Genomic DNA, 57,671 nt, shown 5'->3' on the forward strand with positions numbered 1-57,671 from the left:
TTCAGCTAGAAGCATGGTCTCCGCTTAAAAGAGGGGATCTTTTAGATGAACCGGTGATTGTAGATATAGCTAAGAAATATGGAAAAACATCAGCACAAGTCATTTTGCGCTGGGATATTCAAAATAAGGTAATTACTATTCCAAAATCTGTGAGGGAGGAGCGGATTGCAGAAAATGCTGATGTCTTTGATTTCTCCCTAACAGATGAGGAAATGAAGAAAATAAGTGCATTAAATATCAATGACCGCAAAGGCCCAAATCCAGAAGACTATTAAAATTATTGTGATTCACACGGATTTTTTGAAGTTTTAGTTAGCTGGATAGTATTATTATTAGGATTGAACCCTTTCCACTATTGTGGAAAGGGTGTTTTAAATGGTACTTACAGGGATAAAGATATAAGTACCTCACAATATAAATAATGCAAGGGTAAAGTAATTTTTTAAAGTTTTCCTTAAGTGACAGGTTGTCTTTCTTTATGAGATAATTAACAATGGTTGATTTGAAAAACAGCCATGATCTAAACTAGAATCTGACAAAGATTGGAGATAGTAACATGAAGGTAAAGATTAATCGTAATGCAGCTAAACAGTTCAAAAAAATGTTAGAAACGGAAGAAGCACAAGGGAAGATGATTCGTATATACATATCACATATGCACGGGGATCATGCTCACTATGGTATTGCTTATGATACCCCACAGGAACATGATGAAGTGGTGAAAACGGATAAGGACATTGATATTCTCCTCGATACACGTGAGGAATTTCTAGATGGAATTTGGATTCAATACTTCCATGTAGATGATGAAGGATTTGTTATCACGAACCCTTCTAAAGGTGGACACCACCATCACTAAAAGTCGGTATGGAGAATAAAGAATTAATTTGTAAACAATTTTGTTTGCTTTAAATCCGACTTAGTTTGTAAACAACCATTTTAAAAAAATGATGGCCCATTAATAGGTGCCATCATTCTTAATATGAAGGAATGTTATTTAAAGTATAGTGTGGTTCCTGTATTCTAACCTATTATTCTTCATCCTCTAGGACATTATAAGCCATTTCATATAACTTCATTTGACTCTCTAAAGCTGGTTCCCCTCGTTGTTTTTCAACATAGTGATAAGATCCGTCACTAGCTTGTTCCCTTGCTTTAAGATTATCGTTTAGTATAATCGTTAGGATTTCCTTTATTCTATTTTTAATGGATGCTTCATAAATAGGAAAAAGCAATTCTACTCGCTTTGCCATATTCCGAGTCATTAAATCAGCAGACGAGAGGAAGATTCGCTCATCTCCATTGCTATGAAAATAATAGATACGGGTATGCTCTAAAAAGCGGCCGACTATGCTACGAACCCGAATGTTTTCGCTGACATCTTTTTGACCTGGCTTTAGGCAACAAATCCCACGAACAATTAAGTCAATCTTCACCCCAGCCTGGGACGCCTCATAAAACTTCTTAATAATCTCTTTATCTGTTAAGGAATTCATTTTGGCGACAATATGTCCGGTTCCTCGTTCCTTATGAAAACGAATTTCTTCGTTAATATAGCGTATGAAATCTTTGCGAATGTCAAATGGTGCCATTGAAATGTGATGGAAATCTGGCTTTTCTGTAAAACCACTTAAATAATTAAAAAAATTTGTTGCATCGATTCCAAATTTTCGTTTTGTTGTAATTAACCCCATGTCCGTATAGGATTCAGCTGTCTTGTCATTATAATTTCCTGTACCTAAATGGACAAACCGTTCTATTTTTTCTTTGCGTTTTCTGACTACTAGTGTAATTTTACAATGGGTTTTTAAAGAATTCATTCCATAAATAACGTGGCATCCGGCTTTTTCCAGTTCTTTTGCCCACTGGACATTTTGTTCCTCATCAAAACGGGCTTTTAATTCTACTAATACTGTAACTTGCTTTCCGTTTTCTGCTGCTTGTTTCAAGCCTTTAATAATTGGGGAGTTCCCACTGACCCTATATAATGTTTGCTTTATGGCTAATACTTCAGGATCCTCCGCCGCCTCTGTTACCATTTCTACAACTGGTTCAAAGGATTCATACGGGTGATGTAGAAGAATATCCCTTTTTATCGCGGCTTCAAACACATTTTCATCACTTTTAATATCCTTTGGATGTTGCGGAATTAATGTTTGATATACCAACTGTTCTCTATCTGCATATACTTCTTTATAGAAATTAAATAAAAAGGTTAAATCCAACGGACCGTCCACCACATATAAATCTTTTTCATGGATTTCCAGAACCTTTAATAGAAAGCGAACAACCTCTTTATCATTTTTACCTTTTCGTACCTCTAAACGAACTGCAGCACCCCATTTGCGTTTTTTAAGTTCTTTTTCAATTTCTTTTAATAAGTCACGTGCACCTTCCTCATGAATGGTCAAATCCGCATTTCTAGTAATTCGAAACTCAGTGATGGATTTCACACGGTATCCCTTAAATAATTTATATAGAAAATAGGATATAATTTCTTCCAATAAAATATACTTGTTTTTACGCCCAACCTTAATATATCTGTCAAGTAATGCTGGAACCTGTACAATGGCATTCTTTGTTTTATTTTCTTCAGCCACTATATCCTCCAGCACAATAGCCAAGTTAATGGATTTGTTCATTAAGAGTGGAAATGGATGATAGGCATCAATGGCGAGTGGTGTTAAAACAGGTAATATTTGCTCATCAAAATAGTCTTCTAGCCTGATTTTCTCATCTAAGGATAACTGATTAATCGATATAATCGAAATATCTTCCTGTTGATCTAACAAGGATACTAAATTCTGGTATCCGTTGTATTGTTTTTTTACAAGGATATGATTTTGCTCTGCAATAGACTCTAATTGTTGTTTTGGTGTTAATCCCGCTTTATTCTCCGGTTTATTAAAACCCGCTTTCACTTGATCCTTTAATCCAGCAACCCGAACCATAAAAAACTCATCTAGATTGGAAGAACAAATTGCAATAAATTTGAACCGTTCTAATAGAGGGTTTTTTGTATCGAAGGCTTCGTCAAGAACTCGGTTGTTAAACGCTAGCCAACTTAGCTCCCGGTTGTTGTAATACAATGGATTGTCTAAATTCACCCTGTTAGCAACGTTTTCCATTAGTTTTCCCCCTTCATACTAGTGTTTATTATACAAAAAATGAAACCGGTTGAATGTAAAAAAATAGTAAAGTTTCGTTAATTAGAAATTAATAAACTAGTGTGTGTAGAGGAATCGTTTACATAAAATGAATTTGTTATGTTGTACCCAATCCCTCCAATCTCCTAAGTTAGGGGATTGGAGTGGGAGTAATCCGTGTTATCTGTAGGCTTTATGGAGCTGTATTACTAAATTTAAGTACAATTGTATGCTTAAGTGCTTTTTCTAAATGCTTTTTTTGTTTATTCATTTGGAATTCTTCTGGTTTATAATCCCTATTACAATAGAAATGCAAATGAATTGATTTTTCTTTGATGTCGATATCAAATTCTTGTACAACCTGTCTTTTCGTTGCATCTAAGCAATACATGAATTTGATAATGGCACCAAGTAAGGATAACTTTTTTCGTTCTTCCTTTAAAAACCAACTTTTAAAAGGATGAATGAATTGTTTGAAAAGCGTTTTGTTTTTAAAGGATGCAATCAATGCTAGCTTTAAGCGATCGATGTGCATTAAGCCGTCAAGGGTACGGTTAGCAAGTAAGTAAAACGTATGCTGTGCACTGGATTCTGAATCGACATACTGTCCTAGGTTATAAACGAAACAAGCGCGTTCCAATAGTTGCCAATCATTTTGAGTTAAAGAACCTATTCCTCTTTCTTTCAATCCAATGAAAAACTTCCGAGTAAGTAACTGAATATGTTGAATTCGTTCTACATTTAAATTATATTCATGGACTAATTCTTCAATGCTGTCTTCTAACACATTTGGATATAAATTATGTTTTGAATCGCCTGATAGTAGCTCGTAAAAGACACCATCTCTTAGCCCTTTTCTACTTAATACAAAACCAGTCGCATCTGTTATTCCATAAAGACTATGAAATACCGTAATAGCTGGAATAATCGTATCTATCCGATCATTAGAAAGCCCCTCCACTTTTTCTAATTCTTGTCTTGTCATAGGCATTAAGTGATTCAGTACTCTTGCAATATCACTGTCGTTCATTTTATATTGGTGGAGCCCTGCTAGAGGATAGTTTTTCATACTCTGATCAATTTGTGCTAAATTACGCGCACTTCCACCAATGGTAATTAATGGAATTTGCTTTTTCCGAAGCCAGTCAAGATGTTGGAATTCATGATAGAGGAATTGTTTTAATTCGTTTAATGCTTTTTCCTTTGATTTTGTATCAGTGAAAAATTGCTGTAAGGTTAAGGCACCGAAAGGAAAACTATGGGATTCCATCAAAATACGATCCTTAAAGTAAGTAACTTCTGTACTACCACCACCAATATCAACGCTAATACCTTCTATTATCGAGGTAGAATTGACGACAGAAAGGTACCCATAATAAGCTTCTTCTTTTTCAGATAGGATGCGCATTTCCCAGTCTAGTTGTTTTTTTACCCTATTTTGAATTTCTTGCTTATTCTTGGCTTGCCTGATGGATGCTGTTGCAACACAAATAAACGCTTTTAATTGATAGAAAGAAACTACTTCTTTAAAGCTTTTTAAGGTATCCAACATTTTTTGGATCCCTTCTTCCGTTAAATAGTCATTTGCATCTATGTAATTTCTTAACCGCGCAACTGATTTAACATTTTCAACCTCATGGAGACGGCCAGAGCTAATTCGAGAATAAATAACCAACCTCATTGTATTAGAACCAATATCAATCACAGCATAATAATGTTTTTGCAATGCTATCACCTCGTTTGGGTAATACTATACCACTTGCATAATCGCCTGTCATTTAATGAATTGTAAAGAAATAATGAAAGACAAACGTTCGGATATTCTACTAAAAATTCCCCAGGAAATGACTATTACTTATAGGATATTGCCGAAATAATACGTTTCCTGTCTGTAGGAAAGAAAAATGTAAAAATATAACTTGTAATGAATGATATAAGATGTACTTGCATATAGTTTAGAAACCGCAGTAATAATGGAGGGGTTATATAGATGGATATCCTAGGTAAGGTGAGGAACTACCGAGAGAATGAGGAAAGCCTAAAATGGGAAGGTACGTTTGCGGAGTACTTGGATATTATAAAAGAAAGACCAGAAGTTGCGCAGCCAGCTCATTCCCGTGTTTATAATATGATTAAAGATGCAGGAATCGAGGAAGTGGATGGAAGAAAAAGATATAAGTTTTTTGATAAAGAAATTTATGGATTAGAAGATGCCTTGGAAAAATTAGTGGAAGAATATTTCCATCCAGCAGCAAAACGACTGGATGTTCGAAAACGAATTTTACTATTAATGGGGCCAGTAAGTGGTGGGAAGTCCACGATTGTTAGTATGTTAAAGCGCGGTTTAGAGGAATATTCTCGTACAGATGCTGGTGCCGTGTACGCGATTAAAGGTTGCCCGATGCATGAGGATCCGCTACACTTAATTCCTCATCATTTACGCGATGAATTTTTTGATGAATATGGTATCCGTATCGAGGGAAGTTTATCACCTCTTAATACGATGCGTCTTGAAAAGGAATATAATGGGAAAATCGAGGATGTAATGGTAGAGCGAATATTTTTCTCAGAGGATAAGCGAGTTGGGATAGGTACGTTTAGTCCATCTGATCCGAAATCACAGGATATTGCGGATTTAACAGGTAGTATTGACTTTTCAACTATTGCAGAATATGGTTCGGAGTCTGACCCGAGGGCTTATCGCTTTGATGGGGAACTGAATAAGGCCAACCGTGGAATGATGGAATTTCAGGAAATCTTAAAATCTGATGAAAAATTCTTATGGCATTTGCTATCCCTTACACAGGAAGGGAACTTTAAGGCTGGTAGATTTGCTTTGATTTCAGCTGACGAGCTAATCGTCGCGCATACGAACGAAGCGGAATATCGCTCCTTTATTTCAAACAAGAAGAACGAGGCCTTGCATTCCCGTATAATCGTTATGCCAATCCCTTACAATCTTCGTGTTGATGAAGAAGAAAAAATTTATGAAAAGATGATCAAAACCAGTGATATGGCGCATGTCCATGTAGCGCCACACGCCTTGAGGGTTGCCGCTATCTTCTCTGTGTTAACGAGATTGAAAGATTCTAAGAAACAGGGTGTCGACTTACTCAAGAAACTGAGATTATATAATGGAGAAAGTGTAGAAGGCTTTAATGATGTAGATGTCGATGAACTAATGAAGGAATACCCAGATGAGGGAATGGATGGAATTGATCCACGTTATGTTATTAACCGTATTTCTTCAACCATTATTCGAAAAGAAACACCATCGATTAATGCACTGGATGTATTGCGTTCCTTAAAAGAAGGTCTTGATGCGCATCCATCTATCTCTAAAGAAGATAAAGAACAATATATGAATTATATTGCCATTGCTAGAAAAGAGTATGATGACATTGCCAAGAAGGAAGTTCAAAAGGCATTTGTTTATTCGTATGAAGAATCAGCGAAAACATTAATGGATAACTACTTGGATAATGTTGAAGCATACTGCAACCATAATAAACTAAGAGATCCATTAACTGGTGAGGAAATGAATCCAGACGAGAAACTGATGAGATCGATTGAAGAACAAATTGGTATTTCAGAAAATGCAAAAAAAGCATTCCGTGAAGAAATTCTTATTCGTCTTTCTGCATTTGCTCGTAAAGGGAAGCGCTTTGATTATAATTCCCATGAACGCCTACGTGAAGCAATTCAGAAGAAATTATTTGCTGATCTGAAGGATGTCGTGAAGATTACAACTTCATCGAAAACACCGGATGAATCTCAATTGAAGAAAGTAAACGAAGTCATTGCGAGACTGATCGATGAATATGGCTATAATTCAACATCGGCAAACGAACTATTACGTTATGTTGGTAGCCTATTAAATCGATAGTAAATTAAAGCTTGGTGCTTCCTATAGAGATAGATAAAGTGAAACTTCACTCAGTGGGGTTCTTTTCGTCCCCACTGAGTGAAGGTATGACCTAAAGGTCTTGAACGTATCAGGTGTTTACTGGTTAAAAGAAAGAATGGTTTTAAAAACAGGACTAAAAAGGGAATTAGTCTTGTTTTTTTATCTATCTTAATTTTTTGTGTTCTATGCTGTGACATATGCCGTCGAGATGAGAAAATTAGGAGATTTGGAATGGAAGGGATGGTAGGGAATGTCCTAGCAACTGGTAGACTTTCTACCATGATACCCTGGTTATTTACTACTTTTCTAATCTAGTTTTAGAAAAAAGTAGCAATAACTGTTTTGGTTTTGCATATGATAAATAAAGTAATCTAGTTACTTTTTCAGATTAGGAAATGATAAAATTTAGAAAAGTAGAAATTGGACGAAGTAAAATTGTTAAGGTCCCACGTATAAGAAAAACAAACACATTCGCTTAAGGGCATGCGAATACGAGTTTTTCTAAACAAATATCTATGCAATGATAAAATACAGAGAATTCAATTAAAAGGGAGAGGGTCGTATTGTCGGAAAAGCACAAGACGAGTTTTGTTGTCTCTCAGGAAGACTGGTCTCTCCATCGTAAAGGCTATCAGGATCAGCAGCGCCATATTGAAAAGGTAAAGGATGCCATCAAAAATAATTTGCCGGATCTCGTTACTGAGGAAAATATTATCATGTCAAACGGTCGGGAAGTCGTTAAAATTCCAATTCGCTCACTTGATGAATATAAGATTCGCTATAATTACAACAAAAACAAACATGTTGGTCAAGGCGATGGTGACAGTCAAGTTGGGGACGTTATTGCTAGGGAGCCAGGGAGAGGAGATCAGGCCGGTAAAGGGCAAGGAAAAAAAGCCGGTGATCAGCCTGGTGAAGATTATTATGAGGCAGATGTTTCTATTGAAGAAGTAGAGGAAGCTCTTTTTAAAGATTTAGAATTACCGAATTTACAGCAAAAGGAACAAGATGATATCGTTGTCGAGGATATTGAATTTAATGATGTGCGTAAAAAAGGGTTGATGGGAAATATTGATAAAAAGCGTACTATTTTAACAGCTCTTAAGAGGAATGCTAGAGAAGGGAAGAAGGCTTCGATAGCCCCTATTTATAATGATGACCTCCGCTTTAAAACATGGAATGAAATCGTCAAACCAGAATCCAAAGCGGTTGTCCTTGCGATGATGGATACAAGTGCATCTATGGGTACGTTTGAAAAGTATATGGCTAGAAGCTTTTTTTTCTGGATGACCAGGTTTTTACGTACAAAATATGAAACAGTGGATATTGAATTTATTGCCCATCACACAGAGGCAAAGGTTGTATCTGAAGATGACTTTTTCAATAAAGGAGAAAGCGGCGGAACCATTTGTTCTTCCGCATATATGAAGGCTTTAGAACTGATAGAAGGTAAATATAACCCGTCTCGTTATAATATTTATCCATTCCATTTTTCAGATGGAGAAAACATCACTTCAGATAATGCAAAATGTATTAAATTGGTGAATCAAATTATGGATGTTTCTGCAATTTTTGGATATGGGGAAGTGAATGGCTATAATCGCTATTCTACATTGATGAATGCTTATCGAACCATTGAAGATCCGAAGTTTAGGCATTATATTTTAAAGGAAAAACGTGATGTATATCATGCGATGAAAACATTTTTCCAAAAAGAAGAGGAAGTAGTTTAAGTGGGAAATTCCCCGGAGCATAACCGGGGATTTCCGTTTGGTTTAAGCATTAGCGGAACGTGGGGCCCTAGAGAGCAAAAGCGAGAATGTAAAGACAACAAGAATAATATCTAAAAGGAACCATATCCCTATTTTTCAACAATCACTCCGCAAGTTCAATGGTGTAAACCCCTCTAGAAGTACTCACAATAAATCGATTTCCTTCAAATTCATACAAGGCAGAGTTTTCTAGTGGAATTTCATAAAGCTCGGATGGTAGAGACTCAAAGTTGTTGGTAGTTGTTTCGATGACACCACTACCATTTAAATTTAACGAATACATGGATTCATAATCATCTATTGTATTTGGATTTTTCGAATAGGAGATGGCACTTAAATCCATTAATGTTTCATCAAAATCATCTAATTCATGTTTTACTATTTTAATTTTTCGGCCGTTCCATTGTTTAATTAATTCATTAAATTCTTCGATAGACAAAAAGAGCTGATCCATGGTTATCCCTCCTGTATTAAATTTTCCCTCCGTTTCGGAAAATCATACAGGATAAACGCATTTCGTGGTTCATTATTTATAACTTGTTTCATAAACTGTATAAAGCCAGTTTGGAGGGGATTACATTTGTCGATGACAAAAGAACTTACTTACGCGATTGATGAGATTACGGAAATTGCGTCAGATTTTGGTCTCGATTTCTACCCAATGCGTTATGAAATTTGTCCAGCAGATATTATTTATACTTTTGGTGCATACGGAATGCCGACTCGATTTTCGCACTGGAGTTTTGGAAAGCAGTTCCATCGAATGAAACTGCAATATGATCTTGGGTTAAGTCAAATTTATGAATTAGTTATTAATTCAAATCCATGCTACGCCTTTTTACTTAATACGAATACATTGATACAAAATAAGCTAATCATTGCACATGTTTTGGCACATTGTGATTTCTTTAAAAACAATGTACGCTTCTCCAATACAAGAAGAGATATGGTAGAAAGTATGACAGCAACAGCGGAGCGAATTGCAGAATATGAAATGATTTATGGAAAAGATGAAGTAGAGCAATTCCTTGATGCGGTTCTTTCTATTCAGGAACATATTGACCCTTCGATTATTAAGTCCAAGCTTTCTTATGAGGAGATAGAAGAGGAGATAGAAGAAGAGGAATCATATGTTACCAAGACACCTTATGATGATCTCTGGGATCTAGATAAGAAATTAGAAGAGACAAAGCCAAAGAAAAGGAAAAGAGTGAAAAAGTTCCCGCCACAACCTGAAAAGGACCTATTATTATTTATTGAAGAGTATAGCCGCGAGTTAGAGGATTGGCAGCGTGACATCTTAACGATGATGCGGGAAGAAATGTTATATTTCTGGCCACAGTTAGAAACAAAAATCATGAACGAAGGTTGGGCATCCTATTGGCATCAACGAATTTTACGTGAAATGGATTTAACGACAGAGGAAACGATTGAATTTTCAAAGTTAAATGCAGGTGTTGTACAGCCATCCAAAACACAGATTAATCCTTATTATTTAGGATTGAAAATTTTTGAGGATATTGAGGAGCGTTACAATAATCCTACTGATGAGATGAGAGAATTAGGATATAAGCCTGGTAGTGGTAGGGAAAAAATCTTTGAAGTGCGGGAAATTGAATCAGATATTTCATTTATCCGTAATTACCTAACTAAAGATTTAGCACAGCAGGAAGATATGTATTTGTTCGAGAAAAAGGGAAGGGATTACCGGATTTCCACAAAGGATTATGAAGCGGTTCGAGATCAGCTTGTTTCCATGCGAGTGAATGGTGGATTTCCATATATCACGGTGAATAATGGTGATTATGACCGAAACGGTGAACTTTATCTCATGCATAACTATGAGGGCATAGAGTTGGACTTACATTATTTAGAGCATGTTCTACCTTATATTTATCAATTATGGGGAAGAAAAGTTCATATGGAAACGGTTATAGAGAAAAAGGAAGTACTTTACACGTATGATGGGAAAAGGGTGTCGAAGAAGAGCCTATAGATGATTCAATAAGGACGGTTCTCGTGATGAAAATCTTGAGAACCGTTGTTTTTGTATTATTTAGTTACAGCATCCTCAACTCTCTTTGTTGATTTACTCATTTATTACCCTTACTAGGACATGGCTTCACATTTTTCTTTAGTAAAATATCTAGTGCCTTTTTTATATTTGATACATGTAGATAAATATATCCATCTTCCCCTAAATAAAAGGATATTACCTCTACTCTGCACCACAATTGGTTATAAAGATTGCTAAAGCCACCTGGAATACCATCTGGAATCCTATTATTCGAAATGGTAATGATTTTTTCCATTTTAAAACGTGTTCTTAGAGCTTGAAGTGTGTTACTTACTACTCGAAGGTCTCTCTTGCTTTCGGATTCACTTGTCCCGGGTACAAGCCTTACAAAATTTTTATTATTTTTGGTTCGAGTTGTAGAATAGCCAGAAATATTTACAGATTCGTCTGCAATGGTATCTAAAATAACAGCTAAGGTTTTGTCGTCCGTAATAAAAGAAAACTCAGTTCTTATACTAATTCCAGCTTTTTTTAACTTTTTATTGGAGGTCGTCACATTTTCACCCCCTTTAAACCCTTTTAATAATTAGCTGGAAGTTGGGCTATTTTATGGATCTTGTAAAATAATTCTATATTTAAACAATCATTACTTCAAACGATATAACCTCATAGCCAAAAAGAGTCAAATGATTCCTGTAATCAGACTTTTAATTATGATTAATATATCTTATTCATAAACCAATCGTGTTACAAGTTAATTTGTCCATCATTTTGAGTCTATTTTTAGAGAAAGTTTATCGAGCAAGCCCATAAAAGACCTGGGCACAATGGTGGGTATTAGTCTGTTCCTCGCGGTTAAGTCGAATTTAAATAATAACTTTGCGATGACAGGATAAACTGAAAGAAATCTCTTGATTATCCAAAAATTTTGGACTATAATAAATTTAATAATTAAATAAATGTATTTTTTAAAGACAATGAAAAGGAAAAGTAGGATTTTGCTATTTTTCACAGAGAGCTTCGGTAGCTGAAAAGAAGTAAAAATACGAATCTGAACAATGGCCTTTGAGTTTCGTGCTGAACGTATCATCTGATATGAGTAGGTTCCGACGAGTTTTGGTGCTCGTTATCAACACCACAGTATAAAGAGCTTATAGACTCACGTACTTGATAAGGCTGCATGTGTGAGCATGTAGTAAAGTAAGGTGGTACCACGTATATCAAACCACGTCCTTACCGATAATCGGTAAAGACGTGGTTTTTTAATTGACATAGAAGTTGGAGGAATCGTGTTGAGTAAACATTTAGTATTACAAACTGATTTTGGACTTAGTGATGGTGCAGTTAGTGCAATGTATGGGGTGGCCCTATCAGTCGACCCGAGTATTCGTATTTTTAACTTAACTCACGAAATAACCCAACATAATATTTGGGAAGGATCGTATCGGCTATTTCAGACGATCAATTATTGGCCAGAAGAGACTGTTTTTGTATCTGTGGTAGATCCAGGAGTAGGAACGGATCGTCTAAGTGTTGTAGTAAAAACAGCGAAAAACCAATATATAGTCACACCAAACAATGGAACATTAACCCATATTAAAGATAGTGTTGGGATTGTGGAAGCAAGGATTATTGATGAGAAAGTTAATCGTTTGCCAAATTCTGGTGAGTCATATACATTTCATGGACGAGATGTATATGCCTATACGGGAGCAAGGCTTGCTTCAGGAGTTATTTCTTATGAGGAAGTGGGTCCAACACTAGATGTAGAAAAACTGGTTGAACTTCCATTGACGAAAGCTAGTTATGATAAGGAAGGAATCGAAGGAAATATTGATATTCTTGATATTCGCTTTGGAAACTTATGGACCAATATTGGGCGTGAAATATTTATAGAAGCAGGAATTCAATATGGCGATTCGTTGGAAGTGACAATAGAAAATAATCGACGTCATATTTACAAAAATATTATTAAATTTGGTCGTTCTTTCGCTGATAGCCATTTAGGGGAACCCATTTTATTTGTCAATTCATTAGATAAAATTGGGGTGGCAATCAATCAGGGATCATTTGCTAAAGCTTATCATATTGAGACAGGTGCAAACTGGAAAATTAGCATTCGAAGTATGGAGAGAAAGTTCTCGTAATGCCTATTTTTGACAAACAAACCTATTCTAAAAAGAGAATAGGTTTGTTTAAACAGCACTATGATTGTTTGTGTATTAAATAGCTTTTTGTTCTACAATAGGGCTTATTCTGCTCGCTTTCGTTTAAAAATTAACTCAAAGAAAGAAGGTGTCCCATAATGTTTTATACCAGGTGCAAAGATTTGCACTAACTCCCAACCTTCCTTTTCATGATCATACACAATTTGATGGTAATCTTCCTCGGGATTAAGCTTAAAAGATGATAAATTAACCTTCACAAATTTATGTTCATACATACATTGACCCCCTTCAAGAAACTTTTGTCATTTATTTATAATATACGTGTTGTAGAATAAAAGGATTCATTGGTGAATAACCCACTAATTGTAGATTCACTTTATTCATCTGCATTATTTCTGAAAGTCATTATTTATAACTATATTTTTCCGGCGGTTAGTTATTTCTCCTTTGTTTCCATTGTTTGTCTCTGACGCTTGATTAAATGCTACATTTTCTTCCAATTAAATTAGAATTGCCAGGTTATAACAAAGAAGTATGCTATCCGGATTCCTATTTAGCATTTAACGATATGATGATATTGACATGATATCAGTCATAAAATAGAATGGGATTATTCAGAAAATTATAAGAGGTGGTTTGTGTGGAAAAGGTAAATTTTGATAGATCTCTTGACTATGCTCACCAGCTTGATAAAGAAGATGAGTTACGATGTTATCAGCATGAATTTTATCGTCAACCGGATACCATTTATATGGATGGTAATTCCTTGGGACTTTTGTCAAAGAGGGCTGAGAACTCCTTATTAACTATGTTAGACACATGGAAAGTTCACGGGATTGATGGATGGCTCAACGGAAAACATCCATGGTTTTATTTATCCGAGAAGTTAGGGGAAATGAGCGCTAGTCTAATTGGTGCCAAAAAAGAGGAAGTGATCATAACCGGATCAACCACAGTTAATCTCCATCAACTTCTTGCCACATTTTATAAACCAGAAGGAAAGCGAACAAAGATATTAGCGGATGAGTTGAACTTCCCTTCTGATATTTACGCCATAAAAAGTCATCTTCAATTACGTGGTTTCAATCCAGATGAACATCTTATTCTTGTAAAGTCAAAAGATGGACATATAATAGCAGAGAAGGATATTTTGGATGTGATGACAGATGAAATCGCGTTGGCAGTCTTTCCAAGTGTGCTTTATCGCAGTGGACAATTACTTGACATAGCACGTATAACAGAAAAAGCACACGAACAAGGAATTTTAATAGGTTTTGATTTATGTCATTCGATTGGGTCACTTCCTCATTTATTAGATAATTGGAAGGTTGATTTCGCATTTTGGTGTACGTATAAATATGTAAATGGTGGTCCGGGTTCAGCTGCAGGAATTTATGTTCATAAGAAACATTTACCGAAGAAGCCCGGTCTTAGTGGTTGGTTTGGTTCGGATAAAAAAATGCAGTTTGATATGGATTTAACGATGAATCCCGCTACGACCGCTGGGGCCCTTCAAATTGGAACACCAAATGTTTTAAGCGCCGCACCATTACTAGGTTCCTTAGAGATGTTTCAAGAAGTAGGGATCAATAAAATACGTACTAAGTCTCTTAAACTAACTAAATATATGATGACATTAATCGAAAACGAGTTACAAGAATATGATTTTACCATAGCAAATCCAAAAGAAGATAATAGAAGAGGTGGCCACATTTATCTGGAACATCCTGAGGCCGCACGAATTTGTAAGGCGTTGAAACAAGAAAATATTATCCCTGACTTTCGTCCCCCTTCAGGAATACGTATAGCCCCTGTTGCACTGTATAATTCGTTTGAAGATGTGTGGAGAGTTGTTCAGATTTTGAAAAGGCTGATGAAGGAAGGACGTTACCAGCAATTTGAAAACAAGCGTGATATTGTATCTTGAGTAAGTATAATAGGTTTTGTATGCGTTTACATTAGTGGGGAGGAGTAGATAATATTGGCTAACCATACGAATGAAGAAAAAGGAATTCAAACGGATTTCCAAAATAAAATGACGTATGCCGATTATTTGCAGTTAGACGACATATTATCTAGCCAAAAAAACATTACAAATCACCATGATGAAATGTTATTTATTATTATTCACCAGGTACAGGAACTATGGATAAAACTAATTTTACATGAATTGAGAGCGGCTACAGAGGCTATTGAGAATGGAGTGATGCAACCTGCATTTAAAATGCTTGCACGTGTCACCCGAATACAGTATCAGTTGATTCAGGCATGGGAAGTACTGTCAACGCTAACACCAGCGGAATATTTGGAGTTTCGCGATAAACTTGGAAATGCATCGGGATTTCAGTCATACCAATATCGATTAATGGAGTTTGCTCTTGGTTATAAAAAAGACTCGATATTAAAAATTTATAAGAAGGACCAGGAAAAGCATGATATATTAAAAAAAGCTTATCATCAGCCAAGTATTTATGATGCCGCCATTAAAGCCTTGGCTAGATCGGGATTTGATATTCATTCAGACATATTAAACCGCGATTTTTCCAAAACATATGAAGCAGATGTTAGTGTAAAGAAGGCATGGAAACATGTATATGAAAATACTTCAGACAATTGGAATTTATATCAATTAGCTGAAAAGATGGTTGATGTGGAAGATGCGTTATCACAGTGGCGTTTTCGCCATATGAAGACAGTGGAAAGAATTATTGGACATAAAGTTGGGACAGGTGGATCATCAGGTGTAGGCTATTTGAAAAAGGTTCTAGATCATCGTTTTTTTCCAGAGTTGTGGGATGTTCGAACGGAGTTTTAATAGCGGAGTTTGAATAAAAATACAAAAAGAGCCTTCAATAAAGAATTGTTATACAATAAAAGTAGGTGATAGAATGAAGGAAAAACAATGGATAGATATTTCAATGGTACTAACAAATGAGATAGGTACATGGCCTGGCGATACTCCATTCACCTATCAGCTAAGTTTTACAAAAGAACAGACGAAATCAGCAAATATTGGAGAAATTTCTACTAGTGTCCATACAGGTACGCATATTGATGCTCCGTTTCATTATGATAACACTGGGGAAAAGGTACATGAACTGGATGTCTCGTTATTTGTTGGCCTTGCTAAAGTTGTTGATGTCAGAGGAAATACAATGATTGGAAGAAAAGAACTGGAAAAATTTAATCTGGATGGGGTCAGTCGTCTTTTATTAAGGTCATTGGATAGAAAAGATCAGCAGTTTCCGGACAATTTCCCTGTCTTACGGGAAGACATTGGCCCATTTCTAAAGGAAAAAGGAATACATCTGATTGGTACGGATTGTCCTTCTGTTGATCCAGTTAACAGCAAGAGCTTAAGAGCCCACCATTCATTAAATGAGAATGGGGTATATATCTTGGAAAATTTGGTATTAAAAGATGTGAATCCAGGAGAATATGAGTTAATCGCATTACCTTTATCCATTTATGGTGGTGATGCAAGTCCAGTACGAGCAGTTTTAAGAAGACAGTTCTCATGATGCAAATTTCATGAGAACTGTAACCAGCAAGGTGGTTTGTGATGTGACACACTTGCTTGTGATAGGTAAACTCTGCTTTTGCATTATAATTTGATGGTAATCTTCCATATATAGGCTGCTTTTTTTGGAAGGAGCCAGTTTAATTCATCTTTATTGCAATTTTTATCGTAAACTTGGATTTTTTGTTATATGATAGTATATATAGCGTGAAGTGGGGGATTTACTTGTATTGGATCAACGTAGATAAGTCAACAAAGACGGTTACTATACATAAACCAGGATGTATTCACATTCCAAGAAAAGAGCCAAAGTCTAAGGGTTTGGAACGGGAACGGAAGGCAGGCGGATGGTTTTCTATCCAACCGATAGAGGAGGATTGGCAGCTTTTTTATCAATCTTATCCTGATTATGAGAGAAAGAAATGTACTTCGTGTAATCCTTAATCCTTTATAGGTTGTTCAAAAGTCCGGTAAAGATGAACATCGATGTTTCTAGTTGGTGAACAGGGAAGGTGCTTCTACTAAAAGCATCACGTTCTTTTTATCCTCCTTTTTGAACACATACTTTGACCGAGTGAGTATAGTATGTATAGTATGTTACTCATGTTGAGGGTAAGGCTTGAATGAGGGGAGAACAGAATTAGTCAATGAATTTGATGGACACTAATGGGGGGGATAGGATGTATAAAAAAATTCTTTTAGCAACAGATGGTTCAGAACATGCAAAACGAGCAGCGGAACATGCGATTGAATTAGCTAAATTACATGAAGACGCTGTAATCGAAGTGATTTATGTGATTGATCATGACAAAGTGAAAGCAGATGTTTTAGCAAATTGGAATTCTGCTGATATGAGTAATAAGCGGAAATTACAAATTAAACATATTGAACAAATGGTAAAGGACAAAGGTGTATCCCATGACATTATCTTCTTACACGGAGAACCGGGACCACAAATTGTTAAACATGCAAATGATAATGATTTTGATGTGGTTGTTATTGGGAGTAGAGGGTTAAATGTTTTACAAGAGTTTGTCTTAGGAAGTGTTAGTCATAAAGTAGCAAAACATGCCAATTGTCCGGTTATGATTGTAAAATGAATAGATTTAGTAAGGCTATCAATATGTTTTGATGGCTTATTTTTTTACGTAAAAAGTTTATAGTGGAGTGGAGGCTATCCGTATACACACATAACTCATGTGGTTCCATCATCATTTTAAATTTTCATTACTAATTTTTGAAATTTCTGTAACAAACTTCCGTAAATAACGTCTAATATGAAAATAGATTATTACGGGGGCAATGAAATGGTAAAAAGGTGTTTAATCATTCTATTTGTTGCTTTACTCAGTTTGCTTTTTGCATGTAGTAAAAACGGCAATGAACAAGAACAAAGTAATATGGAATCCATGGATATGGCAGCAACCGAATCAGAAATAGGTGTCGAAGAGCGTTCCTATACAGGAGAAAATACAAGTGAAAATAAAGTGCAGGATAGTCAAGAGGATACAGCTACAACTGCAGAAGAGAAAAAAATAATTGAATCTGATCGTAAAATAATGTATTCGGCCCATCTTAATATAGAAGTACCCCTTCTTGAAAAGGCAATTACAGACATTCAGGCAAAGGCAGAAAATTTTGGTGGATATATTGTAGACTCGACAATGCAGGGAGAATATGATGAGCGTTCAGCAAGTGGACATATTACGGCACGAATTCCTCAGGAAAAATTTCACGAGTTCATTGAAATCGTGGAAGAGGGAAGTAGGGTTCGTGAAAGATCGATTTCTGGTCAGGATGTAACAGAGGAATATGTTGATTTAGAATCACGATTGAGTTCGAAGCGTGCGGTTGAAGAGCGATTATTAGATTTTTTGGAGCAAGCAGAAAAAACAGAGGATTTACTGAAAATATCTGGAGATTTGGCAAAGGTTCAAGAAGAGATTGAACGAATTACGGGGCGTATGAAGTATTTACAGAACAAAGTGGATTTGGCAACGGTAACCATTTATATTCAGGAAAATGATACAAGTCTAAGTGAAATAGGAGAAGGAGATTTAGATACTTGGGGAAAAACAAAACAACAGTTTTTGAAAAGTATTAACTTCCTTATTACAGCAGCATCCAGTTTATTTGTATTTTTTATTGGGAATTTGCCAATTTTATTCTTAATCGGAATCATTGCCTCAGTTGTGATTTTTATCGTCCGGAAGCAAAAGAAAAAAGATAATTAAAAAAGCTGCTTTAATGATTTTATTTCTTTGTCGCTGTAGAAGGATGATGCGCAATAACTTATTAAGATAGGGAGCCTTCCTTGTCCTGTGGGAAAAGAACGTGTCTGAAGTCTCCGAAGCGGTGGTTTTCCGCTACGGAGGCTGAGGCCGTGCCCTAAGGTCCGCGACTATCCGTAGTGGAAATCAACGTTGCACTAATATGGAATAGAGTTAATACACATCATATATATTTTGTTCATAAGGCACAATCATTTAGAAAACTTCTCTAAAAAAAGCTGTGGATCTAAGACAATCCACAGCTTTTCTGTCACTCAGTACTAGCTACTTCTGTTTCAATAAAGCTAGTATTTACTAATCCTTCTAGGTTTGGCTTTTCATCTAGGAATTCTAATTCATAGGAAGAATTAGCGAAATCTTGTAATACTTCTCCATCTACTTCATATGTGAAGTTAATACGGTTCCACGCTCTGTCAATTACTGAAGCAGAAAGCTCTTGGCCAGTGATATCGGCAATTTTTTCTCTAGCGATAGTTTTTGCTTCTTCTGGGTTTTCATTGATAAAATCGGTAGCCTTTTTGTGACCATTCACAATACTTTGAACGAGATCAGGATTATTATTAACTAAATCTTGAGATGTTACGAAGACTGCTGCTGGTAGGGTTTCTCCATATGCAACATCTGGCGTGTCGATAAGGACCTTACCACTTCCTTGTTCCTCAATTGCAGATGCCCATGGTTCTGGAACAGTTGCTACATCCACTTTTCCAGATACAAACATACTATGATAGGTTGCAGGCTCTCCAGTGACATGCTTCATTTCGCCACCAACACGATCTGAAGTCAAGTTGTAAACCTCACTCATTAATGTTTCAAATTGTACGTCATGTGTACAGCCTACACGTGGAGAGATAAATGTTTTTCCTGCTACATCTTCAGGAGTCTCAATATTAGCATCATTTCTTGCCATAATGACTGTACCTCCAGTAGAACCAGCCGCAATAACATTGACTTCAGATCCACTTGTAAAATGGTTCATGGCTGGTCCTGGTCCAACAAGCCCACCTTCTATTTCACCAGCAGCAAGTGCTGTCATAAATGAAGATCCGTCTGGAAAATATTGATAGTTTACCTTAGTGCCATCTGGAAAAGTTTCAGAATATAAATCTTTCTCTTCCGCCACCATTCCAGCTACGTGGTTAATATTTGGAAAATATCCAATGGTAATTTCATCGGGAATTCCTTCACTGGCTCCAGAGGAACTCTCTGCATCTCCGCTTCCGCAAGCAGCTAGCACCAAACTAAGAACCATAAGACCTAAAAAACCTAACAACTTCTTCATCAAACTCATCCTTTCTATATTGAAAAATGTAATTCATAAACATTGATTAAAACTCCTAAAAGTTTTGGTTCCAGCACTTATAAAACCTTCTACATTCCCCAACGCTTCATAACTGTTTTCTCTAGCTTGGAGAATACAAAGTTATCAACTAATGCTCCGATGACTCCGATAATGATAATAATACCGATGACTTGATCCATTCGTGCGTAGTCCTGTGCATAGCTTAAGGTGTAGCCTAACCCAGGTCCATTACTTAATAATTCCCCTGCCATTAATGCCCGCCAGCTGAATGCCCATGCAAGACGTAAGCCTGACATAAAGTAAGGAATACTTGCCGGAATTTCTACTCGGTAAAAGAGGGAGAAGCTCTTTGTCCCCATTGTTCTTGCTGCTCTTACTAGCTGTGGTGGGACGTTATGGATGGCAGAGCGGACATTGAGTGCCATAACAAATGTTCCACCTAGCACGATGACAAATATAACGGCAAACTCAGAAAATCCAAATATCATTATTGCTAGTGGAACCCAGACAATACTTGGAATACTTTGTAAGGCAATTAAATACATGCCAGCTGTTTCATCCGCTTGTTTTGATTTCCCAAAGATAACTCCAATCACAGTTCCAATTACAATAGCTAAGGATAAACCACTAAATAAGTGCTTAAAGCTTGCACCGAGAGCAATAACGAAATCGCCACTAGAAAAACCTTCATATAAAGCAGTAAAAACTTTCAAAGGGGATGGAAAAATAATTTCTTCAAAAATACCTAAAGCAAAGATTAATTGCCATATTGCAATGACAACGGCTAGGAATACAATTCTTTTGATAATAATATTAAATTTCTTCATCTTGATAACTCTTCCTTTAGTACTTTATTGATTTCCCCTTCAAGTAAATCCATAATTTCTTTTTCTAGTTCAATTGATTCAAGATTTCCACGTTCTCTTGGTCTAGCTATGTCAACCTTAATATCGGCAATGATTCGACCTGGTCTTGTGCCCATCACAACAATCCGATCTGATAGTTTAATAGCTTCTGTGATGCTATGGGTGACAAATAGAATAGTTTTTTGGGTCTCCTGCCAAATCTTCATTAATTCATCATGCATAATGTGTCGCGTTTGTTCGTCCAGTGCACCAAAAGGTTCATCCATGAGTAGTACCTTTGGATCCATCGCTAGAGCACGAGCAATGGCCACACGCTGCTGCATCCCACCTGAAAGCTCAAAAATATAATTATCCCTAAAGCGACTTAATTGCACCATCTTTAAGAAATGCGTCGCTCGTTTATCAGCTTCCTTCTTACTCATTTTTCCCTTTAATGGAAAGGTAATGTTGTCATGAACATTTAACCAAGGAAAAAGAGATGGCTGTTGAAAGACCATGCCCCTGTCAGGGCCCGGACTAGTAATCTTGTTTCCTTGAAGGATAATGGATCCTTCTGAAGTATCCTCAAGCCCAGCAACCATAGATAGTAACGTAGATTTACCACATCCGGAGGGGCCAAGAATGGAAACAAACTGATTTTCTGGTATATCTAAGTTGATGTCAGAAAAAACCTGAAATTGCTTTTCTTCTGTCGTAAATGTTTTTCCGACTTGATTGATTTCAAGAAACAATGATTCCATCTCCTTAACATTATAAATCCTATGAAAATAGTTGGCTTTGTATTTGTTTATATTATACGTAGATTATGCCTAATGTGTCAATTACTTTTAGAAAATACCCACTAATTTAATGGGAATTTATGTAAGGCTTATCGCAGGTTAAGGAGAAGTAATACCCTCACCTCAAAAATGGAGGAAAAGCAAACCCTTTCAGGTGGGGAAGGGCCTTGTGTTCATAGTGGTATAAACTGGCTCTAAAAGCCCGATTCGTTCGGACCTACAGGAAGTAGGTAACAAGGGCGTTGCAACGGACTTGTTTCAGTGGGGGATGAAAGAAAAACCCCACTGATTGGAGTTCTCTTTATTTAGTCATTTGAATCATTAATCGCTGATATGCATTGGCTTCCTCTTGATTTCCCATTTCAGAATAAATTTTAGATAGATAAATAACAGGTCGCGGGTCTTCAGGGTGTAATTCCATTTCCCACTTAAAGCAATCAATGGATTTTTCTAGTTGATGAAAATCTAGATACAATTCACCTAAAGCAAATTGCTGATCAGGGTCATTTTCTAGCTTCATCATTTTGTTTAGTCTTTGTTCTATTGGAAGGTGAATATTGACTTTATGGAAGGGTTCGAACCACTTTATAATGGCATGTAAATCATATTCATTGATGTAGGCATGGATTAATGGGGTGATTAACCTTTCTAATATCTCACGGTTCCCATTAGATAAAGACAATAATCGTTGATTGGATTGTGGAAAATTTGAAATAAGAACAGATGAATGGGCCTCTTGAAAGAGTTCGGCAACAAGGGGAAGTCTCTTCTCATCGATTTGGATATCTTTAGAAAGGATAAATTGGACAATTTCATTGGCATTTTCATTAGCTAATAGAAGAGATACTAATGTATCTTTCACGTTATTAACAGGATGAACATCACAAATATCTTTCATTATTTGAATTTGCTCATCAACATGAAAGGTTTCGATAATCGATTTTATTTCACAAAAGTTTTCATTGGAATAATCCCGGTTAAGTAGGTTTATACGAACGGCTAGCTCATCCATTTCTCTGTTTTGTTTTTTGTGTAATTTAAATAAGATGGATGCGGAATGTTGGTGATGGCGTTCATCAAAACAGATTAACTCCGTATAATCTGGATCCTTTTCAACCATTGTATGTGCATCTGCATAGTGCTTTTCGTACCGCTTGAATTCGAGGTTATGCAGCATGTCATAGACAAATTTATCTTTAGAATAATAGTTGGAATAATATTTTAATAATTGGTAGGCAATGAAATCTTGACCGTTTCTGTGGTATTCATAAAACGTATGTTTAAAAAGCTTTTTGCTTGTTCCCTGTTTTGTGAAGGAATTGAAAAATAGAAAGATAAAAGCAATTTCTTTTTGATTGTAGGTTCTAGGAAGCGATTTTATAAGTTGATTAAATTTAACAAATTGGAAGGATGATTTGTTACCGATGAGTTGTGCAATAAATGGGTGATTTCCATTGAAATGGATTCCTTTTTTTAATGCTTGATGGATATAGGAATGTAATCGAATGGACTTAGCCTTCACTCCATTAATAAATTTGTTTTTAAAAAATAAGACATAATAAAAATTAGAATTTTTGTCAGTTGCTTCTATTATTTTGGTTTGCTTATATATGGTAAGCTGTTCTGCGGTTAAGGTTAACGGTCTTTTGTTAACGTTCACCTGAAATCGAATGTTGTTCATCTTCATACCTCCCTTTTCTTCCCCTTATGATAACATACTTTCTGTATATTCACCTTCTAAGCTTTTTCTTTCTTAATTTGGTTATATCTGATATAATAACTAGAAATTAGTATCTAGTACTAAATTGTTAGGAGATGAAATAATGAAGCGTGAGCAGTTAATAGCTCCCAAGGATTATAATATCGTCATGGAATTTGAGAAATATGCGAACGATCCGGATAGGAGGGCAGTTATTTGGGAGGATGAACTAGGTAATGTGAAGGAAATCACGTATCAACAACTACTGAATAATGCAAATAAAATTGGAAATGCACTGTTAGAACTTGGTCTTAAAAAAGGGGACAAGTTGCTAGTGATGATGCCTCGGAAAATTGAAACGTATGAGGTCTATATTGCAGCATTGAAGACTGGGATTATCATCATTCCGTGTTCTGAGATGTTTCGGACGAAGGATCTGCAATATCGCATCACACATGGTGAGGTTCGAGGAGTTGTTAGTTATAAGGATTTTACTTCTCAATTTACAGATGTTGACGAATATGATTCTTTAGTGAAGTTTTCCGTTGGTGGGGCTGTTGAAGGTTGGAATGACTTGGACCACTTAAAAGCAGTGTCTTCTGGTTCCTTAAAAATTGTTCCTACAAGAAGTGATGATTTAGCATTTTTACCATACACTTCTGGAACGACAGGAAATCCTAAGGCAGTTATGCACACGCATGCATGGGGCTATGCCCATATGCAAACAGCACCATCCAATTGGTTATCGATTCGTGATGGAGATGTTGTTTGGGCAACGGCTGCACCTGGTTGGCAAAAATGGGTATGGAGTCCATTTTTATCTGTGTTAGGGTCTGGTGCTACTGGCTTTGTGTATCAAGGAAGATTTGAACCGAAAAAATACATGAACTTATTAGAGAAACACTCTGTTAATGTATTTTGCTGTACACCAACAGAATATCGTCTCATGGCAAAATTAGATAATCTATCAGACTATCAGCTTTCATCTTTACACAGTGCTGTGTCAGCTGGGGAACCTTTGAATCGAGAAGTAATTGATCAATTTGAAAAATATTTTGGTGTCACTGTCAGAGATGGATACGGTCAAACGGAAAATACATTGCTTCTTGGATTTCTAAAAGGAATGAAAGTGAAGCCTGGATCTATGGGTAAACCAACACCAGGAAATCATGTGCAATTAATTGATGAGGACGGGAAACCTGTGGCTGTTGGACAAGTTGGAGACATAGCAATTCCACTTGACACACCGGCATTATTTAAAGGTTATTATAAGGATGAGGAACGGACGAACAAATCACACCGAGGAAATTTTTATATTACAGGTGACCAGGCAAAAATGGATGAAGAAGGTTATTTTTGGTTTGAAGGTCGTAATGATGACATCATTGTTAGCTCTGGGTATACAATAGGACCATTTGAAGTAGAGGATGCACTTGTTAAACATCCAGCTGTAAAAGAGTGTGCTGTAGTAGCAAGTCCTGATGAAGTGAGGGGGAATGTAGTAAAAGCATTTATTGTACTGCAGAATCATATGAAAGAAGCAAATCAAGAATTAGTGAAAGAATTACAACATCATGCTAAACAATTAACAGCTCCATATAAATATCCACGAAAAATTGAATTTGTAGAAGAATTACCAAAAACGTCATCAGGAAAAATTCGTCGTGTTGAATTGAGACAAAGAGAAAAGGAATTAGCTAAATAAACAGTAGCCCGACATTCAAACGTCATTATTTGTTTGAATGTAGGGCTTAATAAGTTCTACGTTAGGAAAATATAAAATTTCATTATTTTAGCTTACGCATCATGTCCATAGCTTTAACAGGGTAATCCACCTTTATTTTAACAATCATCATAGCATGAGGAGCGCGGTCAATGGCATTATCATCTTTATCCCATAACTCTTCAATAATCTGTTCCACATGGGTATAATCTGGCCCATAAAATTCAATCTTGTCACCGACACCAAAGTTATTACGCTGCTGGACGGTAGCGATTCGTGTTTGTTCATCATAGTCAAGAACTTGACCGATAAATGTATAAGCAGGAATTTTTCGTTTTGGTCCAAATAGCTGTTCTTTTTCTGTTGGCATACCGTAGTAAAATCCGCTTGCCAGCTCCCGTTGTGCGACTTTCCATAATTCATCTTCCCATTCTTGCTTAAATTCGTAGTTTTCCGGATCAGCACAATAGGTGTCAATAGCTTGACGATATACACTGGAAACGGTTGAGACATAATGAATGGATTTCATACGTCCTTCGATTTTTAAGCTATCAATCCCGTTTTCCACGAGCTCTGGGATATGGTGTATCATGGACATATCTACAGCACTCATGGAAAATGCCTCTTCTGGATTCCCGCCTAATAGGGAATTGCGTTCTTCCGGGCCTTCCATATCAAATATCCCGTATTTCCACCGGCAAGATTGAGAACACCCACCACGATTTGCGTCCCGATTAGACATATGGTTGGAAAGTACACATCTACCTGAATAAGAAATACACATGGCACCATGAATAAATGCTTCGATTTCAATGTCGGTTTTCATGCGCATTTCTTTTATTTCATCCATGCTCACTTCTCTAGCAAGAACAACTCGTTCAAGTCCTTCCTCCTTCCAAAAATTTAATGTTTCATAGTTCGTTGCGGATGCTTGTGTGGACAAATGGATTGGCAATCCAGGAGCATCGATTGCGCAAATTTCAACTAATGCTGGGTCGGACACTATGACTGCATGAATACCGATGTCTCGTAAAGTTCGGAAAAAGTCTCCTGCGCCTTCCGTATCACCTTCATGGGTGACCATATTGGCAGCTACATACACTTTTGCGCCATGTTTATTGGCAAATTCCACCCCTTCATACATCTCACCATATGTAAAATTACCAGCACGATTTCTTAATCCATAGGCATTTCCACCAATATAAACGGCATCTGCCCCATAATGAATCGCTACTTTTAGCTTTTCCAATGTACCAGCTGGTGCTAAAACTTCTGGCTTTTTCGTTATTATTTTCATCATACTATTCACCTTCTTATTGAATTTCACTTGGATCTTTAGCATAAAAGCCTTTATCTAAAGTCCGTTCTTTTGGATGTAGTTGGGTTAACTGTTCATTTAATTCTCTTTTTAAAGAATCACTCCATGCATCGGATAATATGGCATTTTTGGCACGTACAAATAACTTTGCGATGGAAACGAAGGAATCTCCCTTGGTAAAAATGCCATCTAATTTCCATTGCTTGATTCCAATGTTGTATAATTTTTTTATTTCCTCCATGAGATTGACATCATTTGTTGCAAAAATATGTGTACCATTACGATCCTCATAAATGGAATAGTGGGTTTCTTTCCTTTTTGGTTCGGAAATAAATAATCCTCTATCCTTATCGGTAGATTCATATTCATCCACAAAGTTAAAATAGTTTTCAACAAGGGTTCGCTTGGATTGATGAATGCATGTGGCACCATATACTAAAATCTCTGCTGGTACCTTTAGTTGTGTACTTAATTCCACGAGTTCAGGATAGGTTATTTCACGTGCGAGTATGGCTCCAGTCGCACCACGTTTAGCCCAAAAGTTAATTTGCTTGGCACTTGTCACAAGGGTCTGAGCATCATATAAGTATGGTAAAGAGATGTTATTCTTTTTCATGAGATGAATAACACCAGGATCCCCAACTGTAATTGAATCGACGTTGATGCTCTGTAAAAATTTTAAATATGGAATGATTGTTGCAATGCGATCATTATGCATGATTGCATTAACAGCGACACGCACTTGCTTGTTATTCTCATGAGCAAGGGCTGTAATTTCGGTAATTTCTTTTTTTGAAAGTGAAGATGGCAGCCTCAGGGCGAATTCATCCTCACCGATATATAAAACATCAATTCCTTCTTTGATTAATGCATTTGCCTGATCTATAGATTCTACTGTTGATATTAACTCAATCATTCACAAGACTCCTTTTCTTTTCTAGAAAAATATTAACACAAAAGGAAAGAGATGTATTTGAAACATTTGTGACAATTTTATATTTTCTGATATTAATAATGTTAATAACGTGATAATAGTGGAATCATAGGGTGTTTTTTACTTGGTAAATATGATTAGGAGTTTATTGAAGGAGGGATATAAAAGAGAATTACTTTACTGAATTTTCATCCTTTTATTAAATAAGTATAGATACCTTTTATGTAAGCCATATTATTTAAAGAAGAAATATCGTTTTCAAGTGTGGTGATTGAATGAAGAAATTTATTTTTGGGTTAAGTGCTCTTTTTATTTTGCTTTCAGTGGATACGACTCTGGTAGAAGCAGATGTACAGGTGAAGGAAGAGTTGGATCATAACTGGGTGGAGTATAGTACGGATTTCAATGAGGTCGATGGAGGAACGCACGAGTATACATACTGGAAGAATTTCATTAAGAGGACGCGAACATGTCAAAAAACCCATATGATTAAGACAGTGATTTATTATTGTGATAAGCATGACCATGTCAAATCCGAGACATTTTTGGATGAAACGACTCACAGTCATAGACATGGTTAATAAAAAAGGTCCATTCTATTCAAATAGAGTGGACCTTTTTTGATGAAAGTAGAAACGCGTTTTTTGATTATAGCTTTTGACCGTAATATTTATCAAGTGTGAAACCTCGCCCCATAATCTCAGATGCATCAATAAATATAACAAAGGTAGTCGGCAATTCCTTTTGTAGCTGTTTTTTTAATTGAACAGCTTCTTGCTGCTGGGTAACACAGAGTATCATGGTCTTGTCTTCATTCGTATAGCCGCCAATGGACCGGACTTTAGTTAAACCACGATCAATTTGTTTATGAATGAGTGCTTGAACCTGCTCATCTTGGTCGGTGATAATCATGATTAATTTTGTTGTAGATGTCCGTAATTGTACAAAGTCGATGGCTTTCCCGGAAATATAAATAGCTAATAAAGCAAATAATGTCAATTCTAGGTTAAAAACAATGATAGAGGCAATAACTACTAACCCATCAACTATAAATTGTGAATATCCGCTAGAAATGCCAGTGAACTTTTTAACAATTTGTGCGATTGCTGCTGTACCACCGGTTGATCCATTCCCTTTATAAACAATCCCTAATCCTACGCCTAAAATAATTCCTCCATAAAGGGCGCCAAGTAATGGGTTGGTTACTGTGATTGGAATATCCTGAGTGAGAAAGATGATAAATGGAACCCAGAAAGTACCAACGAGGGTTTTCCAACTGAAATCTTTTCCGAGAGCAATCCAGCCAATGATAAAAATAGGGATGTTAACAACAAATTGAACCAAAGATGGGCTGATCTGATAAACCTCGAATAGAATCGTACTAATTCCGGAAATCCCACCTGCAGCCAATTTAGCTGGTAGGAAAAAAATATTATACGCTAATCCTACTAGTGTCGCTCCAATCAGAATATACGCGTATTCTGTCATAGCATTATTTGGATTCAATGAGTTCATGTTGATTTTTTCCTTTCGATGATAAACATACTATTCATTACTTTACCACCTAGGGAGAAGAGAGTAAATAGTGGAAAATAGGTTGGGGTTCTCTGTGTAGGGAGAGACATTGTTTCATTTATAGTGCATGGAATTACAAAGAGGAATACCTTGTACTAAGGTCAGCGATTTTCATTATAAATATAATTTAAAGATTATTGTTAGATGCCTGGTGAAGATTGAGAAGAAAAATCCTCGTTTTGACCTTCGACTCAGGTCAAAACGAGGAGGAATAGTTTGACTAAGTTTTCTTTCTTCTCATGAATAAATACGGAAAATAACCTACATCGTTGCTCTTTCTCTTAGGGCTTCTCTCTCTACAATTTTATTGGCAACTTTCTCTGTAAAATCTTTTCCAACTTTCGGTACAATGGTTTTTAAAACAGGATTAATCATTGTCCCAACCATACCTTTTACACTGATATCTAAGCAACCGGTCATTTTAGTTTTAGTAGCCGAAATAGCTTTTGCCTCGAAATATCCATCCCCCTTACAGGAACCATTTAATCCTGTTACATGGAAAATAACCGTTTCTGGTTCAATCCACTCTATAATGTGAATGTTTAATGAGACGGTTCTTTGCATTACCCCTATATCCCCATGTATTTTCCAAATTGAATGTCTATCATCGATTATTTTATGTTCCACGTAACCTGGAACTAAAGGTGCCCAATTATTCATGTCACTTACAAAATCCCAAATGCTCCATATTGGTAAGTTTATTTCCACTTGGTGAGTTCCTTTAGCCAATTAGTATACCCCCTTATGTAAAAACAATATCCATTCAAACATTGTAAGTATATGGGTGAAAACGTTTGTTTAGAACAAAAGGACAGGTATGATTTCAGAATGAAGAATAATAATAGCTCTTTTGAAAAAACTAACTATGAGCAGATGTTTATCTGTTCAATCCCCCCCGAGGAGTGATTCTTGATGGCAAATAATAACAATAGTAATAAATTGTTAGTGCCTGGTGCGGATAATGCATTGAATAGCATGAAGGAAGAAATCGCAAATGAATTCAATGTAAAGCTTGGAGCGGATACAACTGCACGTGAGAACGGTTCGGTGGGTGGCGAGATGGTCAAACGAATGATTCAAATCGCCGAACAAAGCATGGCCAATAACAATAATAAATAGTTATTGGTTATACTGATAATTAATATACAAACAATTGGCTGTAGTCCCTATAGGGTCTACAGCCTTTTTATCCAGAAGTGAGGGTTATTCCAATTAGTATTTTACTTCAGTTTTTTTTTCAACCTTTACAATCCAATTTAACGGATCTTCTTTTTTACCGTATTGAATTCCTGTGATATAATCATAAACTTTCTTAGATAATTCACCAGTTTTTCCGTCATTGATGTTTAAGTGATGTCCTTCCCAATAAAGTTCACCAATTGGGGAAATAACAGCTGCTGTACCGGAACCAAAAGCTTCTTCCAATGTACCGTTTTGATGTGCTTCAAAAATTTCTTGCATCGAAACTTGGCGTTCTGATACAGGAACATCCCAATGTTTTAAAAGTTGGATAACAGAATCTCTTGTGATGCCTGGAAGGATACTACCGTTCAATGCAGGTGTTACTACTTCCCCATTGATTTTGAAGAAAACATTCATGCTTCCTACTTCTTCAATGTATTTGCGGTGTACACCGTCTAACCATAGCACTTGAGAGTAGCCCTCTTTTTCAACGATTTCTTGTGCTTTCAAGCTGGAAGCGTAGTTACCACCTGTTTTCGCTTCTCCTGTTCCTCCTTTAACGGCACGAACATACTTATCTTCTACTGCGATTTTAACCGGGTTTATGCCTTCTTTGTAATAGGAACCTACTGGTGACATAATAACGATGAATTTATAATGATGGGATGGTGCCACGCCTAAGTAAGGTTCAGTAGAAATAATAAATGGACGGATATAGAGAGAAGTTCCTTCTGCTGCTGGAACCCAGTCTTTATCCAGTTCCACAAGTTGTTTAATTGCTTCTAATCCGAACTCCTCATCAATTGGTGGAATTACGAGACGTTCATTAGAGTTGTTTAAACGTTGCAAGTTTTTCTCGGGCCTAAATAATTGAATGTCTCCATCTTTTGTACGGAATGCTTTTAAACCTTCAAATACGGATTGACCATAATGAAAAACCATGCAAGCAGGGTCAATTGTAAGACTCTGATATGGAATAATGCTAGGGTTATGCCATCCTAAACCTTCTGCATAATCCATTACAAACATATGATCCGTAAAGTTTCTACCAAAAACTAAATCATTAGGATTTGGTTTTGATTTTCTTGATTGACTTTTTTCCACACGAATTGATTGATCTACCATTTATATTATCTCCTTGCATAAAGAATTTCTATTAATCATAAATTATATTTTTCATTTAGGCAAGACTAAATTTTAAAATTCTTTAATAAAACAGAAAATTTTTAGGGGTCCTTTCATAGGGAAATTCCCAACAAAAGTCGACAAAAATCGTTGTTTTTCAATGTCCAATATAGTGTGATTTATGGTAAATTAGATTTTAGTTGATTATTTAAAAAAGATTGAATTCATGGAGGAGAATAGATGCAAAAACTTAAGGCTGTTTTTTTTGATTTAGATGACACGCTACTATGGGATGAGGAAAGTGTAAGACAAGCATTTGAAAGAACGTGCAATATTGCAACAAAAAAGTATGATGTAGATCCTGTTGAATTAGAAGATGCTGTAAGAAAACATGCTAGAGAACTATATGAAAGCTACGATGTTTATCCATTTACTAGAATGATTGGAATCAATCCTTTTGAGGGATTATGGGGTACGTTCACTGATTCTGGTGAAGGATTCCAACAGCTGAGTAAAATTGCACCAGAATATCAGAGACAAGCATGGACCAATGGTTTAAAAGAACTCGGGATAGATGAACCTAAATTTGGGCAAGTGCTTGCTGAAGCATTTCCAGAGGAAAGAAAACTGGTACCATGTTTATATGAGGAAAGTCTATACATATTGGAAAAGTTAAAAGAGGACTATCGCTTATTGCTATTAACCAATGGATCTCCGCAGTTGCAGAATATCAAACTAAAAATGACTCCAGAGCTTTGTCCATATTTTGATAAAATAATAATTTCGGGTGATTTTGGAAAAGGGAAACCGGATCCAACCATATTTGAATATGCACTCGAACAGCTTGAATTGACAGCTGGTGAAGCAATCATGGTAGGAGATAATTTGAATACCGATATACTGGGATCTAATCGTGTGGGTATTCCTAATATCTGGATTAATCGCAAAGGTCTTGAAGCGAAGGATGTTAAACCAACCTATGAAGTTAGCCAGCTCTCAGAAGTATTGGAAATTATTGAAAAGCATTAAATGATAGCACACAGCATTTTATGAGCTGTGTGCTTTTTGGTGGGATATACAACTTTTCAAAGGTCAATTGCCACGACTTCTTTTATCTCATCTAGTCTATCCAAAGCTTTAAGAGCAGTATTATCCAAATGACGATCAATGGTTAAAATCATAATTGCTTTTCCTCCTATAGTAGCTCGATCCACTTGCATAGTGGCGATATTGATGTCATGCTCTGCTAACAAGCTTCCCATTCTACCAATAACTCCGGGCTGATCAATATGTTCTATCACAACAAGATGACCTTCTGGACGGACATCTACACTATATTCATCTACTTTTACAATTCTTGCTCCTAACCCATTAAGTAATGTTCCAGCTACTTTTCTTATTTGTGACTTGGTTTTCATCTCAACCGTAATCAGATTGGTGAAGCCTTGAGTAGATGAGGTTTTATTTTCATTCACCAGTATTCCTTTTCGTTCAGCAAGAAATAAAGCATTTACGTCATTCACATGTATCCCTAAATGACGTTTTAAAATACCTTTCACCGTATTCCGAGTAATCGGCGTAACTTCCATGCCATAAAGCTCTCCTGAATAGGAGATATGAATTTCCTCTGCTACCTCATTAGTCAAGTCGATTAAGAAGGATCCAAGTTTCTCTGCTAGATGAAAATAGGGCTCTACTTTTTGCATAATATCCTTGGATAAGGATGGAAGGTTCACTGGATTTTTCACGGTATCTTCGTTTAAATAGCGGATAACATCGTGGCTCACATCAACAGCAACCGTTTCTTGCGCTTCGATGGTACTTGCACCTAAGTGTGGGGTTGCTATCACCTCAGGTAATTCCAGTAATTTATGGTCCATGAATGGTTCTTCCTCAAACACATCAAGAGCAGCGCCTGCTACTTTATTATTTATAATTGCTTCATAAAGGGCATCTTCATCAATAATGCCGCCTCTTGCACAGTTAACAATATATACACCCTGTTTCATCATGGTGAAGGCTTTTGCATTAATTAGGTGTCTAGTTTCTTTAAGTAGTGGCGTATGAACAGTGATGAAATCAGCCTGCTGTATAACTTCTTCAAAAGTTCCATATCCAATTCCCATTTTCTCCGCCTTTTCCTCTGTGAAAAACGGGTCATACGCAATCACATTCATACGCTGGCCTTTAGCTCTGGTTGCAACCTCTGTACCGATTCTCCCAAGTCCAACAATTCCCAATGTTTTATCACGTAATTCTACCCCGACATACTTTTTGCGATTCCATTGATGGTTTTTCAATGAAAGATAGGCTTGTGGAATATTTCTTGAAAGGGCCATTAGCATTGCCATCGTATGCTCTGCTGCAGAATTGGTATTTCCATTCGGTGCATTAACCACGATGACACCATGCTCAGTTGCAGCATCTAGGTCGATATTGTCTACTCCGACTCCAGCCCGACCTATTATCTTTAGATTTTTTCCTTTCTCAATAAGCGAGCGAGTTACCTGTGTACCACTTCGTACTAGTAAGGCATCAAATTGATTAATTCTCTCCTCCAATTCTTCTGGTGAAAGATTCGTTTCCATCACAATATTTACATTTTCAGTTTGACGTAATGGTTGAATTCCTTCTTCACTAAGTGGGTCACTAATTAAAATTTGGTAAGACATGCTTGAACCTCCTTAAGAATATTTGATTCTTTTATTTTGGTTTAAAGCAGGTTAGTGTACACATAAGGTGTGAAAGGATTAAGGATTTGCATATGTATGTTTATTGGAAAGACGAGTGGTTATGTGCGATTTTTCGTATGGCTTTAATATAGCAAGATTACCAAACTTGTCAATGAAGAGTATGTTTTAAATTATAAAAATTAAGGAAAACGACAAAATTAGATGAAAAACTTTTTTATTTTTATTAAATTCATTGAGAAATTTGACAAATAGGAATATAATGATTCGAAAGAAAGGTGGGAATTGGAATGTCAACAGACACAAAAAGTAAAGACTTACGGATAAAAAGTAAGGTTTATTCAGAAGGAACAGTAAAGGCCCCAAACCGTGCGATGCTTCGTGCTGTAGGTCTTAAAGATGATGATTTCACGAAACCTATGATTGGGATAGCAAGCACATGGGCAGAGGTTACTCCATGTAATATTCATTTAAATGATTTAGCGAAAGAAGCGAAAGATGGTGCTAGAGAAGCTGGTGGAGTACCATTTCAATTTAATACGATTACCGTTTCAGATGGGATATCAATGGGTACACAAGGAATGCGTTATTCCTTACCAAGTCGTGACATAATAGCTGATTCGATTGAAACTGTTGTCGGTGCGGAAAACCTAGACGGGTTAGTAGCTATAGGAGCCTGTGATAAAAATATACCAGGTTGTGCCATCGCGATTGCAAATGCAGATGTTCCGGCGGTATTTGTCTACGGTGGAACCATTGCTCCAGGAAGTCATAGAGGAAAAGATATTGATTTAGTTTCCGTGTTTGAAGGTGTTGGAAAGCATAATAACGGAGATATCGATGATCAAGAATTAAAAGCTATTGAATGTAGTGCGTGTCCTGGTGCAGGAGCGTGTGGTGGAATGTATACAGCGAACACGATGGCGTCTGCTATGGAAGCATTAGGGATGAGTTTGCCAGGAAGTGCATCAAACCCTGCTGAATCGAAGGAAAAAGCTGCTGATTGTGCTGCTGCAGGTGAAGCAGTGTATAAACTAATGGAAAAAGGCATCTATCCAAAAGATATCATGACTAAAGAAGCATTTGAAAATGCTATAACGGTTGTAATGGCATTAGGCGGATCTACCAACGCCATCCTTCATTTGTTAGCTATTGCCCATGCCGCAGAGGTTGATTTAACCATCGATGATTTCAACCGTATGCAAGAAAAAGTACCACATCTAGCAGATTTGAAACCTAGTGGCCGTTATGTCATGCAGGATTTACATCGTATAGGCGGTGTACAAGCTGTTATGAAACTTTTATATGAAAATGATTATCTACATGGGGATTGTATGACTGTTACAGGTAAAACAATAGCAGAAAACCTTGCAGACGCACCAAATCTACTAGAAGGCCAGGATGTTATCATGCCATTTGATAATCCTAAACGCAAAGATGGTCCTCTCATTGTATTAAAAGGAAATTTATCTCCTACAGGTGCTGTTGCAAAAGTATCTGGTGTTAAAGTGAAACGCCATACTGGACCTGCACGCGTTTTTGATAATGAAAAAGAAGCTACAGAAGCTGTGTTGAATAATGAAATTAAAGAAGGCGACGTTCTAGTTATTCGCTATGTTGGACCAAAAGGTGGACCAGGCATGCCTGAAATGTTATCCATCTCTAGTCTTCTTGTCGGAAAAGGCTTGGGAGAAAAAGTAGCATTACTTACAGATGGGCGTTTCTCAGGTGGTACCCATGGGTTAGTTGTTGGTCATATATCTCCTGAAGCACAGGATGGTGGACCTATTGCATTTCTTAAAGAGGGTGATTTAGTCACCATTGATTCAGAACAAAAAGAGATCTCCTTCGATGTATCTGAAGAAGAAATCGAAGCTCGTCGTAAAGATTGGGTTGCACCACCACTCTACAGAAAAGGTGTACTAGGAAAATATGCTCATAACGTGTCTTGCTCTTCTAAGGGTGCAGTAACTGATTATTTATAAGAAATTGAAAAAGAAAAACACTCGCGATATATTGCATATAAGTTAAAAGGATAAGACTGCTCCAAAAGGCGTAACGATTTTTAGAACTAGTAATTAATCAATCGTCTAACGTTTGGAGTTGGGGCAGTCTCCTATATTGTAAAAAAAAATTATAAAAGTTACTTTTTTTAAAAAGGCTAATATATGGACGTTGTAAACGCATTCAATATATTGCATATTTCAAATTAGAAAAACTTTTACAAATTACCTATTGACCTTGCGTCAAAAACGGTATATCATAACTGTCAATATCAGAAATTTAAAATGTTTTTTATTAATAAGTTCATTCACAAAAGGTAGATTAAAAAAATATTTAAATATTTCTAACGCTATGACGGGAAAATGGAATCTGCAAACGTGTATTCACAGAGATCTAGGGTTGCTGGAAGCCTAGAAATACACCGCGTTTCTATCTCATCCCTGAGTGCCAAACTGAACGAATATTAAAGTTCAAAATGAAGGATGGAAAGGGCCAAGAAAATCGAGTTGATTAACTTTTCGTAGTGGAACGGTTACATGATACGAATCCATCGAAAAGGTGACCGACGAAGAAATTCGGAGTGTCATTTTAACCAAACATTTTGAACCACCACTAGTAGGTTTGGTCAGGTATAATCACATTACCTGTTATCAAAATAGACTAGAATCTAGTCTGTGAGGTAGTATTCGTGAGGATGCTATGAAACTGGGTGGTACCGTGAAAAGAAGGCTCTTTTCTCCCCAATATATACTGCAGTCATGCAGATTTATAGGGGAGAATGGGGCTTTTTTTATATACTTGGCCCCTTTCGTATCACTTACAATCATGTGAAAATGAAATGCTTTTATTAAATCCGAACCAAAAGGTATAACGGCATTCGGAGATAAAGAACACTCTGAAGGTTGTTTTACTATAAATTAAACTTGATTATCAATGAGGAGGTAAGTAGTAGTGAAAGTTGAGGCAAAGCCGAAAGAGATAGCATCAGAAAAACAAATAACAACCGGTGCAGAAGTTTTCATTCGTTCATTGACTGAAGCAGGTGTTGATACGGTATTTGGCTACCCAGGAGGTGCTGTCTTACCAATTTACGACGCCTTACATCGTGCAGATGCACCCTTTCAGCATATACTCTGTCGCCATGAACAAGGTTTAATCCATGCAGCAGAAGGTTATGCAAGAGTTACAGGGAAGCCTGGTGTTGTTATTGCAACCTCAGGTCCGGGAGCAACGAATCTAATTACTGGAATTACGGATGCCATGATGGATTCCTTACCTGTGGTTATTTTCACCGGCCAGGTAGGAACCGGAGTGATTGGAACAGATGCATTCCAGGAAGCGGATGTCATTGGAATTACTACACCAGTAACAAAATACAACTATCAGGTAACGGATGTTGCTGACTTACCTAAAATTGTAAAAGAAGCTTTTCACATTGCTTCAACGGGACGTCCGGGACCAGTTGTTGTAGATATTCCAAAAGATATTACAACAGTAATCGCAACCGGTGAGTTGGATAATGATATTCATTTACCTGGATATCAGCCAACAATTAAACCGAATCCATTACAAATCAGGAAACTCGCGGATGCTTTAAGTCGTTCCAAGCGGCCACTACTACTAGCAGGAGCTGGTGTGTTATTTGCGGATGCGTCCAACGAATTAAAAACATTTGCAGAGAAATACCAAATTCCAGTTACAACGACTTTACTAGGCCTAGGAGCTTTTCCTGGTACTAATCCTCTTTCACTAGGAATGGCAGGAATGCATGGATCCTACACAGCTAATATGGCTATTACAGATTGTGATTTATTAATAAATATCGGTGCTCGTTTTGATGATCGGTTAACAGGTGCTTTGGAACACTTTGCACCGAATGCCAAAGTCTCACATATCGATATTGATCCGGCAGAAATTGGAAAAAATGTTGCAACGAAGATTCCAGTTGTAGGTGATGCGAAAGAAGCATTGCAAGCCCTTCTGAATATCGATATTGAGGCATCAGATTATAGTGATTGGATTCGTAGAGTGAGCGAGGATAAAGAAAATTATCCGTTCTGGTATGAACGCTCTGAAGACCTTATTTCACCACAGTGGTTAATCGAGCAAGTTTATAAAAAAACTGACGGGAAAGCTATTGTAACAACCGATGTTGGTCAACATCAAATGTGGGCAGCACAATTTTACAAGTTTGATCAACCAGATAAATGGGTTACCTCTGGAGGACTAGGAACCATGGGATTCGGTTTTCCTGCAGCAATTGGAGCGCAGTTAGGAAAACCAAATGATGTAGTTGTATCCATTGTTGGTGATGGAGGATTCCAGATGACCTCTCAGGAATTAGCTGTTCTTAAAGACTATAATCTGCCAGTCAAAGTTATTATTGTTAACAACGAAGCATTAGGGATGGTTAGACAGTGGCAAGAAAAAATCTTTGGAGAACGCTACTCCCATTCCCTTTTACAAAATCCAGATTTCGTCAAGCTTGCAGAAAGCTATGGTGTTAAAGGATTGAAGGTGGATAATGAAAAGGATGTACCAGCCGTACTAGAGGAAGTCTTTGCATATGATGGTCCAGCTGTTGTAGATTGTCGAGTAATCAAACTGGAATGTGTATATCCGATGGTTTTTGCTGGGAAAGGAAATCACGAAATGATCGGGGTGACAAAAGATAAATGAAACGTATAATAACCGCTACCGTTCAAAATCGCAGTGGTGTACTTAATCGCATTACAGGAATGCTTTCCAAAAGGGCTTTTAATATTGAAAGTATCTCTGTTGGTACATCTGAAGTAGAAGGCATTTCTAAAATGACATTTGTCGTAGAAATCAGCGATAACCAAAAATTAGAACAATTAACGAAACAACTGAATAAGCAAATTGATGTTTTAAAAGTAACAGATGTTACGGAAAAGGCAATGGTTGCTAGGGAATTAGCATTGATTAAAGTCGGTAGCACTGGCCAAAATCGTGCAGAAATACAGGGAGTTATCACCCCATTTAGGGCAAGTGTAATTGATGTTAGTAAAGAAAGCCTTATTATTCAAGTAACTGGTAAACCAGATAAAGTGGATGCACTTATTGATTTATTAAGACCATATGGAATTAAAGAATTAACAAGAACTGGGGTTACGGCATTCCAAAGAGGTAGACAGCCGGAACCCGTGCAAGAAGTAAATTCATTATTAATTTAATAAGGAATTTAATTAATAATTAATCTAATAAACTAAAAAACTTTGAAAAAGGAAAGGGAGATTAAATTATGACTAAAGTATTATATGAAAAAGATATCCAAAAAGAGGCTTTACAAGGGAAGAAAGTAGCAATTATCGGTTATGGTTCACAAGGTCATGCACATGCTCGTAACCTACGTGATAGTGGATATGACGTAGTAGTTGGATTAAGACCAGGAAAATCACAAGCAAAAGCAGTGGAAGATGGATTTGAAGCTAATACAGTTGCAGAAGCAGTTAAAGAGGCTGATGTAGTAATGGTACTTTTACCAGACGAAAATCAGCAAAAAGTTTATGAAGAAAGTATTAAACCAAACTTAAAAGCTGGAAGTGCATTAGCATTTGCTCATGGATTTAATATTCATTTCAACCAAATTGTACCACCTGAAAACGTTGATGTATTCCTAGTAGCACCTAAAGGTCCAGGTCATTTAGTAAGAAGAACTTATGAAGAAGGTGCTGGTGTACCTGCATTATACGGAATCTTTCAAGATGTAACAGGAAATGCCAAAGATGTTGCCCTAGCTTATGCGGATGGTATTGGTGCAGCAAGAGCAGGGGTGCTTGAAACAACCTTCCAAGAAGAAACAGAAACAGATCTATTCGGTGAGCAAGCCGTATTATGTGGTGGTTTAACAAGCTTAGTTAAATCAGGTTTTGAAACATTAACAGAAGCAGGATATCAACCAGAAGTTGCTTATTTCGAATGCCTACATGAAATGAAATTAATTGTTGATTTGATGTATGAAGGCGGATTAGAAAACATGCGTTATTCCATTTCTGATACAGCACAATGGGGTGACTTTGTATCTGGGCCACGTGTTGTTAACGAAGAAACCAAAGCACGTATGAAAGAAGTATTAGCGGATGTTCAGTCTGGTAAATTTGCGAAAGAATGGATACTTGAAAACCAAGCAGGTCGTCCACAATTTAATGCAATTAATAATAAAGAAAATGTACATCCAATTACGAAAGTTGGAAAAGAATTGCGTGAGCTTATGCCATTTGTAAAGCAGCCAATTCAAGAAAATAAAGAAAAGGAAGGGAAAGTACATGTCACGAATTAAAATTTTCGATACTACGCTTAGAGACGGAGAACAATCACCCGGTGTAAATCTAAATAAACAAGAAAAACTTCAAATTGCAAAACAGCTTGAACGTTTAGGAGTAGATGTGATGGAGGCAGGATTTCCTGCCTCTTCCAAAGGTGATTTTGAAGCGGTGAAATTAATTGCTGATACGATTAAGGATGTTTCTGTAACAGGATTAGCAAGAACAGTAAAAGAGGATATTGATATATCTTGGGAGGCTTTAAAAGGTGCAACAGAACCAAGATTACATTTATTCCTTGCAACCTCACCAATTCATATGAAATATAAATTAAAAATGACTCCGGAACAAGTAATCGAACAATCCGTGAACATGGTTTCCTATGCGAAGCAAAAATTCCCACAAATTGAATGGTCTGCAGAAGATGCAACACGTTCCGACTGGGATTTCCTAGTACAAATTATTGAAAAAGTGATTGATGCAGGAGCAACGGTTATTAATTTGCCAGATACTGTTGGTTATACGACACCAGCAGAATACGGAAGAATGTTCCAATATATAAGAGGAAATGTACCAAATATTGATCGTGTTGATTTATCCTGTCATTGTCATAACGATTTGGGAATGGCTGTAGCGAACTCCATTTCCGCAGTGGAAAATGGGGTAACACAGGTTGAAGGAACAATCAATGGTATTGGAGAACGTGCTGGAAATGCAGCATTAGAAGAAGTAGCTGTAGCACTGAGAATTAGATCGGACTTTTATTCAGATGAAACAGGGCTAAAATTAAACGAAATTAAACGTTCTAGTGATTTGATTGCTAAGCTTACAGGTATGTATGTTCAGCCTAACAAAGCAGTTATCGGAAGAAATGCTTATGCACACGAATCCGGAATTCACCAGGACGGCGTATTAAAAAATCCAGAAACCTATGAAATAATTACACCAGAATTAATCGGTGTTACTTCTAATACGTTATTCCTTGGTAAACACTCTGGTCGCCATGCTTTTAAAGATAAAGTTAATGAGTTTGGAATAGAATTAACGGAAGAAGAGATAAAAGAAGCATTTGGTCAATTTAAGCAATTAACTGATCGTAAAAAAGAAGTTACTGATGATGATATATACACGCTAATTATGGAAATTAAAACAGAAGCAGCTGCAGTTAGCAAGTACAAATTGGAAACATTCCAAGTTCATTACGGATCATCCGATATCCCTACTGCAACCGTTTCTCTCCAAACACCTGAAGGAAAATCTGCTCAATCTGCTTGTACAGGTAAGGGAAGTGTAGAAGCTTTATATAACACCATTTCAACATTGATTACTGAAGATTTAGAACTATTAGATTACCAAATTAACTCTGTTGGTGGCGGAAAGGATGCGCTAGCAGAATCTCATGTTCAATTATCCGTTAATGGGGAGATAATGAATGGCAGGGGATCAGCGCAGGACGTTATTGAAGCATCTGCAAATGCCTATATCAATGCAGTGAATCGTTATATCATTATGCATCAATCAACGAAGCAAAATGAAAAAGAGAAAACACCTATTGGTTCAGAGCAATAAATCGTTTGTTGAGTGTAACGTATAGAGGGGGAACGGTATGAAAAAGCAAATCATTCTTCTACCCGGTGATGGGATTGGAAGAGAGATTATAAATTCAGCAAAAGTAGTATTAAATGCAATTGCTAATCGATATAATCATGAGTTTACATTTCACCAACATGCTATAGGAGGGAACGCCATTGACGAATATGGCGTTCCACTTCCAGAAGATACGATTAACGCGTGTAACAATGCGGATGCTATTTTGTTAGGTGCGGTCGGCGGTCCTAAATGGGATAGTGTAGATCCTAGTATTCGTCCAGAAAAGGGTCTATTAGGGATTCGCAAGGAATTAGGACTATTTGCAAACCTTCGTCCTGTTAAAGGGTTTAAAGCATTGCTTCATGCATCTCCTTTAAAACAGGAAATTATCGAGGGTAGTGATATTTTAATCATTCGTGAATTAACAGGTGGCCTTTACTTTGGTCAGCCAAGCGAACGGAGAGAAAATGGAACTGCGGTTGTTGACACACTTTCCTACACACGGGAAGAAATGGAAAGAATCGTAGAGAAAGCATTTGAAAGTGCGAGGATACGTAAAAAACATCTCACTTCTGTGGATAAGGCAAATGTCTTGGAATCCAGTAGAATGTGGCGGGAAGTCGTAGAAGAGAAGGCGAAGGAATTTCCAGATGTAACGGTTGAACATTTATTGGTCGATGCAGCTGCCATGAAGCTTATTACAAACCCTACCCAATTTGATGTCATCGTAACAGAAAACTTATTTGGAGACATTTTAAGTGATGAAGCTTCTGTATTAACAGGATCACTTGGAATGCTTCCATCAGCAAGTGTTCGTTCAGATGGAGTAGGCCTTTACGAGCCAGTTCATGGTTCCGCACCAGATATTGCAGGTAAAGGAATCGCTAATCCACTCGGAATGATTTTGTCTGCGGCATTAATGCTCAGACATTCCTTTGGTTTAGATGAGGAAGCATCTGAAATGGAAAAGGCGGTAAATAAGTGCCTTGAACAAGGTTACCACACGGGCGATTTAAATATTCAAGGTGGAAAAAAAGTGGGTACAGAAGAGATGACAAAAGTTGTCTTAGAAAATTTAACAGCAAAAAGTATTTCACGATAGTATTTGTAATATGTATGTTTGATTGGAGGCGGAAAACATGGGGAAACCTAAGACAATAATCGAAAAAATTTGGGAAAAACATATTGTACATCAAGAAGAAGGAAAACCAGATTTACTCTATATTGATCAACATCTAATACATGAAGTAACATCTCCACAGGCATTTGAAGGTTTACGATTAAATAATCGTAAAGTACGCCGTCCAGATTTAACATTTGCAACGATGGACCATAATGTACCTACTAAGAATAGAGACCAAATAAAAGATCAGATCTCTAAAAAGCAAATGGAAGCACTTCGCAAAAATTGTGAAGACTTTGGCATTAAATTAGCTGATATGTTTCACCCTGATCAAGGTATTGTTCACGTTATCGGTCCACAGCTAGGTTTAACACAACCTGGAAAAACTATTGTATGTGGGGATAGCCATACATCTACGCATGGTGCGTTCGGTGCACTTGCATTTGGAATTGGAACAAGTGAAGTAGAGCACGTACTTGCAACACAAACACTCATGCAGGAAAAGCCAAAAACCTTAAACGTTCATGTTAAAGGAGAGCTTGGACCTGGGGTTACAGCAAAGGATTTAATCCTTGCTATTATTGCGAAATTTGGCGTAAAATTTGGTACCGGTTATGTTATGGAATATACTGGTGAAGCAATTCATAAACTTCCTATGGAAGGTCGCATGACAATCTGTAATATGTCCATTGAAGGTGGTGCTAGAGCGGGTCTAATTAGTCCAGATGAAACCACTGTAGAGTTTTTAAGAGGTAGAGAGTACGTACCTGAAGGGAAGGAATTTGAAAAGAAAGCGGAGGAGTGGCTATCTTTAGCTACGGATGAAGGAGCCGTCTATGACAAGACAGTTGTGATTAATGCAGAAGAGGTAGAACCTCAAGTGTCATGGGGAACCAATCCAAGTATGTGTGTACCTGTAGGTGGAACAACTCCTAATCTTGATGAAGTGGATCACAAAGAGGATGTCGAGCGTGCATTAAATTATATGGGCTTAGAAGAAAATCAACCAATTACTTCCATTGAAATCGATCATGTTTTCATAGGATCTTGTACGAATTCTAGATTAAGAGACTTGCAAAATGCTGCAGAGATTATTAAAGGAAGAACAGTAAAAGATGGTGTAAAAGCCATTGTTGTTCCTGGTTCATTCACTGTTAAATTGGAAGCAGAAAAGCTTGGTCTAGATAAAGTATTTAAAGAGGCTGGTTTTGAATGGCGTGATTCAGGATGCAGTATGTGTCTAGGAATGAATGACGATATTGTACCAGCAGGTGGACGTTGTGCTTCGACCTCTAACCGTAACTTTGAAGGAAGACAAGGAAATGGTGCTCGTACACATCTCGTTAGTCCAGAAATGGCTGCAGCTGCCGCAGTAGAAGGACATTTTGTCGATGTCCGTAAATTTCAATCTGGAGTATTAAACTAGGGAGGTATAACACATGGAAGCAATCAAAGAACATAAAGGACTTGTATTTCCTTTAAATCGCACAAATATTGATACTGACCAAATTATACCGAAACAATTTCTAAAACGAATCGAGCGTACGGGCTTTGGACAGTTTGTATTTTATAATTGGCGTTTCGATGATGATGGCAATAAGCGAGAGGATTTTGATTTAAATAAAGCTCAATTTGATAGCGCATCTATTTTGCTTGCCGGAGAAAATTTTGGATGTGGTTCGTCTCGCGAGCATGCGCCATGGGCATTGTTGGATTATGGATTTAAGGTTATTATTGCACCGAGCTTTGCTGACATATTCTATAATAACGCTTTGAAAAATGGAATTATTTTGATTAAAATGGAAGAGGATCAACTTTCAGAATGGATGGAGCAAGCAAAAGACGGTGCGTTCCAGCTATCTGTGGATCTAGAAAAGCAAGAAATTACAGATGATGAAGGTAAGATTGTATCTTTCCATATTCCAGCGTATCATAAAGAAAAGCTATTGAATGGCTGGGATGACATTGCTTTAACTTTATTGTTGGAAGACAAGATTAAAGAATTTGAAGAATCCAGATAATAATGGGTGGGATTCTAAACAGGTAGAGGACCTGGAAAACCTCATTAATATACTTATCCTGAAAATTTAAGGAGTGTGACTCAATTGGGGATTGCTTAAAAGGTGAGTTAGTCCACAGCGCCTGGAAGCGTTTGGCACATATTGTTCACCGTACACCATTATTAACATCAGCAACAACGAATAACTTAGTAGGAAAACATGTATATTTTAAGATGGAAAACCAACAAAAAACGGGTGCATTTAAATTTCGTGGTGCGAGCTATAAATTGTTGCAGCTATCAAAATCCCAACTTGCAAAAGGGGTTATAACAGCTTCTGCAGGAAATCATGCGCAAGGTGTTGCTTTGGCGGCTAGGAAGCTTGGCGCGAAGGCTACTATATTTATGGCTGAAGGAACCCCACTTGCAAAAGTAAATGCAACAAGGAATTATGGTGCCGATGTTGTACTAACAGGAGAAAGTTTTCAGGAGGCATATGAAGCTTCCTTAGAACATCAGAAACAAAACGGTGCTGTATACATTCACCCGTTTGACGATTATGATATCATGACAGGTCAAGGAACGATGGTCATGGAAATGCTTCGTCGAGAAGACCGCATCGATACTATTTTAGTTCCAATCGGTGGGGGAGGTTTAATTAGTGGCATTGCCGTTGCTGCAAAACATGTGAACCGGAATATAAAGGTGATCGGAGTTCAATCAAACGGCGCTCCTGCTATCTATAAAAGCTATCATAGTAATTCCGTCGAGAAATTAGATACAGTATCTACCATTGCCGAAGGGATTGCTGTTAAACAGCCAGGTGAATTAACCCTACCTATTATTAAAAGCTATGTAGATGATATTGTAACTGTCAATGATGAGGAAATCGCATCGGCAATCGTCTATATGCTTGAACGAAATAAAACGTTAATGGAAGGGGCTGGAGCAGCTGCATTAGCCGCTTTATTTGCACATAATGATAAGATACATTCCAGGCACTGTGGCGTGGTTGTAAGTGGAGGAAACCTTGACATTGGAAAAATGTCAACGATCCAAGAACTTGCCAATCAGCTAAATCCTGTTAGCCCGGTCGAGAGAAAAATTGCACTATAAAGAATGAAAACTCACTATCCAAATGGGTAGTGAGTTTTTTAATGGTCTTAGTAGTAATTAAATATCTTTAATCGAACGTTGTATGGCCGTTTTGTATTATATGACGTTCACTAACTCAATACGGTAGTTGGAGCGTAAATATTGTTCCCGATTCCACAAAACAGGGTAAGTTCAGAATCATTCAAATGCGATATAAAACACAACAAAATAAACGAAAAAAGCTTAGAGTAAATAAGCCTAGACGAAAGAAGGTACTCTTGGCTTAGTACAATCTTTAATATCTTGTATCCTTTCTTCATATTATTCTAATAGCAGGAAAAAGGAGCTGATTGAATGTATCAAGTACAGCAAAGAAAGAAATTCCTGTTTATTGGCGGATGTATGATTCTATTATTTTTATTTTTAATTATATTCTTTGTTCTTATTTTTCTTCGTTCACCTGAAAGGGAAGCTGTTCAAGTGGTTGAGGAATTCTACGATTTTGAACAAGAGGGGATTTTTGCTGAATCATGGGAATTATTTCATCCGTATATGCAAGAAAAGTTTTCAAAAGGACATTATATACAAGACCGCGCTCATGTTTTTATGAATCATTTCGATGTAGTATCTTTTTCTTATTCTATTGGAGAAGTTGAGAAAGTAGAAAATTGGACAATGGAAGAGAGTAGGGAACCAATTGATTTGGTTTATAAGATGACTATTTATCAGGAGTATAATGGAAAATATGGGAAAATGACAATCATGCAAGATGTTTATGTAACCCAGGTAGAAGAAGAATGGAAGATTATGTGGGATTATTCAAGTTAGTTATAAATGTCAATGATAAATGTACAGTTTTGCTTAAATAAAATCTAATAGGGGATTGTCAAATAAAATGTGTACGTTTTTTATGTGTAGCGTGCCGTTTGTACGTTAAAACAGACAGAAAATCAGATTCTGTCTGTTTTTTTCATTTTATTTATTTAGATCTCTAATCGTTCTAGATGAATTAGGTTTTTCAAAAACATATCCTTCAAGCTGATCATCAATAATATTTACTAAGTCAGCTACCGCATCTTCCCTACTGTACAGTTCATCATCTTGAAGATTTACTGCAACTCCAAGAATTTGTGATTTTAATATTTCTATATTGTATCTATCCAGTAATTTTAACATTTTTTCACCACCTTTCATCAGGACTTTAATACTATAATAATACTACTGTCCAAAATAATCTTGTATTGAATGAAGTGTTCTAAAAAAGTTCAAATTTCAATGAAGGTTGAGTTAATTATTAAAAACATTATTTTCATGGAATTTAACATTTGACGAAAAAACTACTATACGAAACAATGAATCATATTGAGTCGTGAAAGGGGAGAGAATTAGGTTGACGATATTTGCAAGCAATGCTTTGAATGGAAAACATGCTTTAGTAACTGGATCAACAGGTGGGATTGGCTATGAAACGGCAAAGGTATTATCAAAGATGGGAGCAGCCGTTACGATTACAGGAAGACGGGAAGAAAAATTGCAAGAGCTGAAGAAAGATATTTTAGAATCAGTTCCTGATGCAAAGATATTTAGTTATAAAAGTGATCTAACAAATGAAGTAGAAAGAGAAGAATTGGTGAAAGCAGCTGAAAAGGAGAATGGTTTTATTTCACTTTTGGTCAATAGTGCTGGAATATTAGGTAAGGGACTAGTTGAAGAAACTTCACAAGAAGAACTTGATCGAGTAATGCACGTAAACTATACCGTTCCCATTTTATTGACCCAACGAATTTATGAACAGATGAAAGTGAAAAAAGAAGGTGTGGTTGTGAATGTATCTTCCTTATCTGGTCTAAGAGGAACGTATGCAGGAACGGCTTATTCTGGGTCGAAATTTGCACTTATTGGTTTTACCCAGTCATTTGCCCTTGAAGCTATTAAGTATGGAGTTCGAGTGAATGCTGTATGTCCTGGATATGTGGAAACGGATATGGGAAGAGAATCGATACGAAATAAGGGATTGCGTGAAAATAGGAGTTTTGAGGAACAGTATAAGATTGTTAATGAAGGTCTTCCATCAGGTAGGATTACAGATCCTAGGGAAGTAGCTAACACAATCGCCTATCTATTAACGGAAGCAGCGTCCAATATTGTTGGGGAGTCTGTGAAAATATCTGGTGGTTCGGTCATGCGTTAGGAGTTTATAGTAGGTTAAGGGGCCATTTCGTTCATCTAAAATAAAAGTCAGTGGAAGATGAAAGAACCTCCACTGGTTGAGGATTCACTTTATTTGAAACATTTAGTGACCTGGCCTATATAAAAAGCTGGGATTAATTGGTTGATTGACACCATTTTTGTTCCTATTTATAATAGATAGAGTTGAATAGTAGAAAAGAGGTTCTTAGCGAAAACCCTCTTAAAAAAACTAAGGACAGAAGCCATGTGCCCTTAGAGGCGCATGGCTTTTTCTACGTAGGGCAATAAAAATGAAGTCTTCCAAAAACTTATAACTTAGGAGGTAATCATATGAACAAAGAAGAACAAATGTCTGATTTAACGTTATTAGGAAATCAAGGTACAAAATATGAGTTTGATTACAATCCAGATATATTAGAAACGTTTAAGAATAAACATCCAAACAGAGACTATTTTGTAAAGTTTAACTGTCCTGAATTTACGGCACTGTGCCCGATTACTGGTCAGCCCGATTTTGCAACGGTTTATATTAGCTATATTCCAGATGTGAACATGGTAGAAAGTAAATCATTAAAACTATATCTTTTCACATTTCGTAACCATGGTGCCTTCCATGAAGATACGATGAATATTATCATGAATGATTTAATTGAAAAAATGGATCCACGGTATATAGAAGTATGGGGCAAATTCACCCCAAGAGGAGGAATTTCCATTGACCCGTATTGCAATTATGGAAAACCAGGCACCAAATATGAAAAAATGGCCGAGCACCGCATGATGAACCATGACATGTACCCAGAAAAAGTAGATAATCGTTAAAACAGGGTTAATGGGGTGGTTCTTTATGTACCAAATTGACAGATGTTAGCATAGGGAAGGCTAATTTACAATAAAAAGGAGTAGTAGTGGATTGAAAAAAATTTTATCCATAACTGCTCCTTTTCACCCATCACTACTTTATAGTTAGGTGTGGTCATTATCTTCACTAACAATTTCTCATGTTCATAGTAAATCTTAATTAAGGCTGATTAGAAATCAATTTTCATTTCGTATCCGTATATGTGGTTTATTAGAACCGTCTCTAATGATACCTAAACCATACAAACCACTCATCGTCTTTGTTTTGGGCTAAAAAAATTTGTCCCTCTAATGCGCTGGCACTTTTTCCTTCCCATTTTGGAAAATATAATCGCACCAGCCAAGATTTATTCGCAATGGTTTCTCCACAAAAGGTTTTCGCCATTTTATAATAGACTTCATCTTTACTACTTACTGTATCTTGAAAAGGGAGAGCAGTTAAAATCTCCCATTCAGAGAACATATCTCCTAGCTCCCCTTTTTCATATGTATCCGGAACAATCTGTTCAAGTGCTTTACGGAGCTCATCCTTTTCTTTTATTGAAGTTTCCTTTAATTGTTTTGCGTTAGGGCATTTAATGTCAGGTTGTGCATATATTTGGTTCGGTACAAAGATGAACAAAATAAGCGTTAGGATGATTGCTATTTTTTTCATAAACATCACCTCTGTATTAATATTCCAATAACCATTTTGATTATTCGTCAAAGAAGTATCTAAAGATTAGGAATCCAATAAAAATAAAAAATTCCCACATCAATTGATTTTAAAAACTGGGACATCAGTATCGTCCCTCATAACCCAAGTTTGTGATACACTTTCAATATCAAGAGGAATAAGTAGGAGTTGAGTGGTAGTGAAAAAAGGTTTTCAAGTAGTAGTTGGTTTTCTACTCGTATTAATAGTGGTAGGTTGTAGCGATAATACAATAAATGAGGAAGGAAAGGATATAAAGGAATTAGTTCACGATTATAGTGTAGGTAACTTTGATGATGTAACTGCTTCTATCACGTCACATGAGCTCATTGTAACTGAGAATAATGAAAGCGAAATCAGATATGATCTTCCAAAGGATGAATTTTTTGTCTCCATTGCGCCATTTATTGAACATACGCATGAATGTGCTATTCACAGTTTAACAGGTTGCCAGGGGGAATTAGTTGAAGAGGAATTTAATGTATATATTGAAGATGAACAAGGGAATGTTGTGGTGGATGAAACGATGACATCTTTTGCAAATGGGTTTATCGATTTGTGGTTGCCTCGCGATAAAAATCTTCATGTTTCGATTGAACATAATGGAAAAGTATCCGAAACTGATATTTCTACCTTTGAAGGCGACAAAACCTGTATTACGACTATGCAGTTACTTTAATCACTCTTCATCATAACAACATAATTTAAAGAACCTTAAAATCCAAGCTTCTTTTTGATAATTTTAATCCGAAAGGCAATATGAAGCCAATGATTCAAAGGAGAATCACCGAATGAATTGGTATGAAAAGCTGAACAGTTATTTTCCTGCAGAGGTAATGAAACCCTAGGACCAAATAGGTGCTTTACTTTTTGGGAAAGGGAGATATGTACTATATCTATATCCCCGAATAAAAAAACACCCATATCGAAAACTAAGTTTGTTCGTTTTAGATCAAAAAATTTCTAAAACAAAGGGGATATATATGCTGGACAAGAAGACGATTGAAACAGTAAAATCGACAGCACCGGTCTTAAAAGAACACAGTTCAGAAATTGGGAAAAGGTTTTATGAATTATTATTTACAAAAGTTCCTGATTTGTACAACCTTTTTAACCAAACAAACCAAAAACGTGGCATACAGCAAGAGGCTTTGGCATACTCTGTTTATGCGGCAGGAGAACATATCGATAACTTGGATGCAATTAAGCCTGTCATTACTCGAGTGACGGAAAAGCACCGAGCTATCGGAGTGAAGCCAGAACAGTATCCTATTGTTGGTAAAACCTTGCTTGAAGCAGTAAAAGATGTCCTAGGTGATGCGGCTACAGAGGATGTATTAATCGCCTGGGGAAAAGCCTATAATTATATTGCAGATGCTTTTATTGAAATTGAGAACAACCTTTATGAGGAAACGGAGAAGATTCCTGGAGGCTGGAGAGGATTTCGTGATTTTGTAGTAGATAAAAAAGTAGATGAAAGTGATATCATCACATCTTTTTATCTACGACCGAAAGATGGAGAGCCTATCCCATCATATGAGGCAGGCCAGTACCTCACATTAAATGCAAATATTAAGAGTGAAGATTATAATCATATAAGGCATTACAGCTTATCGGATGTACCTGGAAAAGATTACTATCGAATAAGTGTAAAACGCGAAGATAGTATTGGTGATCAGCCTCCTGGGCTTGTTTCCAATTACTTGCATAATCAAATTCAATCTGGCGACATTTTACAGTTTTCCGCCCCAGCTGGGGATTTTACCATTAAGCCCTCTAACAAGCCACTTGTTCTTTTAAGTGGAGGGATTGGTATAACTCCTTTACTAAGTATGTTAAATACAACGGTTGAAAAACATCCAAATCGTGCCATTTATTTTATTCATGCAACACAGAACAGTAAAGTGCACGCATTTAAAGACCATGTAGCTGAATTAGCTAAAAATCATGAGCCAGTCCATTCTTATGTATGTTATGATTCGCCAACAGAAGAGGATAAACAAAAACATGAATATGATAAGGAAGGGTTTGTTGATTTAGATTGGCTGAAAAAAATTGTGCCAAACAACGACGCTGAATTCTATCTTTGTGGATCTGTGCCATTTTTGCAGGCAATGGTAAGAACATTAAATGTTTGGGGCATACCGAAAGAACAAATTCATTTCGAAGTATTTAATCCGATTGCGATTTTAGGTGAATAAGCTAATACGTTATTTTATAATTAAAGGGATTAGAGAAATACTCTCTAATCCCTTTATCGCAGGTTAAGGGCAGTAATCCCTCACTTATTAAAGATTCACTTTATTTCTAATGATTTGTAGAATAATGTCAAAGGTTAATCCTGATTAAACCAGAGTGGATCTTTATTATCAACATCGCCATTATAATTGATGAGAATCTCATCTCCTGCTTTTATATCTGTATAAGCATAGAAATTGAATGTGTGATTTCCGAAATTAATCTCATAAATGGCATTTGGTTCATAAGAATGGTTAAACAACATTCCATAACCTAGAAGGATAGCAGTATGATTTATTCCATACTCAAAAGCATAATCTGCGAGCAAGGTTTTCTCAATGTATGGATGCTGGTCATTTGGATAAGCAATGACTGGTGCTTCGTGTAAAAGCTCTCCTTTTTTGATATTAGAAGTAGCAAATACCCCTCTATTGAATTCCCCATCACTTAGTGAAGATGTTTTTATTTCAATCATATTTATCGCCTACTTACTTTTAAAAATTTTTTCTTTTTACCAATGATTTATATCCATACTACATGAAGTACCAGAAACAATCCAATTTAACATGAAATAATAAACGAAACGATAAGAAAAGGAAGATAAGAATTATGATGAAGAATCACGGCTATAGGTGGAAATTCAAAAGGGAGATAAGTGAACGAACTACATACAAATTCGTCCGATTATAGAAAATATTATTAACCAAGCTTGTTTCATCGTATAATGGTAATAATCAAATAAAACCGTGGATAATTGGGAAAGGAGTGGTTGAATTAATGAGTGAAGCGTATATTTTATCGATTGATCAAGGAACAACAAGTTCAAGGGCAATTATTTTCAATCAAAGTGGGCAGGTAGTTGAAACATCCCAACGTGAGTTTGAACAATTTTTTCCAAAGCCTGGTTGGGTAGAACATGATGCCAATGAAATTTGGACTAGTGTCCTTTCATGTATTGCGGATGTATTGCGTAAAGCATCCATTCAGCCGAGTCAGGTAGCTGGAATTGGTATTACGAATCAGCGGGAAACGACGGTTGTATGGGACCGGCTTACAGGAAAACCAATACATCGAGCAATCGTATGGCAGTCTAGGCAAACAGAAGACATTTGTCAGGAATTAAAAGAAGCAGGCTATGAAGATATGATTCGAAACAAGACAGGACTTCTTATTGATCCGTATTTTTCTGGGACAAAGGTAAAATGGATTTTAGAACATGTTGATGGTGCAAGGGAGAAAGCAGAAAATGGAGATTTACTTTTTGGAACGATGGATACGTGGATTGTTTACAAGCTGTCAGGTGGTAAGGTGCATATTACTGATTATTCCAATGCCTCTAGAACCATGATGTTTAATATTTACGATTTAAAATGGGATGACGAGCTTTTAGAGATGTTGTCTATTCCAAAATGTATGTTACCCGAAGTGCACCCTTCATCCGAAGTTTATGCGAAAACAGTTAATTATCATTTCTTTGGACATGAAATACCGATTGCCGGAATTGCTGGTGATCAGCAGGCAGCGCTTTTCGGTCAAGCTTGTTTTGAAAAAGGAATGGCGAAAAACACATACGGAACGGGCTGTTTCATGTTAATGAACACTGGAAAAAAAGGGGTACAATCAGAGTATGGATTGCTTACCACTCTTGCGTGGGGAATAGATGGAAAGGTAGAGTATGCACTTGAGGGAAGTATTTTTGTGGCAGGTTCTGCTATTCAATGGCTTCGTGACGGACTACGAATGATTCAACAAGCCAAAGAAGTGGAAGATTATGCGAAAAAAGTGGAATCAACAGATGGAGTATATATGGTTCCAGCATTTGTTGGATTAGGAACCCCATATTGGGACAGTGAAGCAAGAGGTGCCGTTTTTGGACTGACAAGGGGGACTACGAAAGAACATTTTATTCGTGCGATACTGGAATCTCTAGCCTATCAAACGAAAGATGTGCTAGATGCTATGATTACTGAATCAGGAATCGACTTGAAAACATTACGTGTGGATGGTGGGGCTGTGAAAAATAACCTGCTTATGCAATTTCAAAGTGATATGCTAGGTGTACCAGTAGAACGCCCTGTTGTACAAGAAACTACTGCCTTAGGTTCTGCGTACCTAGCAGGATTAGCAGTAGGATTTTGGGAGAATAAAGAGGAAATTGCAAAGCTTTGGCAGCATGATAAGACCTTTACAAAGCAAATGGATGACAGGAAGCGGAATGAATTATATCGAGGCTGGGAGAAGGCTATTGAGGCGACGAGGGCATTTAAGTAGGAAGGTACCTTGTTGCAGTTCTTATGGTATAAAATCTATAAAAAGAAAGATTGAAGGTTTGTGAACATGAGAAAACATTGGGATCTTTTTATCGCATTTTTTCGAGTTGGATTATTAGGTTTCGGTGGGGGACCTGCATCCATCCCATTGATTCAGAAGGAAGTGGTAGAAAAATATAAATGGATGGACGAAGAAGAATTTGGTGATGTCCTGGCTATTGCAAACACGTTACCAGGGCCAATTGCTACTAAGTTGGCTGGCTATATCGGATATCGGATTACCGGACTGGTCGGGATGGTAAATGCCATCGTGGCCAATATCGTACCAATGATTGTCCTCTTGATAGTGCTCCTAACATCTTTATCATCATTTAAAGAGTTTGATTGGGTACAAGGAATGACAAATGGGGTTGTACCTGTTGTGGGGATGATGATGGCCATATTGACATGGAAATTTGTGAAAAAAGCCGGACAAGGGCTCGGCTGGAAGAAAGCAGTTATAGCTTTAGTCTGCTTATTTATTATATTACAATTTTTAAATATACACCCTGGGATTGTCATTGGTGTCTTACTCATTTTAGCGTTGTCCTTAAAGGATAACAAGGAAGGAAAAGCTTCATGATTTATTGGCAAATATTTTTAGCATTTTTTATTCCAGGTATTTTAGGCTATGGTGGTGGACCTGCATCCATCCCGTTAATTGAGAATGAAGTAGTGAAACGCTATGAATGGATGACCGTACAGGAATTTAGTGAAGTCCTTGCGTTTGGAAACTCACTACCTGCACCTATTGCACCAAAACTTGCCGGGTATATCGGTTTTGAAGTAGGTGGAATCTTTGGATCAATCATTGCTATCCTTGCAACGGTTGCGCCATCATTGATTTTGATGATTTTACTTGGAGGTATATTGCTGCGCTTCAAGGATTCACCAAAAGTGAAAAGGCTGACATTATTCGTCCAACCGGTTATTGCAATTCTGCTCGGAGTACTAACGTGGAACTTTTTGAAGGAATCCTATGAAGGTATAGGAATGCTACAAACCATCTTCATCGTTGTGATTAGCTATGTTCTTATAGAGCGGATGAAAGTTCATCCTGCAATTGTAATTGCAGTGGCTCTCGTGTATGGTGGATTTTTATTATAATGATGAATAAACATCGGTATTCGTTCTATTTTTAAGAATGCCGATGTTGTAAGCTTCATCATTAAAAAACCTTGGACTTGATAAAATCCAAGGTTTCTGACAGTTAATCACATTCTTCAACGACAATAGCATTGTCTGGTAGGTCAGGGGAAAAATAGACAGCTTCAAAAGGATTCCCAACTTCCTCACTCTCGATGGATATGAAGAATGAATCGGCTTCACCTGGTGTTGTTGATTCACTTAAAGTTACAAAGAAAGATACATTCACCGTTGACATATCCGCTCTAGTAACCACCCCTAATCCACTAATATTAAGGCTTATACCCGTAGGACCAATAACGCAAGTAGGAGCTGGAATACTAGTAGAAACTAATGTGAAAGAATTATTTGGTGTAGGTGTATCATCAGTGAAGGTAAAAGTAAGAGAAGAACCTTCAACAGAACAGTCAGGACAAACTTCACCAACAAAAGTAACATCGCCTGTATCTTCTGCTCCATTTATAGTTATATTAGAATTAGGAGCTGTGGCATTAACAGTACCACTACATTCACATTCATCTTCATCTTCAATATCACCGATCTCATCGAGTAATAATTCTAAAACAATTTCTTTTTTAATGGCTAATTTTGTAATACGTTCAATAAATTCGGGATCTTGTGTTGTTGCAGCAAATTCCAAAATAGATGCAATTGCTGCTTCAATTCTTGCAGATGCATCAATAAAAGGCCCATTTACCATTTTATTCATCCTTTCTAGATTGTTTAACATAATGTTGACCCTTGCATTAGTAGGTTATGCTTGTTTGCAAAATCGATATAAACGATTAACTTAATAAAAGGATAAAAAATAAAAATTAGTTAAAATATCTAAAGCCATCTAGAGGCTTTCTAATATTAAGAATACTTTGTTTAAAAGTTTAATCGTTATATTCTAGTCTGGACAATTACATGGATGTGGTGAGCATTTCTTACACTTATGGTCATCTTTCGTCCGGATCTCTTTGCAAGCTTTTGTTGTATCATCTATTAAGAACTCCAGAATAATTTCCTTCTTAATTGCAAGTTTGATTAAGTTTTCTAATCTATCGTGAAATTCTTTTACTTCTTCAGGTTTGAAATTTCCGTATTTTAAAATTAAAATTTCCGCTTCAATTGCTTCAGCTAGAGCGTTTTCCATGTTTGCTACAGATCTTATGAGTTCGCTCAGTTCCTCCATACAATCATGTTTGCAATGGTGGTGTTTTCTATGCTGATGTTTAAAATCATTTTGCTCTTTGTAATGATGGTGATGATGTTCACTAGGTTCAGATTGTCTACGTCTTTTAAGACTATAATATTGAACCAACCATGGTCGCCTCCTTTCAAAACGAGGATTATTCTGTAGTGTATTCTATGTTACTGTGTAGAACATGTATAAGCACTGACCCAGTATGCGGTCTATAAACAATTATTAGAAAGAACCTAAGTTATTTAGGATTGTTCTGCAGAAAGCCCTAAGAGTCTGGGTTTAGACAATAAAATAAAAGGTTAAAGCCTGTTTTAAAATTACTATCCGTAATTATCAGACAGGCTTTTTTATCGCAGGTTAAGGGGCAGTAATACCCCCACTGATATAGATTCACTTTATTTCAATTGTTAGAAATGTCTATGGCCTCTTATTCGTGAAAAGGAACCGGTTATCCATAAACAGATACAAGTTAAAGGAATAATAGCAATTATTAAACTAATCAATGGTATAGTAAAAAAGTGAGGGGGGGATAGAGTGAAACTGAATATTGATATTGATTCAAAGTACAAGGAGACTTATGTCACGATTCAAGCAAAGGAATGGACGAAAGAGGTAGAAGAATTGGTTCAAAAGTTAAACCAGCAAACCCCAAAGCGTATTGTAGGGTTTCATGAGAATGGCCAGGTTCTGCTTTCACCATCTCACATTGACTATGTATTTGCTGAAAGTCGCAAAGTATATGCTAATTTAAACCAGCAATCATTTGAAATAAATATGAAATTATATGAAGTAGAAAATCTATTTAAAAGTTATGGGTTTAGTCGTTTTTCAAAATCAGTGATTGGAAACCATCACCAAGTTATACGGTTTGAGTTGGCTTTTAATGGGAGTCTCTGCGTTTATTTTAAATCTGGGGGTAAGGGGTATGTCTCTCG

Annotated in this window: 53 protein-coding genes, 1 pseudogene, 1 riboswitch and 1 other annotated feature (2 of these 56 running past the window's edge); of the genes and pseudogenes, 34 read left to right on the forward strand and 20 right to left on the reverse strand. The window is 36.7% G+C overall.

What is annotated here, in order from left to right:
- Both CAO17_RS02285 and CAO17_RS02290 read left to right on the forward strand, forming a co-directional pair.
- On the forward strand, positions 1-275 hold the 3' portion of the coding sequence (locus tag CAO17_RS02285) for an aldo/keto reductase (protein WP_179151869.1). 550 nt of this gene lie to the left of the window's left edge; only the last 275 of its 825 coding nucleotides appear in the window; its start codon lies off the left edge, out of view; it ends in the stop codon at positions 273-275.
- A gap of 281 nt (positions 276-556) precedes the next feature.
- Positions 557-859 carry a heme biosynthesis protein HemY gene (locus CAO17_RS02290; protein WP_085991216.1) on the forward strand — a complete coding sequence of 101 codons (303 nt, stop codon included), beginning with the start codon at positions 557-559 and terminating at the stop codon, positions 857-859.
- 172 nt (positions 860-1,031) lie between these two features.
- Here the strand turns inward: CAO17_RS02290 and CAO17_RS02295 are convergent, their stop codons facing one another.
- Both CAO17_RS02295 and CAO17_RS02300 read right to left on the reverse strand, forming a co-directional pair.
- On the reverse strand, positions 1,032-3,128 hold the full coding sequence (locus CAO17_RS02295; protein WP_085991218.1) for an RNA degradosome polyphosphate kinase: 2,097 nt from the start codon (positions 3,126-3,128) through the stop codon (positions 1,032-1,034).
- Positions 3,129-3,339: 211 nt separating this feature from the next.
- Complete coding sequence (locus CAO17_RS02300; protein WP_179151870.1) at positions 3,340-4,872, reverse strand: Ppx/GppA family phosphatase; 1,533 nt, start codon at positions 4,870-4,872, stop codon at positions 3,340-3,342.
- A 264-nt stretch (positions 4,873-5,136) separates the two neighbouring features.
- Between CAO17_RS02300 and CAO17_RS02305 the strand changes: the two genes are divergently transcribed.
- The gene (locus CAO17_RS02305) at positions 5,137-7,032 is read left to right on the forward strand and encodes a PrkA family serine protein kinase (protein WP_085991219.1); all 1,896 of its coding nucleotides are present in this window, start codon (positions 5,137-5,139) and stop codon (positions 7,030-7,032) included.
- A gap of 584 nt (positions 7,033-7,616) precedes the next feature.
- The gene (yhbH, locus tag CAO17_RS02310) at positions 7,617-8,786 is read left to right on the forward strand and encodes a sporulation protein YhbH (protein ID WP_085991220.1); all 1,170 of its coding nucleotides are present in this window, start codon (positions 7,617-7,619) and stop codon (positions 8,784-8,786) included.
- A gap of 142 nt (positions 8,787-8,928) precedes the next feature.
- On the opposite strand, the gene ymzB is transcribed toward yhbH, so the two are convergent.
- Positions 8,929-9,279: a protein YmzB gene (gene ymzB / locus CAO17_RS02315; RefSeq protein ID WP_085991221.1), complete on the reverse strand. Its 351-nt coding sequence runs from the start codon at positions 9,277-9,279 to the stop codon at positions 8,929-8,931.
- A 132-nt stretch (positions 9,280-9,411) separates the two neighbouring features.
- On the opposite strand from ymzB, the gene CAO17_RS02320 reads away from it, so the two are divergent.
- Complete coding sequence (locus CAO17_RS02320) at positions 9,412-10,821, forward strand: SpoVR family protein (RefSeq protein ID WP_085994382.1); 1,410 nt, start codon at positions 9,412-9,414, stop codon at positions 10,819-10,821.
- A 97-nt stretch (positions 10,822-10,918) separates the two neighbouring features.
- On the opposite strand, the gene CAO17_RS02325 is transcribed toward CAO17_RS02320, so the two are convergent.
- The gene (locus tag CAO17_RS02325; RefSeq protein ID WP_085991222.1) at positions 10,919-11,398 is read right to left on the reverse strand and encodes a hypothetical protein; all 480 of its coding nucleotides are present in this window, start codon (positions 11,396-11,398) and stop codon (positions 10,919-10,921) included.
- A 412-nt stretch (positions 11,399-11,810) separates the two neighbouring features.
- Positions 11,811-12,080, forward strand: a binding site (T-box leader).
- A 54-nt stretch (positions 12,081-12,134) separates the two neighbouring features.
- On the opposite strand from CAO17_RS02325, the gene CAO17_RS02330 reads away from it, so the two are divergent.
- Positions 12,135-12,989, forward strand: coding sequence for an SAM hydrolase/SAM-dependent halogenase family protein (locus tag CAO17_RS02330; protein WP_085991223.1), 855 nt, complete (start codon positions 12,135-12,137; stop codon positions 12,987-12,989).
- Between the two features lie 104 nt (positions 12,990-13,093).
- On the opposite strand, the gene CAO17_RS02335 is transcribed toward CAO17_RS02330, so the two are convergent.
- A complete protein-coding gene (locus CAO17_RS02335) occupies positions 13,094-13,285 on the reverse strand; it encodes a DUF4177 domain-containing protein (RefSeq protein WP_085991224.1) in 192 nt (63 codons plus the stop codon).
- 365 nt (positions 13,286-13,650) lie between these two features.
- Between CAO17_RS02335 and kynU the strand changes: the two genes are divergently transcribed.
- The 6 genes from kynU (at position 13,651) to CAO17_RS02365 (ending at position 18,764) form a co-directional block, all read left to right on the forward strand.
- On the forward strand, positions 13,651-14,937 hold the full coding sequence (kynU, locus tag CAO17_RS02340; protein WP_085991225.1) for a kynureninase: 1,287 nt from the start codon (positions 13,651-13,653) through the stop codon (positions 14,935-14,937).
- 51 nt (positions 14,938-14,988) lie between these two features.
- Entirely contained in the window at positions 14,989-15,825 is an 837-nt protein-coding gene (gene kynA / locus CAO17_RS02345) for a tryptophan 2,3-dioxygenase (protein WP_425435903.1), read from the forward strand.
- A 73-nt stretch (positions 15,826-15,898) separates the two neighbouring features.
- The gene (gene kynB, locus CAO17_RS02350) at positions 15,899-16,531 is read left to right on the forward strand and encodes an arylformamidase (RefSeq protein ID WP_085991226.1); all 633 of its coding nucleotides are present in this window, start codon (positions 15,899-15,901) and stop codon (positions 16,529-16,531) included.
- Positions 16,532-16,755: 224 nt separating this feature from the next.
- Positions 16,756-16,974: a hypothetical protein gene (locus CAO17_RS02355; RefSeq protein WP_085991227.1), complete on the forward strand. Its 219-nt coding sequence runs from the start codon at positions 16,756-16,758 to the stop codon at positions 16,972-16,974.
- Positions 16,975-17,210: 236 nt separating this feature from the next.
- A complete protein-coding gene (locus CAO17_RS02360) occupies positions 17,211-17,630 on the forward strand; it encodes a universal stress protein (RefSeq protein WP_085991228.1) in 420 nt (139 codons plus the stop codon).
- 207 nt (positions 17,631-17,837) lie between these two features.
- Entirely contained in the window at positions 17,838-18,764 is a 927-nt protein-coding gene (locus tag CAO17_RS02365) for a DUF4349 domain-containing protein (RefSeq protein WP_179151871.1), read from the forward strand.
- Between the two features lie 307 nt (positions 18,765-19,071).
- On the opposite strand, the gene CAO17_RS02370 is transcribed toward CAO17_RS02365, so the two are convergent.
- The 4 genes from CAO17_RS02370 to CAO17_RS02385 form a co-directional block, all read right to left on the reverse strand.
- Positions 19,072-20,103, reverse strand: coding sequence for an ABC transporter substrate-binding protein (locus tag CAO17_RS02370; RefSeq protein WP_085991230.1), 1,032 nt, complete (start codon positions 20,101-20,103; stop codon positions 19,072-19,074).
- An 89-nt stretch (positions 20,104-20,192) separates the two neighbouring features.
- On the reverse strand, positions 20,193-20,951 hold the full coding sequence (locus CAO17_RS02375) for an ABC transporter permease (protein ID WP_085991231.1): 759 nt from the start codon (positions 20,949-20,951) through the stop codon (positions 20,193-20,195).
- Positions 20,948-21,721 (reverse strand): ABC transporter ATP-binding protein, encoded by a 774-nt coding sequence (locus CAO17_RS02380; RefSeq protein WP_179151872.1) that lies wholly within the window; start codon positions 21,719-21,721, stop codon positions 20,948-20,950. The genes CAO17_RS02375 and CAO17_RS02380 overlap by 4 nt, the downstream gene beginning before the upstream one ends.
- Before the next feature lie 349 nt (positions 21,722-22,070).
- Positions 22,071-23,450 (reverse strand): tetratricopeptide repeat protein, encoded by a 1,380-nt coding sequence (locus tag CAO17_RS02385; protein ID WP_085991233.1) that lies wholly within the window; start codon positions 23,448-23,450, stop codon positions 22,071-22,073.
- A gap of 142 nt (positions 23,451-23,592) precedes the next feature.
- Here CAO17_RS02385 and mbcS point away from each other — a divergent pair, with 142 nt between their 5' ends.
- Complete coding sequence (gene mbcS, locus CAO17_RS02390; protein WP_085991234.1) at positions 23,593-25,173, forward strand: acyl-CoA synthetase MbcS; 1,581 nt, start codon at positions 23,593-23,595, stop codon at positions 25,171-25,173.
- Between the two features lie 82 nt (positions 25,174-25,255).
- Here the strand turns inward: mbcS and CAO17_RS02395 are convergent, their stop codons facing one another.
- Both CAO17_RS02395 and CAO17_RS02400 read right to left on the reverse strand, forming a co-directional pair.
- On the reverse strand, positions 25,256-26,488 hold the full coding sequence (locus tag CAO17_RS02395; protein ID WP_085994385.1) for a peptidase U32 family protein: 1,233 nt from the start codon (positions 26,486-26,488) through the stop codon (positions 25,256-25,258).
- 16 nt (positions 26,489-26,504) lie between these two features.
- Complete coding sequence (locus tag CAO17_RS02400; protein WP_085991235.1) at positions 26,505-27,425, reverse strand: peptidase U32 family protein; 921 nt, start codon at positions 27,423-27,425, stop codon at positions 26,505-26,507.
- 293 nt (positions 27,426-27,718) lie between these two features.
- Here CAO17_RS02400 and CAO17_RS02405 point away from each other — a divergent pair, with 293 nt between their 5' ends.
- On the forward strand, positions 27,719-28,024 hold the full coding sequence (locus CAO17_RS02405; protein WP_085991236.1) for a hypothetical protein: 306 nt from the start codon (positions 27,719-27,721) through the stop codon (positions 28,022-28,024).
- A gap of 67 nt (positions 28,025-28,091) precedes the next feature.
- Here the strand turns inward: CAO17_RS02405 and CAO17_RS02410 are convergent, their stop codons facing one another.
- On the reverse strand, positions 28,092-28,958 hold the full coding sequence (locus tag CAO17_RS02410; protein ID WP_085991237.1) for a YitT family protein: 867 nt from the start codon (positions 28,956-28,958) through the stop codon (positions 28,092-28,094).
- Between the two features lie 321 nt (positions 28,959-29,279).
- Positions 29,280-29,747: an SRPBCC family protein gene (locus CAO17_RS02415; protein ID WP_085991238.1), complete on the reverse strand. Its 468-nt coding sequence runs from the start codon at positions 29,745-29,747 to the stop codon at positions 29,280-29,282.
- 183 nt (positions 29,748-29,930) lie between these two features.
- Here CAO17_RS02415 and CAO17_RS02420 point away from each other — a divergent pair, with 183 nt between their 5' ends.
- Positions 29,931-30,137 carry an alpha/beta-type small acid-soluble spore protein gene (locus CAO17_RS02420; RefSeq protein WP_085991239.1) on the forward strand — a complete coding sequence of 69 codons (207 nt, stop codon included), beginning with the start codon at positions 29,931-29,933 and terminating at the stop codon, positions 30,135-30,137.
- 93 nt (positions 30,138-30,230) lie between these two features.
- Here the strand turns inward: CAO17_RS02420 and CAO17_RS02425 are convergent, their stop codons facing one another.
- Positions 30,231-31,325, reverse strand: a complete 1,095-nt coding sequence (locus tag CAO17_RS02425; RefSeq protein ID WP_085991240.1) for a branched-chain amino acid aminotransferase — start codon at positions 31,323-31,325, stop codon at positions 30,231-30,233.
- A 240-nt stretch (positions 31,326-31,565) separates the two neighbouring features.
- Between CAO17_RS02425 and CAO17_RS02430 the strand changes: the two genes are divergently transcribed.
- Entirely contained in the window at positions 31,566-32,354 is a 789-nt protein-coding gene (locus CAO17_RS02430) for an HAD family hydrolase (protein WP_085991241.1), read from the forward strand.
- 56 nt (positions 32,355-32,410) lie between these two features.
- Here the strand turns inward: CAO17_RS02430 and serA are convergent, their stop codons facing one another.
- Complete coding sequence (serA, locus tag CAO17_RS02435) at positions 32,411-33,997, reverse strand: phosphoglycerate dehydrogenase (protein ID WP_085991242.1); 1,587 nt, start codon at positions 33,995-33,997, stop codon at positions 32,411-32,413.
- Positions 33,998-34,305: 308 nt separating this feature from the next.
- Here serA and ilvD point away from each other — a divergent pair, with 308 nt between their 5' ends.
- From ilvD to CAO17_RS02485, 10 genes and pseudogenes are all read left to right on the forward strand, one after another.
- Positions 34,306-36,000 carry a dihydroxy-acid dehydratase gene (ilvD, locus tag CAO17_RS02440; RefSeq protein ID WP_085991243.1) on the forward strand — a complete coding sequence of 565 codons (1,695 nt, stop codon included), beginning with the start codon at positions 34,306-34,308 and terminating at the stop codon, positions 35,998-36,000.
- Positions 36,001-36,970: 970 nt separating this feature from the next.
- Positions 36,971-38,698 (forward strand): biosynthetic-type acetolactate synthase large subunit, encoded by a 1,728-nt coding sequence (gene ilvB, locus CAO17_RS02445; RefSeq protein WP_085991244.1) that lies wholly within the window; start codon positions 36,971-36,973, stop codon positions 38,696-38,698.
- Positions 38,695-39,213, forward strand: a complete 519-nt coding sequence (ilvN, locus tag CAO17_RS02450) for an acetolactate synthase small subunit (protein ID WP_085991245.1) — start codon at positions 38,695-38,697, stop codon at positions 39,211-39,213. The genes ilvB and ilvN overlap by 4 nt, the downstream gene beginning before the upstream one ends.
- 68 nt (positions 39,214-39,281) lie before the next feature.
- On the forward strand, positions 39,282-40,319 hold the full coding sequence (gene ilvC / locus CAO17_RS02455; RefSeq protein ID WP_085991246.1) for a ketol-acid reductoisomerase: 1,038 nt from the start codon (positions 39,282-39,284) through the stop codon (positions 40,317-40,319).
- Positions 40,306-41,871: a 2-isopropylmalate synthase gene (locus tag CAO17_RS02460; protein ID WP_085991247.1), complete on the forward strand. Its 1,566-nt coding sequence runs from the start codon at positions 40,306-40,308 to the stop codon at positions 41,869-41,871. The genes ilvC and CAO17_RS02460 overlap by 14 nt, the downstream gene beginning before the upstream one ends.
- A gap of 37 nt (positions 41,872-41,908) precedes the next feature.
- A pseudogene (gene leuB, locus CAO17_RS02465) lies at positions 41,909-43,016 on the forward strand (3-isopropylmalate dehydrogenase).
- A gap of 15 nt (positions 43,017-43,031) precedes the next feature.
- On the forward strand, positions 43,032-44,441 hold the full coding sequence (gene leuC / locus CAO17_RS02470; RefSeq protein ID WP_085991248.1) for a 3-isopropylmalate dehydratase large subunit: 1,410 nt from the start codon (positions 43,032-43,034) through the stop codon (positions 44,439-44,441).
- Between the two features lie 13 nt (positions 44,442-44,454).
- Positions 44,455-45,036 carry a 3-isopropylmalate dehydratase small subunit gene (leuD, locus tag CAO17_RS02475; protein ID WP_085991249.1) on the forward strand — a complete coding sequence of 194 codons (582 nt, stop codon included), beginning with the start codon at positions 44,455-44,457 and terminating at the stop codon, positions 45,034-45,036.
- 131 nt (positions 45,037-45,167) lie between these two features.
- Entirely contained in the window at positions 45,168-46,130 is a 963-nt protein-coding gene (ilvA, locus tag CAO17_RS02480; protein ID WP_245831744.1) for a threonine ammonia-lyase, read from the forward strand.
- Between the two features lie 333 nt (positions 46,131-46,463).
- Complete coding sequence (locus CAO17_RS02485; protein WP_245831745.1) at positions 46,464-46,937, forward strand: hypothetical protein; 474 nt, start codon at positions 46,464-46,466, stop codon at positions 46,935-46,937.
- 147 nt (positions 46,938-47,084) lie between these two features.
- Here CAO17_RS02485 and CAO17_RS02490 read toward each other — a convergent pair whose 3' ends face one another.
- On the reverse strand, positions 47,085-47,303 hold the full coding sequence (locus CAO17_RS02490) for a hypothetical protein (RefSeq protein ID WP_218775520.1): 219 nt from the start codon (positions 47,301-47,303) through the stop codon (positions 47,085-47,087).
- 196 nt (positions 47,304-47,499) lie between these two features.
- Between CAO17_RS02490 and CAO17_RS02495 the strand changes: the two genes are divergently transcribed.
- Both CAO17_RS02495 and queF read left to right on the forward strand, forming a co-directional pair.
- Complete coding sequence (locus CAO17_RS02495; protein WP_085991252.1) at positions 47,500-48,300, forward strand: SDR family NAD(P)-dependent oxidoreductase; 801 nt, start codon at positions 47,500-47,502, stop codon at positions 48,298-48,300.
- Positions 48,301-48,491: 191 nt separating this feature from the next.
- Positions 48,492-48,538: riboswitch (PreQ1 riboswitch) on the forward strand.
- Between the two features lie 91 nt (positions 48,539-48,629).
- A complete protein-coding gene (gene queF, locus CAO17_RS02500; RefSeq protein WP_085991253.1) occupies positions 48,630-49,121 on the forward strand; it encodes a preQ(1) synthase in 492 nt (163 codons plus the stop codon).
- A gap of 262 nt (positions 49,122-49,383) precedes the next feature.
- Here the strand turns inward: queF and CAO17_RS02505 are convergent, their stop codons facing one another.
- Positions 49,384-49,815 carry a hypothetical protein gene (locus CAO17_RS02505; protein ID WP_085991254.1) on the reverse strand — a complete coding sequence of 144 codons (432 nt, stop codon included), beginning with the start codon at positions 49,813-49,815 and terminating at the stop codon, positions 49,384-49,386.
- Between the two features lie 199 nt (positions 49,816-50,014).
- Here CAO17_RS02505 and CAO17_RS02510 point away from each other — a divergent pair, with 199 nt between their 5' ends.
- Positions 50,015-50,533: a CueP family metal-binding protein gene (locus CAO17_RS02510; RefSeq protein WP_085991255.1), complete on the forward strand. Its 519-nt coding sequence runs from the start codon at positions 50,015-50,017 to the stop codon at positions 50,531-50,533.
- Positions 50,534-50,837: 304 nt separating this feature from the next.
- A complete protein-coding gene (gene hmpA, locus CAO17_RS02515) occupies positions 50,838-52,055 on the forward strand; it encodes an NO-inducible flavohemoprotein (protein WP_085991256.1) in 1,218 nt (405 codons plus the stop codon).
- A gap of 134 nt (positions 52,056-52,189) precedes the next feature.
- Here hmpA and CAO17_RS02520 read toward each other — a convergent pair whose 3' ends face one another.
- Positions 52,190-52,567, reverse strand: coding sequence for an SET domain-containing protein (locus tag CAO17_RS02520; RefSeq protein WP_085991257.1), 378 nt, complete (start codon positions 52,565-52,567; stop codon positions 52,190-52,192).
- A gap of 302 nt (positions 52,568-52,869) precedes the next feature.
- On the opposite strand from CAO17_RS02520, the gene glpK reads away from it, so the two are divergent.
- From glpK to CAO17_RS02535, 3 genes are all read left to right on the forward strand, one after another.
- Positions 52,870-54,363, forward strand: coding sequence for a glycerol kinase GlpK (gene glpK / locus CAO17_RS02525; RefSeq protein ID WP_085991258.1), 1,494 nt, complete (start codon positions 52,870-52,872; stop codon positions 54,361-54,363).
- Between the two features lie 66 nt (positions 54,364-54,429).
- Complete coding sequence (locus CAO17_RS02530) at positions 54,430-54,984, forward strand: chromate transporter (protein WP_085991259.1); 555 nt, start codon at positions 54,430-54,432, stop codon at positions 54,982-54,984.
- Positions 54,981-55,508 carry a chromate transporter gene (locus CAO17_RS02535; protein WP_085991260.1) on the forward strand — a complete coding sequence of 176 codons (528 nt, stop codon included), beginning with the start codon at positions 54,981-54,983 and terminating at the stop codon, positions 55,506-55,508. The genes CAO17_RS02530 and CAO17_RS02535 overlap by 4 nt, the downstream gene beginning before the upstream one ends.
- A 103-nt stretch (positions 55,509-55,611) precedes the next feature.
- On the opposite strand, the gene CAO17_RS02540 is transcribed toward CAO17_RS02535, so the two are convergent.
- Positions 55,612-56,256, reverse strand: coding sequence for a hypothetical protein (locus CAO17_RS02540; RefSeq protein ID WP_218775521.1), 645 nt, complete (start codon positions 56,254-56,256; stop codon positions 55,612-55,614).
- Positions 56,257-56,439: 183 nt separating this feature from the next.
- A complete protein-coding gene (locus CAO17_RS02545; RefSeq protein ID WP_085991262.1) occupies positions 56,440-56,853 on the reverse strand; it encodes a hypothetical protein in 414 nt (137 codons plus the stop codon).
- 417 nt (positions 56,854-57,270) lie between these two features.
- Between CAO17_RS02545 and CAO17_RS02550 the strand changes: the two genes are divergently transcribed.
- Positions 57,271-57,671, forward strand: the 5' portion of a protein-coding gene (locus CAO17_RS02550; protein ID WP_085991263.1) for a LytTR family DNA-binding domain-containing protein. 40 nt of this gene lie beyond the right edge of the window; 401 of the gene's 441 nt are visible here — the first part of the coding sequence; the start codon lies at positions 57,271-57,273; its stop codon lies beyond the right edge, outside the window.

The sequence above is a fragment of the Oceanobacillus senegalensis genome (assembly GCF_900176885.1).
Lineage (GTDB): Bacteria > Bacillota > Bacilli > Bacillales > Amphibacillaceae > Oceanobacillus > Oceanobacillus senegalensis.

Bases quoted from the DNA above. Each gene is read 5' to 3' on its own strand.
- glpK (WP_085991258.1), top strand. From the start codon at position 52,870: ATGAGTGAAGCGTATATTTTATCGATTGATCAAGGAACAACAAGTTCA.
- CAO17_RS02370 (WP_085991230.1), bottom strand. From the start codon at position 20,103: ATGAAGAAGTTGTTAGGTTTTTTAGGTCTTATGGTTCTTAGTTTGGTG.
- hmpA (WP_085991256.1), top strand. From the start codon at position 50,838: ATGCTGGACAAGAAGACGATTGAAACAGTAAAATCGACAGCACCGGTC.
- CAO17_RS02365 (WP_179151871.1), top strand. From the start codon at position 17,838: ATGGTAAAAAGGTGTTTAATCATTCTATTTGTTGCTTTACTCAGTTTG.
- CAO17_RS02395 (WP_085994385.1), bottom strand. From the start codon at position 26,488: ATGAAAATAATAACGAAAAAGCCAGAAGTTTTAGCACCAGCTGGTACA.
- CAO17_RS02290 (WP_085991216.1), top strand. From the start codon at position 557: ATGAAGGTAAAGATTAATCGTAATGCAGCTAAACAGTTCAAAAAAATG.
- CAO17_RS02490 (WP_218775520.1), bottom strand. From the start codon at position 47,303: ATGAAAGGTGGTGAAAAAATGTTAAAATTACTGGATAGATACAATATA.
- mbcS (WP_085991234.1), top strand. From the start codon at position 23,593: ATGAAGCGTGAGCAGTTAATAGCTCCCAAGGATTATAATATCGTCATG.
- CAO17_RS02535 (WP_085991260.1), top strand. From the start codon at position 54,981: ATGATTTATTGGCAAATATTTTTAGCATTTTTTATTCCAGGTATTTTA.
- CAO17_RS02425 (WP_085991240.1), bottom strand. From the start codon at position 31,325: ATGGTAGATCAATCAATTCGTGTGGAAAAAAGTCAATCAAGAAAATCA.
- CAO17_RS02460 (WP_085991247.1), top strand. From the start codon at position 40,306: ATGTCACGAATTAAAATTTTCGATACTACGCTTAGAGACGGAGAACAA.
- ymzB (WP_085991221.1), bottom strand. From the start codon at position 9,279: ATGGATCAGCTCTTTTTGTCTATCGAAGAATTTAATGAATTAATTAAA.
- CAO17_RS02520 (WP_085991257.1), bottom strand. From the start codon at position 52,567: ATGATTGAAATAAAAACATCTTCACTAAGTGATGGGGAATTCAATAGA.
- CAO17_RS02295 (WP_085991218.1), bottom strand. From the start codon at position 3,128: ATGGAAAACGTTGCTAACAGGGTGAATTTAGACAATCCATTGTATTAC.
- CAO17_RS02305 (WP_085991219.1), top strand. From the start codon at position 5,137: ATGGATATCCTAGGTAAGGTGAGGAACTACCGAGAGAATGAGGAAAGC.
- ilvD (WP_085991243.1), top strand. From the start codon at position 34,306: ATGTCAACAGACACAAAAAGTAAAGACTTACGGATAAAAAGTAAGGTT.
- CAO17_RS02410 (WP_085991237.1), bottom strand. From the start codon at position 28,958: ATGAACTCATTGAATCCAAATAATGCTATGACAGAATACGCGTATATT.
- ilvN (WP_085991245.1), top strand. From the start codon at position 38,695: ATGAAACGTATAATAACCGCTACCGTTCAAAATCGCAGTGGTGTACTT.
- CAO17_RS02400 (WP_085991235.1), bottom strand. From the start codon at position 27,425: ATGATTGAGTTAATATCAACAGTAGAATCTATAGATCAGGCAAATGCA.
- leuC (WP_085991248.1), top strand. From the start codon at position 43,032: ATGGGGAAACCTAAGACAATAATCGAAAAAATTTGGGAAAAACATATT.
- CAO17_RS02375 (WP_085991231.1), bottom strand. From the start codon at position 20,951: ATGAAGAAATTTAATATTATTATCAAAAGAATTGTATTCCTAGCCGTT.
- CAO17_RS02335 (WP_085991224.1), bottom strand. From the start codon at position 13,285: ATGTATGAACATAAATTTGTGAAGGTTAATTTATCATCTTTTAAGCTT.
- CAO17_RS02540 (WP_218775521.1), bottom strand. From the start codon at position 56,256: ATGAATAAAATGGTAAATGGGCCTTTTATTGATGCATCTGCAAGAATT.
- CAO17_RS02320 (WP_085994382.1), top strand. From the start codon at position 9,412: ATGACAAAAGAACTTACTTACGCGATTGATGAGATTACGGAAATTGCG.
- CAO17_RS02430 (WP_085991241.1), top strand. From the start codon at position 31,566: ATGCAAAAACTTAAGGCTGTTTTTTTTGATTTAGATGACACGCTACTA.
- serA (WP_085991242.1), bottom strand. From the start codon at position 33,997: ATGTCTTACCAAATTTTAATTAGTGACCCACTTAGTGAAGAAGGAATT.
- leuD (WP_085991249.1), top strand. From the start codon at position 44,455: ATGGAAGCAATCAAAGAACATAAAGGACTTGTATTTCCTTTAAATCGC.
- CAO17_RS02420 (WP_085991239.1), top strand. From the start codon at position 29,931: ATGGCAAATAATAACAATAGTAATAAATTGTTAGTGCCTGGTGCGGAT.
- CAO17_RS02385 (WP_085991233.1), bottom strand. From the start codon at position 23,450: ATGAACAACATTCGATTTCAGGTGAACGTTAACAAAAGACCGTTAACC.
- CAO17_RS02360 (WP_085991228.1), top strand. From the start codon at position 17,211: ATGTATAAAAAAATTCTTTTAGCAACAGATGGTTCAGAACATGCAAAA.
- CAO17_RS02485 (WP_245831745.1), top strand. From the start codon at position 46,464: ATGTATCAAGTACAGCAAAGAAAGAAATTCCTGTTTATTGGCGGATGT.
- CAO17_RS02530 (WP_085991259.1), top strand. From the start codon at position 54,430: ATGAGAAAACATTGGGATCTTTTTATCGCATTTTTTCGAGTTGGATTA.
- kynB (WP_085991226.1), top strand. From the start codon at position 15,899: ATGAAGGAAAAACAATGGATAGATATTTCAATGGTACTAACAAATGAG.
- CAO17_RS02505 (WP_085991254.1), bottom strand. From the start codon at position 49,815: ATGAAAAAAATAGCAATCATCCTAACGCTTATTTTGTTCATCTTTGTA.
- ilvC (WP_085991246.1), top strand. From the start codon at position 39,282: ATGACTAAAGTATTATATGAAAAAGATATCCAAAAAGAGGCTTTACAA.
- CAO17_RS02405 (WP_085991236.1), top strand. From the start codon at position 27,719: ATGAAGAAATTTATTTTTGGGTTAAGTGCTCTTTTTATTTTGCTTTCA.
- queF (WP_085991253.1), top strand. From the start codon at position 48,630: ATGAACAAAGAAGAACAAATGTCTGATTTAACGTTATTAGGAAATCAA.